Origin of the sequence: Pseudomonas sp. SL4(2022) (assembly GCF_026625725.1) — a bacterium.
Taxonomy (GTDB): Bacteria; Pseudomonadota; Gammaproteobacteria; order Pseudomonadales; family Pseudomonadaceae; genus Aquipseudomonas.
This window is the reverse complement of the sequence record NZ_CP113060.1, coordinates 3,171,431-3,228,221: the sequence shown is the minus strand read 5'-3', so window position 1 is coordinate 3,228,221 and position 56,791 is coordinate 3,171,431. Positions and strand designations below refer to the sequence as shown.

55 protein-coding genes and 1 pseudogene (1 of these 56 only partly in view) are annotated in these 56,791 nt (G+C 59.8%); 20 read left to right on the top strand and 36 right to left on the bottom strand.

The features are described from left to right. The 5 genes from fliG to putP all read right to left on the bottom strand — a co-directional run. Nucleotides 1-847 carry the 5' portion of a flagellar motor switch protein FliG gene (fliG, locus tag OU997_RS15235; protein WP_108490475.1) on the bottom strand. Its footprint begins 170 nt before the window's first position, so 847 of the gene's 1,017 nt are visible here — the first part of the coding sequence; its start codon is at nucleotides 845-847; its stop codon lies off the left edge, out of view. Then, nucleotides 840-2,627, bottom strand: a complete 1,788-nt coding sequence (fliF, locus tag OU997_RS15230; RefSeq protein ID WP_108490474.1) for a flagellar basal-body MS-ring/collar protein FliF — start codon at nucleotides 2,625-2,627, stop codon at nucleotides 840-842. Before fliF ends, fliG begins: the two co-directional genes overlap by 8 nt. Nucleotides 2,628-2,642: 15 nt before the next feature. Next, a complete protein-coding gene (fliE, locus tag OU997_RS15225) occupies nucleotides 2,643-2,972 on the bottom strand; it encodes a flagellar hook-basal body complex protein FliE (RefSeq protein WP_108490473.1) in 330 nt (109 codons plus the stop codon). Nucleotides 2,973-3,065: 93 nt separating this feature from the next. After that, on the bottom strand, nucleotides 3,066-3,287 hold the full coding sequence (locus OU997_RS15220; RefSeq protein ID WP_108490472.1) for a VF530 family DNA-binding protein: 222 nt from the start codon (nucleotides 3,285-3,287) through the stop codon (nucleotides 3,066-3,068). Nucleotides 3,288-3,583: 296 nt separating this feature from the next. Further along, nucleotides 3,584-5,071 (bottom strand): sodium/proline symporter PutP, encoded by a 1,488-nt coding sequence (gene putP / locus OU997_RS15215; RefSeq protein ID WP_108490471.1) that lies wholly within the window; start codon nucleotides 5,069-5,071, stop codon nucleotides 3,584-3,586. A gap of 605 nt (nucleotides 5,072-5,676) precedes the next feature. On the opposite strand from putP, the gene OU997_RS15210 reads away from it, so the two are divergent. After that, a complete protein-coding gene (locus OU997_RS15210; protein ID WP_108538085.1) occupies nucleotides 5,677-6,534 on the top strand; it encodes an HDOD domain-containing protein in 858 nt (285 codons plus the stop codon). 4 nt (nucleotides 6,535-6,538) lie between these two features. Here OU997_RS15210 and OU997_RS15205 read toward each other — a convergent pair whose 3' ends face one another. The 3 genes and pseudogenes from OU997_RS15205 to OU997_RS15195 all read right to left on the bottom strand — a co-directional run bounded on the left by OU997_RS15205 (nucleotide 6,539) and on the right by OU997_RS15195 (nucleotide 8,330). Further along, complete coding sequence (locus OU997_RS15205; RefSeq protein WP_267807348.1) at nucleotides 6,539-6,958, bottom strand: group I truncated hemoglobin; 420 nt, start codon at nucleotides 6,956-6,958, stop codon at nucleotides 6,539-6,541. Nucleotides 6,959-6,960: 2 nt separating this feature from the next. Beyond that, nucleotides 6,961-7,440 (bottom strand): annotated as a pseudogene (locus tag OU997_RS15200) (DUF3034 family protein); the annotation flags it as partial. A gap of 137 nt (nucleotides 7,441-7,577) precedes the next feature. After that, nucleotides 7,578-8,330 (bottom strand): helix-turn-helix transcriptional regulator, encoded by a 753-nt coding sequence (locus OU997_RS15195; RefSeq protein WP_108489221.1) that lies wholly within the window; start codon nucleotides 8,328-8,330, stop codon nucleotides 7,578-7,580. 173 nt (nucleotides 8,331-8,503) lie between these two features. Between OU997_RS15195 and OU997_RS15190 the strand changes: the two genes are divergently transcribed. The 4 genes from OU997_RS15190 to cmoB all read left to right on the top strand — a co-directional run bounded on the left by OU997_RS15190 (nucleotide 8,504) and on the right by cmoB (nucleotide 11,613). Then, nucleotides 8,504-8,899, top strand: coding sequence for a protease inhibitor I42 family protein (locus OU997_RS15190; RefSeq protein WP_108489222.1), 396 nt, complete (start codon nucleotides 8,504-8,506; stop codon nucleotides 8,897-8,899). A gap of 267 nt (nucleotides 8,900-9,166) precedes the next feature. Beyond that, a complete protein-coding gene (locus OU997_RS15185; protein ID WP_267807346.1) occupies nucleotides 9,167-9,802 on the top strand; it encodes a lysoplasmalogenase in 636 nt (211 codons plus the stop codon). A 69-nt stretch (nucleotides 9,803-9,871) separates the two neighbouring features. Then, a complete protein-coding gene (cmoA, locus tag OU997_RS15180; protein WP_267809917.1) occupies nucleotides 9,872-10,648 on the top strand; it encodes a carboxy-S-adenosyl-L-methionine synthase CmoA in 777 nt (258 codons plus the stop codon). Next, complete coding sequence (cmoB, locus tag OU997_RS15175; protein ID WP_108489224.1) at nucleotides 10,645-11,613, top strand: tRNA 5-methoxyuridine(34)/uridine 5-oxyacetic acid(34) synthase CmoB; 969 nt, start codon at nucleotides 10,645-10,647, stop codon at nucleotides 11,611-11,613. Before cmoA ends, cmoB begins: the two co-directional genes overlap by 4 nt. Before the next feature lie 90 nt (nucleotides 11,614-11,703). Here cmoB and pdxJ read toward each other — a convergent pair whose 3' ends face one another. The 12 genes from pdxJ to rpoE form a co-directional block, all read right to left on the bottom strand. Beyond that, nucleotides 11,704-12,450 carry a pyridoxine 5'-phosphate synthase gene (gene pdxJ, locus OU997_RS15170; RefSeq protein WP_090252031.1) on the bottom strand — a complete coding sequence of 249 codons (747 nt, stop codon included), beginning with the start codon at nucleotides 12,448-12,450 and terminating at the stop codon, nucleotides 11,704-11,706. After that, nucleotides 12,443-13,141, bottom strand: coding sequence for a DNA repair protein RecO (recO, locus tag OU997_RS15165; protein WP_267807344.1), 699 nt, complete (start codon nucleotides 13,139-13,141; stop codon nucleotides 12,443-12,445). The genes pdxJ and recO overlap by 8 nt, the downstream gene beginning before the upstream one ends. 46 nt (nucleotides 13,142-13,187) lie before the next feature. Beyond that, nucleotides 13,188-14,090: a GTPase Era gene (era, locus tag OU997_RS15160; RefSeq protein WP_108489227.1), complete on the bottom strand. Its 903-nt coding sequence runs from the start codon at nucleotides 14,088-14,090 to the stop codon at nucleotides 13,188-13,190. Next, nucleotides 14,083-14,772 carry a ribonuclease III gene (rnc, locus tag OU997_RS15155; RefSeq protein WP_108489228.1) on the bottom strand — a complete coding sequence of 230 codons (690 nt, stop codon included), beginning with the start codon at nucleotides 14,770-14,772 and terminating at the stop codon, nucleotides 14,083-14,085. The genes era and rnc overlap by 8 nt, the downstream gene beginning before the upstream one ends. Then, nucleotides 14,769-15,146, bottom strand: coding sequence for a DUF4845 domain-containing protein (locus OU997_RS15150; protein ID WP_267807341.1), 378 nt, complete (start codon nucleotides 15,144-15,146; stop codon nucleotides 14,769-14,771). Before OU997_RS15150 ends, rnc begins: the two co-directional genes overlap by 4 nt. A gap of 104 nt (nucleotides 15,147-15,250) precedes the next feature. Further along, nucleotides 15,251-16,105, bottom strand: a complete 855-nt coding sequence (gene lepB, locus OU997_RS15145) for a signal peptidase I (RefSeq protein WP_108489230.1) — start codon at nucleotides 16,103-16,105, stop codon at nucleotides 15,251-15,253. 5 nt (nucleotides 16,106-16,110) lie between these two features. Further along, nucleotides 16,111-17,910 (bottom strand): translation elongation factor 4, encoded by a 1,800-nt coding sequence (gene lepA, locus OU997_RS15140; protein WP_108489231.1) that lies wholly within the window; start codon nucleotides 17,908-17,910, stop codon nucleotides 16,111-16,113. 147 nt (nucleotides 17,911-18,057) lie between these two features. Beyond that, nucleotides 18,058-19,440 (bottom strand): DegQ family serine endoprotease, encoded by a 1,383-nt coding sequence (locus OU997_RS15135; protein WP_371920677.1) that lies wholly within the window; start codon nucleotides 19,438-19,440, stop codon nucleotides 18,058-18,060. Nucleotides 19,441-19,522: 82 nt separating this feature from the next. Next, nucleotides 19,523-19,978 carry a SoxR reducing system RseC family protein gene (locus tag OU997_RS15130; protein WP_108489233.1) on the bottom strand — a complete coding sequence of 152 codons (456 nt, stop codon included), beginning with the start codon at nucleotides 19,976-19,978 and terminating at the stop codon, nucleotides 19,523-19,525. Further along, nucleotides 19,975-20,922, bottom strand: coding sequence for a MucB/RseB C-terminal domain-containing protein (locus tag OU997_RS15125; protein WP_108489234.1), 948 nt, complete (start codon nucleotides 20,920-20,922; stop codon nucleotides 19,975-19,977). Before OU997_RS15125 ends, OU997_RS15130 begins: the two co-directional genes overlap by 4 nt. Before the next feature lie 23 nt (nucleotides 20,923-20,945). Next, on the bottom strand, nucleotides 20,946-21,539 hold the full coding sequence (locus OU997_RS15120; protein ID WP_267807337.1) for a sigma-E factor negative regulatory protein: 594 nt from the start codon (nucleotides 21,537-21,539) through the stop codon (nucleotides 20,946-20,948). Nucleotides 21,540-21,576: 37 nt separating this feature from the next. Further along, entirely contained in the window at nucleotides 21,577-22,152 is a 576-nt protein-coding gene (rpoE, locus tag OU997_RS15115) for an RNA polymerase sigma factor RpoE (protein WP_108489236.1), read from the bottom strand. Between the two features lie 365 nt (nucleotides 22,153-22,517). On the opposite strand from rpoE, the gene nadB reads away from it, so the two are divergent. Beyond that, nucleotides 22,518-24,134 (top strand): L-aspartate oxidase, encoded by a 1,617-nt coding sequence (gene nadB / locus OU997_RS15110; protein ID WP_108489237.1) that lies wholly within the window; start codon nucleotides 22,518-22,520, stop codon nucleotides 24,132-24,134. On the opposite strand, the gene OU997_RS15105 is transcribed toward nadB, so the two are convergent. Continuing rightward, nucleotides 24,103-24,555, bottom strand: coding sequence for a protein YgfX (locus tag OU997_RS15105; protein ID WP_108489238.1), 453 nt, complete (start codon nucleotides 24,553-24,555; stop codon nucleotides 24,103-24,105). The two genes, nadB and OU997_RS15105, sit on opposite strands and share 32 nt — an antisense overlap. Next, nucleotides 24,539-24,793, bottom strand: a complete 255-nt coding sequence (locus OU997_RS15100; protein ID WP_108489239.1) for a succinate dehydrogenase assembly factor 2 — start codon at nucleotides 24,791-24,793, stop codon at nucleotides 24,539-24,541. Before OU997_RS15100 ends, OU997_RS15105 begins: the two co-directional genes overlap by 17 nt. A 249-nt stretch (nucleotides 24,794-25,042) precedes the next feature. Between OU997_RS15100 and OU997_RS15095 the strand changes: the two genes are divergently transcribed. The 3 genes from OU997_RS15095 to OU997_RS15085 all read left to right on the top strand — a co-directional run bounded on the left by OU997_RS15095 (nucleotide 25,043) and on the right by OU997_RS15085 (nucleotide 27,706). After that, on the top strand, nucleotides 25,043-25,984 hold the full coding sequence (locus OU997_RS15095; protein ID WP_267807334.1) for a YgfZ/GcvT domain-containing protein: 942 nt from the start codon (nucleotides 25,043-25,045) through the stop codon (nucleotides 25,982-25,984). Between the two features lie 55 nt (nucleotides 25,985-26,039). Then, complete coding sequence (locus tag OU997_RS15090; protein WP_108489241.1) at nucleotides 26,040-26,876, top strand: HDOD domain-containing protein; 837 nt, start codon at nucleotides 26,040-26,042, stop codon at nucleotides 26,874-26,876. Nucleotides 26,877-26,944: 68 nt separating this feature from the next. Then, the gene (locus tag OU997_RS15085) at nucleotides 26,945-27,706 is read left to right on the top strand and encodes a substrate-binding periplasmic protein (protein ID WP_108489242.1); all 762 of its coding nucleotides are present in this window, start codon (nucleotides 26,945-26,947) and stop codon (nucleotides 27,704-27,706) included. A 1-nt stretch (nucleotide 27,707) separates the two neighbouring features. Here OU997_RS15085 and OU997_RS15080 read toward each other — a convergent pair whose 3' ends face one another. Beyond that, entirely contained in the window at nucleotides 27,708-29,123 is a 1,416-nt protein-coding gene (locus tag OU997_RS15080; protein ID WP_108489243.1) for a sensor histidine kinase, read from the bottom strand. Next, nucleotides 29,116-29,787, bottom strand: a complete 672-nt coding sequence (locus tag OU997_RS15075) for a response regulator (RefSeq protein ID WP_108489244.1) — start codon at nucleotides 29,785-29,787, stop codon at nucleotides 29,116-29,118. The genes OU997_RS15080 and OU997_RS15075 overlap by 8 nt, the downstream gene beginning before the upstream one ends. A gap of 206 nt (nucleotides 29,788-29,993) precedes the next feature. Between OU997_RS15075 and OU997_RS15070 the strand changes: the two genes are divergently transcribed. The 6 genes from OU997_RS15070 (at nucleotide 29,994) to OU997_RS15045 (ending at nucleotide 36,435) form a co-directional block, all read left to right on the top strand. Beyond that, entirely contained in the window at nucleotides 29,994-31,265 is a 1,272-nt protein-coding gene (locus OU997_RS15070; protein ID WP_267807332.1) for an OprD family porin, read from the top strand. 29 nt (nucleotides 31,266-31,294) lie between these two features. Further along, nucleotides 31,295-32,272 carry a Bug family tripartite tricarboxylate transporter substrate binding protein gene (locus tag OU997_RS15065; protein WP_267807331.1) on the top strand — a complete coding sequence of 326 codons (978 nt, stop codon included), beginning with the start codon at nucleotides 31,295-31,297 and terminating at the stop codon, nucleotides 32,270-32,272. Nucleotides 32,273-32,438: 166 nt separating this feature from the next. Further along, on the top strand, nucleotides 32,439-32,885 hold the full coding sequence (locus tag OU997_RS15060) for a tripartite tricarboxylate transporter TctB family protein (RefSeq protein ID WP_267807329.1): 447 nt from the start codon (nucleotides 32,439-32,441) through the stop codon (nucleotides 32,883-32,885). Nucleotide 32,886: 1 nt separating this feature from the next. Next, the gene (locus OU997_RS15055) at nucleotides 32,887-34,395 is read left to right on the top strand and encodes a tripartite tricarboxylate transporter permease (protein WP_108487834.1); all 1,509 of its coding nucleotides are present in this window, start codon (nucleotides 32,887-32,889) and stop codon (nucleotides 34,393-34,395) included. Next, nucleotides 34,388-35,419 (top strand): AbrB family transcriptional regulator, encoded by a 1,032-nt coding sequence (locus OU997_RS15050; RefSeq protein WP_267807328.1) that lies wholly within the window; start codon nucleotides 34,388-34,390, stop codon nucleotides 35,417-35,419. The genes OU997_RS15055 and OU997_RS15050 overlap by 8 nt, the downstream gene beginning before the upstream one ends. Nucleotides 35,420-35,565: 146 nt before the next feature. Further along, nucleotides 35,566-36,435 (top strand): DUF6279 family lipoprotein, encoded by an 870-nt coding sequence (locus tag OU997_RS15045; protein WP_267807327.1) that lies wholly within the window; start codon nucleotides 35,566-35,568, stop codon nucleotides 36,433-36,435. A gap of 7 nt (nucleotides 36,436-36,442) precedes the next feature. Here OU997_RS15045 and ung read toward each other — a convergent pair whose 3' ends face one another. Continuing rightward, nucleotides 36,443-37,135: a uracil-DNA glycosylase gene (ung, locus tag OU997_RS15040; RefSeq protein WP_267807326.1), complete on the bottom strand. Its 693-nt coding sequence runs from the start codon at nucleotides 37,133-37,135 to the stop codon at nucleotides 36,443-36,445. A gap of 751 nt (nucleotides 37,136-37,886) precedes the next feature. Here ung and OU997_RS15035 point away from each other — a divergent pair. Further along, the gene (locus tag OU997_RS15035; RefSeq protein ID WP_267807324.1) at nucleotides 37,887-38,324 is read left to right on the top strand and encodes an acetyltransferase; all 438 of its coding nucleotides are present in this window, start codon (nucleotides 37,887-37,889) and stop codon (nucleotides 38,322-38,324) included. Nucleotides 38,325-38,731: 407 nt separating this feature from the next. On the opposite strand, the gene OU997_RS15030 is transcribed toward OU997_RS15035, so the two are convergent. The 10 genes from OU997_RS15030 to OU997_RS14985 are packed head-to-tail and all read right to left on the bottom strand — an operon-like array spanning nucleotide 38,732 to nucleotide 50,019. Then, nucleotides 38,732-39,856 carry an ABC transporter permease gene (locus tag OU997_RS15030; RefSeq protein WP_267807323.1) on the bottom strand — a complete coding sequence of 375 codons (1,125 nt, stop codon included), beginning with the start codon at nucleotides 39,854-39,856 and terminating at the stop codon, nucleotides 38,732-38,734. 1 nt (nucleotide 39,857) lies between these two features. After that, a complete protein-coding gene (gene rbbA / locus OU997_RS15025) occupies nucleotides 39,858-42,587 on the bottom strand; it encodes a ribosome-associated ATPase/putative transporter RbbA (RefSeq protein WP_267807322.1) in 2,730 nt (909 codons plus the stop codon). Beyond that, entirely contained in the window at nucleotides 42,584-43,654 is a 1,071-nt protein-coding gene (locus OU997_RS15020) for an HlyD family secretion protein (RefSeq protein ID WP_267807321.1), read from the bottom strand. Before OU997_RS15020 ends, rbbA begins: the two co-directional genes overlap by 4 nt. A 51-nt stretch (nucleotides 43,655-43,705) precedes the next feature. Continuing rightward, nucleotides 43,706-44,008, bottom strand: coding sequence for a chaperone modulator CbpM (locus OU997_RS15015; protein WP_420713200.1), 303 nt, complete (start codon nucleotides 44,006-44,008; stop codon nucleotides 43,706-43,708). Continuing rightward, on the bottom strand, nucleotides 44,008-44,955 hold the full coding sequence (locus OU997_RS15010; protein WP_267807318.1) for a DnaJ C-terminal domain-containing protein: 948 nt from the start codon (nucleotides 44,953-44,955) through the stop codon (nucleotides 44,008-44,010). Before OU997_RS15010 ends, OU997_RS15015 begins: the two co-directional genes overlap by 1 nt. Before the next feature lie 52 nt (nucleotides 44,956-45,007). Further along, nucleotides 45,008-45,985: a carbamate kinase gene (gene arcC / locus OU997_RS15005; protein ID WP_267807317.1), complete on the bottom strand. Its 978-nt coding sequence runs from the start codon at nucleotides 45,983-45,985 to the stop codon at nucleotides 45,008-45,010. 19 nt (nucleotides 45,986-46,004) lie between these two features. Further along, the gene (argF, locus tag OU997_RS15000) at nucleotides 46,005-47,003 is read right to left on the bottom strand and encodes an ornithine carbamoyltransferase (protein WP_267807316.1); all 999 of its coding nucleotides are present in this window, start codon (nucleotides 47,001-47,003) and stop codon (nucleotides 46,005-46,007) included. Between the two features lie 25 nt (nucleotides 47,004-47,028). After that, on the bottom strand, nucleotides 47,029-48,249 hold the full coding sequence (locus OU997_RS14995) for an arginine deiminase (protein WP_267807315.1): 1,221 nt from the start codon (nucleotides 48,247-48,249) through the stop codon (nucleotides 47,029-47,031). Between the two features lie 46 nt (nucleotides 48,250-48,295). Next, a complete protein-coding gene (gene arcD, locus OU997_RS14990; RefSeq protein WP_267807314.1) occupies nucleotides 48,296-49,765 on the bottom strand; it encodes an arginine-ornithine antiporter in 1,470 nt (489 codons plus the stop codon). After that, entirely contained in the window at nucleotides 49,762-50,019 is a 258-nt protein-coding gene (locus OU997_RS14985) for a hypothetical protein (RefSeq protein WP_267807313.1), read from the bottom strand. The genes arcD and OU997_RS14985 overlap by 4 nt, the downstream gene beginning before the upstream one ends. Before the next feature lie 405 nt (nucleotides 50,020-50,424). On the opposite strand from OU997_RS14985, the gene OU997_RS14980 reads away from it, so the two are divergent. After that, on the top strand, nucleotides 50,425-51,855 hold the full coding sequence (locus OU997_RS14980; protein ID WP_267807159.1) for an IS1182 family transposase: 1,431 nt from the start codon (nucleotides 50,425-50,427) through the stop codon (nucleotides 51,853-51,855). Between the two features lie 173 nt (nucleotides 51,856-52,028). On the opposite strand, the gene OU997_RS14975 is transcribed toward OU997_RS14980, so the two are convergent. Next, complete coding sequence (locus OU997_RS14975; RefSeq protein WP_108487828.1) at nucleotides 52,029-52,910, bottom strand: AraC family transcriptional regulator; 882 nt, start codon at nucleotides 52,908-52,910, stop codon at nucleotides 52,029-52,031. A 121-nt stretch (nucleotides 52,911-53,031) separates the two neighbouring features. Here OU997_RS14975 and OU997_RS14970 point away from each other — a divergent pair, with 121 nt between their 5' ends. From OU997_RS14970 to OU997_RS14960, 3 genes are all read left to right on the top strand, one after another. Beyond that, complete coding sequence (locus tag OU997_RS14970) at nucleotides 53,032-54,528, top strand: CoA-acylating methylmalonate-semialdehyde dehydrogenase (protein WP_108487827.1); 1,497 nt, start codon at nucleotides 53,032-53,034, stop codon at nucleotides 54,526-54,528. 73 nt (nucleotides 54,529-54,601) lie between these two features. After that, complete coding sequence (locus tag OU997_RS14965) at nucleotides 54,602-55,768, top strand: isobutyryl-CoA dehydrogenase (RefSeq protein WP_108487826.1); 1,167 nt, start codon at nucleotides 54,602-54,604, stop codon at nucleotides 55,766-55,768. Nucleotides 55,769-55,876: 108 nt separating this feature from the next. Continuing rightward, nucleotides 55,877-56,695: an enoyl-CoA hydratase gene (locus OU997_RS14960; RefSeq protein ID WP_108488469.1), complete on the top strand. Its 819-nt coding sequence runs from the start codon at nucleotides 55,877-55,879 to the stop codon at nucleotides 56,693-56,695. Nucleotides 56,696-56,791: the final 96 nt, after the last annotated feature.

Here is a 56,791-nt window from a genome sequence, read left to right as displayed (position 1 = left end):
TTTTGAAGACTTTCTCTTTGATCGCCTCGTCAGCCCCTTTGAGCGCCAGCACCAACACATCGGACGACACTTCACGCATAAGCGCCTGAATACCCCGATCGTCGACATCGGCCAAGTTGTCGAAGACAAACATCAGGTCCTCGATCTGGCTGGACAGGTCTTCATCAACTTCACGAATCGAATCCATCAGCTGGCCTTCAACCGAGCTGTCGAGGAAGTTCATGATGTCCGCCGCGCGCTTCACGCCCCCCAACGCGGCACGAGTTGCACTGGCACTGCCAGAAAACTGCCGTTCAAGAATGTCGTTGAGTTCTTTCAGTGCCGCAGGCTGCACGGTTTCCAATGAGGACACGCGCAGAACGATATCCAAGCGCACCTTGTGATCGAAATGCCCGAGCACTTCACCCGCCTGATCGGGATCCAGATAGGCCACAACAATGGCCTGTATCTGCGGGTGTTCGTAGCGGATCACATCCGCCACTGCGCGCGGTTCCATCCATTTCAAACTATCCAGACCGCTGGTACTGCCTCCGAGCAGGATTCGGTCGATCAGGTTGCCGGCTTTGTCTTCTCCCAGCGCTTGCGTGAGCATCTTACGAATATAGCCATCAGCCCCCACACCGAGGCTGGTCTGGTCGCCGACAATATCGACAAACTCGCCCATCACCTGCTCGACCTGCTCGCGCTGAATATTACGCATACCGGCCATGGCCACGCCCACGCGCTGCACTTCCTTTGGGCCCAGATGACGCAACACCTGCGCAGCATCGGTCTCACCCAGCGACAACAGCAGAATGGCGGCCTTATCGACCTTGCTCAGTTTGCCTGGGGTTCGATTGTCACTCATCGGCGTTAATCCACTCTTTCACAACCTGGGCAACGCGGCCCGGGTCTTCGGCAACCAGGCTCTTGATGGCGTTCAGTTGTGCATCATACCCCTCACTCGGACTTGGCAGGAGGATGCTTTGTGGGCCGCCGAGGCTGACCCGATCTTCGGACAACTCACCGCCCAGCGCGCCCATCTCACCCAGCTCGACGTCGCCGTCACGACCTTCGCCATGAGCCTTGCCCGCATTGGTGATGTTGTTGAGTACCGGGCGCAGTACGCCGAACACCAAAATCAGGATGAACAGTACGCCCAGCACCTGCTTGATGATGTCCCAGAACCAGGGCTGGGTGTAGAACGGAATATCGATCAGCTCTTCGCCCTGGGCATCACTGAACGGCGTGTTGATCACACTGACGCTATCACCCCGGCTGGCATCGAAGCCTACCGAGTCCTGCACCAAACGCGTAAACCTTGCCAGATCGTCGCTGCTCCATGGCACCTGAGTGGTTTCCCCGGTAGCGGCATCGACCTTGACCTGATCGTCCACCACAACCGCCACCGACAAACGACGCAGGCGTCCTTGCTGCTGCTTGGTGTAGCTGATTGAACGGTCCAGTTCGAAATTACGGGTGGATTGCTCGCGCTTGTCAGCTGGATAGGGCGCCAGCATCGGCAGACCGGTGGCGGGATCGATAATCTGCTCACCGTTGGCATCGAGCAGCGGTTGTCCGGCGGCAATCGGGCCGGGTACTGCAGCTGCGGCGGCTCCCGCCTGCTGGGGGGCAGCACCGGCGGCCGGCGGCTGATTACTCAGGGCGCCCGGCACACCTTGAGGCGGCTGGCCACTGGAGCGTTGCTCGTTGACCGACTGCTCGCTGCGCAGCGCCGGCTGATCGGGGTTGAACATTTCCGAAGTGGATTCCACAGCGCTGAAGTCCACATCCGCAGACACTTCGGCCTTGTAGCGGCCTGACCCCAGCACCGGCTGCAGGATATTGTGCACGCGCTGGGTAAACAGGCTTTCCATACGGCGGCTGTAATCGAACTGCTTGCCGGCCATGGTCAGTTCGGACATTTCTTGAATATCCGAAAGCAAATTACCTTTCTGATCGACTACGGTGACTTGTGCCTTGTCCATCTCCGGCACGCTGCTGGCGACCAGGTTGACGATGGCCATCACCTGACTGGGCTCCAGACCACGACCGGAATACAACTCGACCAACACGGAAGCACTGGGCTTGCGTTCATCGCGTACAAATACCGAACTCTTCGGAATGGCCAAGTGAACACGAGCGGCTTTGACGTTGTTCAAGCTTGAGATGGTACGCGCCAACTCACCTTCCAGCCCCCTGCGGTATCGGGTGGCTTCCATAAACTGGCTGGTGCCCAGCCCCTGCTCTTGGTCAAGAATTTCAAAGCCAACGCTGTTGTCCTTGGGTGCAACGCCAGCCGCGGCAAGGCGCATGCGGGCACGGGCCAAGTCGCCAGACTTGACCAGCAATGCACCGGAATTAGGCTCAACGGTGTATTTGATATCAGCCGCGGACAACGCCTCCATCACTTGAGAAGCGTCCATACCATCAAGACTGCCATACAGCGGCTGGTAGTCCGGTTGCTGCGACCACAGCACAACCGCAAACCCGATGGCCACACTGGCCGCCAGGCCAACCATCAAACCGATCTGCCGCAACATCGACATATCGGCGAGGTTTTCCAGAAAGGCCAGGCCGAACAGCGGTTTCTTCGGCTCATCACCACCCGTGGTGGCAGGTACGTTTGCAGCGACGGCTTCAGCCATGAGTCAGCCCTACCCTTAAACCGGCATCTGCATAATGTCTTGATACGCCTGAACCAGCTTGTTGCGCACCTGGGTCATAGCCTGAAAGGAAACGCTGGCCTTCTGCGAGGCGATCATCACGTCCGTCAAATCCACGCCGCTGGTGCCCATTTCAAAGGCGGTTGCCAGCTTGTTGGAGGCCTGCTGGGTTTCGTTGACCTTGCCCACCGCCTGACCGAGCATCTCGGAAAAGCTTGGCGCACCGGGTTCTGGCGTGCTGGCGACAGGCTTCTGACGCGCCATGGCGTCGGCCTGCAGGGAGCGCATCTCCAGCATCAAGCGATTGAATTCAACACCCTGGCTCATCTCGACCTCCACTGGCCGCGGTTTTTTGACGCTTCGCGGCGTTTGCAGAGGCATTGCAACAAGGGTGCCAAATTTCGAACTGGGGCTTAGCGTCTATTTACGTGTTTGCGAACGGACATACAGCGCCTCGACCTTCTCCCGCGCCCACGGCGTCTTGCGTAAAAAAGTCAGGCTGGACTTGATGCTGGGGTCACTCTTGAAACAACGGATATCAATCCGTTCAGCCAGACCATCCCAGCCATACTGAGCCACTAATGCGGTGAGGATGGCTTCAAGGGTGACGCCGTGTAGCGGATTTTTAGGTGATTGAGTCATGCAGAACCTGTACGTACAGCTCGATTAAGACAAACCCTGCCACCATAGCCAAGCTGGTGAACAACCGAAAGCCTCCAGCGTGATTGGGCATCAGCATAAAAATTACCTGGAGGCCGCTATGCCCCTGCGCCGTAACGTCAGCCAGGCAGGCAGAGCCTCAGGATAAGTCGCCATAAAAAAGCCGGCCCACACCAAAGGCGTGGGCCGGCGAAGCACTATCGGGTCACACGCACACAACCGCGGAAAGCTCCGCGCGGCAACTGAGCGACCAGTCAATTGCCGTTTATCAGTGGCACTCAGGCCGACTGGTATTCCTTCTCGGCTTCGTCAAACCGCTTGATCATGCTGGCGGACGGACCGTTGCCGACCTTGCTGAACACCAGAATGGCCACAGTGGCAAAGATAAAGCCTGGGATGATTTCGTACAGGCCCAGATGGCCGAGGAAGTTTTTCCACAAAATCACCGTCAGGGCACCGACCAGCATGCCGGCCAGCGCGCCGTTGCGCGTCATCTGTTTCCAAACCAGGGACAGGATCACCACCGGACCGAAGGCAGCGCCAAAGCCAGCCCAGGCGTAGGACACCAGGCCCAGTACGCGGTTTTCCGGATTGGCGGCCAGCATGATGGCGATAACCGCGATCAGCAGCACCATGGCGCGGCCGACCCAGACCAGTTCGGTCTGCGAAGCATCTTTACGCAGGAAGGCCTTGTAGAAGTCTTCTGTCAGGGCGCTGGAGCAGACCAGCAACTGGCAACTCAGGGTGCTCATCACGGCAGCCAGAATGGCAGACAGCAGGATGCCGGCAATCCACGGGTTGAACAGCAGTTTGGCCAGCTCGATAAATACGCGCTCCGGGTTCTCGGTTACCGGGCCAGCGAGGTCCGGGTTGGCGGAGAAGTACGCGATACCAAAGAAACCCACGGCCACTGCACCGCCCAGGCACAGGATCATCCAGGTCATGGAGATGCGACGGGCTGCTGGGATCGATTTCACCGAATCGGCCGCCATGAAGCGCGCCAGGATGTGCGGCTGACCGAAGTAGCCGAGGCCCCAGGCCAGCAGCGAGATCACGCCAACAAAGGTTGCACCTTTGAGCATGTCGAAGTTGGTGGCATCGTTCAGCTCGATCGCGGCGAAGGTTGGATCGACACCGCCAGTGGCAATCATCACAACAACCGGGGTGAGGATCAGGGCGAAGATCATCAGCGTGGCCTGCACGGTGTCAGTCCAGCTCACTGCCAGGAAGCCACCAATGAAGGTGTAGGCGATGGTCGCTGCAGCACCGGCCCACAGCGCCGTCTCGTAGGACATGCCGAAGGTGCTTTCAAACAGACGGGCACCGGCCACAACGCCCGAGGCGCAGTAGATGGTGAAGAACACCAAAATCACCAGGGCGGAGAAGATGCGCAGCACGCGGCTGCTGTCTTCGAAGCGGTGGGTGAAGTAATCCGGCAGGGTCAGGGCATTGCCGTTGTGCTCGGTCTGCACACGCAGACGGCCAGCCACGAACAACCAGTTCAGGTAAGCACCGACAATCAGGCCGATGGCGATCCAGCCTTCGGATAGACCGGACAGGTATACCGCGCCCGGTAAGCCCATCAGCAACCAGCCGCTCATGTCCGATGCACCCGCCGACAGGGCGGTGACGAAACTGCCCAGGCTGCGACCGCCCAGGATGTAATCGGAAAGGTTCTTGGTGCGCATGTACGCGAACAGGCCAATCAGCACCATGAGTGCGATGTACACCACAAAGGTGACGAGCATCGGAGTATTTGCAGTCATTGGGGAGCTCCCCTCTTGATTGTTGTTATTTCGGCAACAGGTTAGTCCCGTTGCCCACGTGGCAATCCACACCCGCACTAACGGGTATCTGTAGTGACAAACCGCTGCATTAACGGGTAACAGGCAGCTGCAAATCCCATGCAGTGCTCACCGCAGTGCAACTATCTGCCTCTGTCGAGGCCACTAAAGCCCCAATACAACAACGGGCGCATGCCATATGACAGTCGCCCGTAAAATCCTTTTCAGCACTGATCAGGCAGCTGTTTAAAACAGACGCAGCCGGACCACTTACAGACACGCCCACAGGGCTGATACACGCAGGCTTACACGCAACAGGGGCAGATCTAGCCCAATCGCACCAGTGCGCTGAAACGGCCCGCTGGCAGAATCCTGCACAACAGTTGTGTCGTGCAGGGAATTTAGTGGCAGAGGCATGACAGCTTCTTACAAAAAACTCTGGAGTTTTTGCACAATCCTCCAGCCAAGGGAACTTCCCCTGAACGCCTCTTTCATCCTCACGGCCAGATAATGCGCCTTCCATCATTCGGCATGACGGTCGCAACAGGCCGCCCTAGACTATGTGCATGCCAGCCTGGAGGTGTGTTTTGCTGAGCGATGCATCTGATTATTCAATCTATCGACGTGCCGTTTCACAGTTGATGCTGGGTGAAGAGCAATTACCCAGCCTGCCAACTATTACCCTGGATATCCGCCGTGCCCTGAGCAACCCCAAACTTACAATCAACCAACTGGCTGCCCTGATCGGCCGCGATCCGGCACTCAGCGCGCTGCTGATGAAGCACGCCAGCAGCGCGCTATTCCGACAGGCCATCGCGCCCAAAAACCTGCGTGACGTGATCACCTTGCTCGGCTTGGCAGAAGTGGACCGGATCACCATGGTGCACAGCATTAAGAGCCTGTTTACTCTGCACAGCGCCGCACATAAACGGCTGTTCGTTGAAACCTGGGAGCGCCTGGTGAGCAAAGCCAGCATTTGCGCCATGCTCGCCCGCCTGCTTGGCCACGTCACGGCTGAACATGCATTACTGGCCAGCCTGCTCAGTGAAGTGGGCAATCTGCTCATTCTGTCAGCCTTCAAGAACAACCAGCAGGTTCCTTCCAGCCAGCTGTACGACAAGCTATGCCGCGAATACGGCACATCGCTTGGGGTGATCGTGCTGAAAAAATGGTCAGTGGATGAGCACTATATTGAAGTGATTCGCCATGCCGGAGACTGGCAACACAGCTCAGGAAAAAGTTTGCAGTTGCTGGATCTGGTTAACCTGGCGCGGTATCACGCGACCAAGCAACACAACCCCAGCGCAGAACTGCCGCCGCTGACGCAACTGGCGGCCTATCAAAAGTTACTGCCGCCCCAGGACCATATTGGCGAAAACGGCGAGCTGAGCCTGGTAATCACGCACCAAGACGAAATCCTGGCGATTGCCCAGACCCTGCGCTAGCCCCCTAACGATCAATCACCTGCGCCCGCATGGGCGCAAGCCTGGCCAGTAAGCGGTTCTGCGCAGGCATGGGCACGTCCTGGGCGCTCATTGCATCCTGCAGGTTTTCCACCAGGGCGTTGAAGTCGCTGGGGGTGAGGTTCTGGCCCTTGTGGCTTTCTTCCATGCTGTCGCCGGTGTAGGTGCACGGGCCGCCGGCTTCGACGCAGATCTGATCCACCAGCTTGTCGCGCAGGCGCACGATGTCGATATTCTCGAAATGCCGGACGATGCGCGGGTCAGCGGCAATATTCAGCAGCATGCCTTCGACGATACGGGTAATTCCGGCCTGCTCACCCAGGTCACGGTACAGGCTGTCGTCTTTAGGCGCCTGCTGGGCACAGGCCGCCAGGTTCAGAACAACAACCAGCAGCAGACTGCGCATGCTTAGAAACTCCCCTGAACGGATAGATAAACCCCGTCCTGATTATCCAGCGTGGCGATCTCCCCCAGGCGCGCATAGGCCAGCACCACGGCCAGGCTCTTGTTGGGGAAGTAACCGATAAACAGATCAGCCCAGTCACTTTCGCCGGCAAAGCTTAAGTTGTCTGGCTTCTCGCGGTACTCCACACCCAGCACCCAGCGCGGGTTGAGCAGTACGGCGACAGCGCCTTCCTTGAGTACCGAGTGACGATCACGGCGATCACCACCAAAACCCAGCAGCAGGTTGTAGCCAAAAGCGCCGCCAAGGATCAGCCGGCTGGCAGTGAGATACCCTTCGGTATCCTCGCTATGTTGCGCACCTACCAAACCGGGAATCAGAAAATCCTTCTGCCGTTTGTGCTGAATGCCCCATGAAACCTGTGGCAGCCGGTCATAGATCAGGTCGCCAAACAGACGCACCTTGAGGCCGAACTCATCCGGACTACTCGCACACAACGACAGGAGAAAATGAAACGACACCCTGACCCGCGCACAGTTCTTTCAGTGTGCCAACTAGCGTAGCCGCCAGCAGCGAGGCGAGCACGGCCGAAAGCCGGCAAAGGCGGCCGCCCAGGACAGGCTCAGTCAGCGCCGCGCAGACGTTTGGGCGTCAAGCCAAGGTAGCGCCGCATTGCCGTAGTCAACGCGCTCTGGCTGGAAAAACCACATTCTTCGGCAATCCGGATCAGCGGCAAACCACTCTCACGCAGCAGGCGAGCCGCACGATCAAGTCGGGTTTTCAGCAGATATTGGTGAGGCGTCAGACCGACGCTGTCTTTGAATTGCGCATGGAAGTGGCTGGGGCTCAGGCAGGCAACCTGGGCCAATTCGGCAACACTGATACGCCGCGCCAGATTATCGACAATGTAATTGTCGAGCCGCTCCAGATTGAGCGCCCCCAACGCACGTGAATGAGGCTCGCCAAACAATCGCAGATGCAAGGCACGCAACAGCACGCCACCGAGTGCCCGCGCCAACAGCGGGTCTGAGCCGTAGCGCTCAAGTTCGGCGCCGGCATAGCTCAACAGGTTCTGAAAATCAGCATCCAACTGCGGATAACGCGGTGTCTCGAACAGGCCATTCAACAGCTGCAAGTCTTCGCTGGACGTACCCTGCTCATCCAGATCGATGATCAACATCCGGTTATCACCGATCCCGGCAAACTGATGGTCGGCGTCGCCCGGCACCAGGCAGGCGCGCATGCGACAAACTTCACCACCGCGCCCGTTCACTTCGAATTCAGCACGCCCAGCCAGTGACAGCACCAACTGATGATGATCGTGGGTATGTTCATGGGCTTGATCATCGAGGCGCATCAAGCGCGCGTTGAGCATTGGAAGTGCAACCTTTATGTACAGAGGTGCAACTTTACTCTTTTGATAAGTAAAACTGCATCCTGAACGACAAATGGAACAAGGTGAAACCTCGCACCACCCTGCACCAAATTTACTCATCACGGGCGGAACCGCTATGCTGGCGATCCACCAATCTGCTTCAGGAGTTCGCCATGCCTGTCATCCGCACGGCACTGCTACTCAGCCTTGCATTGCTCGCTGCCTGTGCACAAACGCCCAGTAGCGTCACCTTGGAGCAGAAGCAGCAAAGTAAATGCCCACTGTCGTTGCATGTCGGCCAGCAATTTAACTTGCGCCTGCCGAGCAACCCCACCACCGGTTTCCGCTGGCTGCTGCGCGACTCCGCGCCACAGGTGTTGAAAAGCCTCGGCCCTGAGGTCTACAGCAATCCGGAAGATGCCGGCCTGGTCGGCAGCGCCGGTATTTCCACCTGGCGCTTCGAGGTCGCGCAGGCTGGCGAAGGCCAATTGGTCCTGACCTACGAGCGCCCCTGGGAAGTCGGCGTTGTGCCCGCACAGCGCTTCAACTGCACGATCAAGGCGCGCTAGCAGGCCGTTGAAACCTAGGCGAGGCCGCCTGCGCAAGGCGAAACAGGCGGAAAATAGATTGCGCTCGCACGCGAATTTACGAGCTGTAAATGAGCATTTTGATCGAACTCACGCGCGAGTCTGTTTTCAACACGGTAATGGCAACGTAGGTGGTTTTTCACCAGCCTGCCGCTGGCGCGAAATGCTGCTCTAACTGGCACCCACGGCGTGGTCAGTTTATTGGCAACACGCCATAGTGCTGACCTTACGAACCTCCAGGAAAAGCTCATGCGTTATCTGCTGCCGGGTTTGCTGGGCGCTGCCGTGTTTCTCTATGCACGGTTCGACGGCCTGAGTGAGCTGGGCCTGCTCAGCAAGGGCATCCCGGTCATCGCCCTGCTGCTCTGGCTGAGAACGGCACCGAGCAGCCTGTATCGACGCTGGATCAGCCTCGGCCTGCTCGCCTCACTGGCAGGCGACATACTGCTCGACTGGCCGGTGGATCTGTTCGTCTTCGGCCTAGGCGCCTTCCTGCTGGCGCACCTGGCCTACCTACGCGCCTACCTGAGCGACTGCACGCAACCGGCCTGGTTGGCCCTGCTGCTGGCCCTGAGCACGGGCGGGACGATGTTTGCCATCCTCGCCAGTGCCAACCTGGGCCCGCTGCTGATCCCCGTAGCCTGTTACGCCCTGGCCATCAGTGCCATGCTCTGGCGCGCCCTCGCCCGCCTTGGTCAGCCCGGCCTGAACACAGACTCCACGCGTCTGGCCGCCGCCGGTGCCGCACTGTTCGTGCTGTCCGACAGCCTGATCGGCATCAACCGCTTTGTCGCCCCCTTCGAGGCTGCGCCACTGGCGATCATGCTCAGCTACTGGCTGGGGCAATGGGCTATCGCGGCGTCAGCCTTCAAACAGGCCCGCTGAGCCTTCGCCACACAGATTTGCGACCAATAACGGCAATCAAGGTTTGGCTATGCCGCACACTTGGCTAAAATGCCCGGCTTTATTGACCAGTGCGCAGCCATCGTGAGCAAACAGCCCGACCGTCTTTTCGCCCAACCCCTGGCCCAGGTGCCGGACTTCGTGTTCAACGAGGATGTGGTGCGGGTCTTCCCCGACATGATCAAACGCTCGGTGCCGGGTTACCCGACCATTGTCGAGAATATCGGCGTGCTCGCTGGCCAGTTCGCCCAGCCGCACAGCGTGCTGTATGACCTCGGCAGCTCGCTGGGCGCGGTGACACAGGCGCTGCGCCGACATGTGCAAATTGCCGATTGCCGGGTGATCGCCGTGGACAACTCCAGCGCCATGGTCGAGCGCTGCCGCGAATACCTGCACGCCCAGGACTCGATGTTTCAGGAGCTGCTGCCCGTCGAGGTGATTGAGGCCGACATTCTCAGCCTCAACTTTCAGCCCACTTCGCTGGTGGCACTGAACTTCACCCTGCAATTTATCCAGCCTGAGCAACGCCTCGAATTGCTCACGCGGATTCGCCAGGCCCTGCTGCCGGACGGCGCCCTGATCCTCTCGGAAAAACTGCAATTCGAAGATGCCGAGCAGCACGCGCTGCTGGGCGATCTGCATATCGCCTTCAAGCGGGCCAACGGCTACAGCGAGCTGGAAATCGCTCAAAAACGCAGCGCCATCGAGAAAGTCATGCTCCCCGACAGCCTGGAACAGCACCGCGAACGCTTGCTCGCCGCCGGTTTTAGCCAGGTGGTGCCGTGGTTCCAGTGCCTTAATTTCGCCTCGATGATTGCCCTGCCATGATCAGCCGTCTCGACCTCGACGCCCTGCAAGCCACCCTTGCCGGCACCCCACTGCAAGACTGGTCAGCCGACCTACCCGGACAGATCGACGCCAAACTGGCCGTCGGCCATGGCGACCTGCCGCGCTGGTACGGCGCGGTGCAGAGCTTGCCGGCTCTGAATGTCGAACAACTGGAACTGCTAAACAGCTTCCGTTTCAACGGAACCTGTGACGACGCTACACGCGCAGCATTAACCACGGCTCTTCAGGGCCTGATCCCCTGGCGCAAAGGGCCGTTTCACCTGTTTGGTGTGCATGTCGACACCGAATGGCGCTCCGACTGGAAATGGCAACGGGTCGCGCCCTACCTCGACCTCAAGGGCAAGCGCGTACTGGATGTCGGCTGCGGCAACGGCTACTACATGTGGCGCATGCTCGGCGCGGGCGCGGAGAGCGTGATTGGCATCGACCCCAACTGGCTGTTCCTCTGCCAATTCCTGGCAATGAAGAACTACCTGCCCGACCTGCCCGCCTGGCACCTGCCGCTGGCGTTCGAGGAACTACCGAGCAAACTACAAGGCTTCGACACGGTGTTTTCCATGGGTGTGCTGTACCACCGCCGCTCACCCATCGATCACTTGATCGACCTCAAGGACTGCCTGGTTAAAGACGGCGAACTGGTGCTGGAAACCCTGGTGGTAGAAGGCGATGCGCAGCAAGTGCTGGTGCCCGAGGACCGCTACGCGCAGATGCGCAATGTCTGGTTCCTGCCTTCGGTGCCCGCCTTGGAGCTGTGGCTGCGCCGCGCCGGCTTCGTCGATGTGCGCTGCGTAGATGTCAGCACCACCAGCGTGGAAGAGCAGCGCTCGACCGAGTGGATGCGCTTCCAGTCGCTGCCGGAATTTCTCGACCCGGCCGACCATAGCCGCACCGTCGAAGGGCTGCCGGCGCCGAGCCGCGCGGTACTGATCGCACGCAAACCATAACCCGGACTGATCAACGCTCACGCAGGGTCGACAGACGCCAGCTTGTCCAGCGCAGATGGCGGACAAGCCTGCGGCATGTCCACCCTATCCTCAACCGCGATTAGCCGCCGCGACGATCAACTGTTTCATCTCCACTACCGCCTGCTTAAAGCCAACAAACAGCGCGTGGGCCACCAGGGCGTGACCGATGTTCAGCTCGTTGATCCCAGCAATGGCCGCCACCGGTTCAACGTTGTGATAGTGCAGGCCGTGGCCAGCATTAACGATTAGGCCGTACTGCAGGCCACAGGCTACACCGTCACGAATCCGCGCCAGTTCGCGTGCGGCTTCTTCCGGGGTATGCGCATCAGCATAGCGACCTGTGTGCAGTTCAATCGCCGGGGCGCCGACGCGCTTGGATGCCTCGATCTGCAGCGGGTCCGGATCAATAAACAGCGAGACTTCACAGCCAATCTTGCTCAGGCGTTCAACTGCCGCACGAATGCGGGCCTCCTGCCCGGCCACATCCAGACCGCCTTCGGTGGTCAGTTCCTGACGGGTTTCCGGCACCAGGCAGACATGCTCCGGGCGAATGCTTTCGGCAAAAGCGAGCATCTCCTCGGTCACACCCATCTCGAAATTCATACGCGTCTGCATGACCTCTTTCAGCAAACGCACATCACGCTCCTGAATGTGTCGACGGTCTTCACGCAGGTGCACGGTAATGCCATCGGCACCGGCCTCTTCTGCATCCAGCGCGGCTTTTACCGGGTCCGGGTAACGCGTGCCACGGGCCTGGCGCAGGGTGGCAACATGGTCGATGTTCACACCCAGCAGAATACGATTGGCATCAGTCACGGCTTGGCTCCTTGAGCGTCATAAACAGTTCGCGGCTGACCAGCGGTCGGCCGCCTAGATGAGGTGCCAAGGCCTGACGCATCAGACGCTTGGCGGCAGCCAGGGCGCCCGGCGCGGTCCAGTCGGCCTCGGCCATGGCGAGTAATTCCGCGCCCTGAAACACGCCGGGCTGCACGTGCCCGACCGGCACCAAACCGGTCTCGGTATGCAAACGATACAGGCCGGTCGCAGCGATGGGCTGATCTTCGCTGTCCAGGTCCAAGGCGAAACCATAGCCCAGCTCGTCCAGCAGACGCCATTCAAATGAGCGCAGCAAGGGTTCCAGCGCGCGCCCTTCGGCTAGCGCCAGGACGGTCATGGCGTAGTGCTGAAAAATCGCTGGATGAGGATCTTCGGCAGGAAGCAGGCGAATCAACAACTCGTTGAGGTACAAACCGCTGAACAGCGCCTCACCCATCAACAAATTGGGAATGCCGGCCGGCTCAAGGCGGCTGACATTTTTCAACTCGCCACGCCCACGAAACTCGCCTTCCAATGGAATAAACGGCCGCGACAGACTACCCGCTTTACCCCGCGCGCCACGCAATACCGCACGCAGCCGGCCTTGAGGCGTGAGAAAGTCCACCAACGCGCTGCTTTCACGGTAGGCACGGCTGTGCAGAACATACGCGGGCTGGCTGAGGGCAAGCATGAAGGCTTACTCGAAATGGCGGGCGCAAGGCGCGCCCGCAGACGGATCAGATATCGTCGTAGCCCAATGAACGCAGGGCGCGCTCATCATCGGACCAGCCACCTTTGACCTTGACCCAGAGGTTGAGCATGACCTTGGAGTCGAACATCACCTCCATGTCCTTGCGTGCTTCCTGGCCGATACGTTTGATCCGTTCGCCCTTGTCGCCAATGATGATCTTCTTCTGCCCGTCACGCTCGACCAGAATCAACGCGTGGATATGCAGGATACGCCCGTCGCGCTTGAACTCTTCGATTTCCACAGTGATCTGGTACGGCAACTCGGCACCGAGCTGACGCATGATCTTCTCGCGCACCAGTTCAGCGGCGAAGAAACGGCTCGAGCGGTCGGTGACCTGATCTTCCGGAAAGAAGTGCACACCTTCAGGCAAGCGTTCGCCTACCAGCTTTTCAAGGGTATCGAGGTTATGCCCCTGCTGGGCGGAAACTGGCACGATCTCGGCCTTCGGCAGTTGCTGGGCCAGCCACTCCAGATGCGGCATCAGCTCGGCCTTGTCCTCCAGACGATCCGTCTTGTTAATCGCCAGAATCACCGGGCCTTCAACATATTGAATGCGCTCAAGCACCATCTGGTCTTCATCAGTCCAGCGGGTGCGATCGACCACGAAGATCACCACGTCGACATCTTTCAGCGCCGACGAGGCGTTCTTGTTCATGTAGCGGTTGAGTGCTTTCTCGTTGTTCTTGTGCAGACCGGGGGTGTCAACATAGATCGCCTGCACCTCACCTTCGGTTTTGATGCCAAGCATATTGTGTCGCGTGGTTTGCGGCTTACGCGAAGTAATCGCCAGCTTCTGGCCGAGAATGTGGTTAAGCAGCGTTGACTTGCCCACGTTAGGCCGGCCAACGATGGCGACATAGCCACAGCGTGTAACAGGTGAATCAGTCATTGCCATTCTCCACACCCAGGGCGATCAGCGCAGCCGCCGCGGCGACCTGCTCGGCAATACGCCGGCTGGCACCTTGGCCCAAGGTTTTTTCATTCAGTAAGGTGACGTGGCACTCCACCACAAAGGTGCGGCAGTGCGGCTCACCCTGGATATCCACCACTTCATAACGTGGCAGTTCGCAGCCACGCGATTGCAGAAACTCCTGCAGGCGGGTTTTCGGGTCTTTATTGGTGTCGACCAAGGTCAGGCTGTCCAGCTCGGTGGTCAACCAGGCCAACACGCGTTCACGGGCAGCCTCCATACCTGCATCGAGATAGATCGCGCCAATCAGCGCTTCCAGCGCATCGGCCAGGATCGACTCACGGCGGAAACCGCCGCTTTTCAGCTCACCCGAACCCAGGCGTAAGTACTCGCCCAGGTCAAAGCCACGGGCCAGCACGGCCAGGGTTTCCCCTTTTACCAGACGTGCACGCAAACGTGACAACTGACCTTCACGTGCTTGGGGGAAGCGCTCGAACAGCGCTTCGCCGGCGACGAAGTTGAGGATGGCATCACCGAGAAACTCCAGACGCTCATTGTTGCGTCCGGCAAAGCTACGATGCGTCAGCGCCAGGATCATCAGCTCCTGATCCTTGAAGGTATAACCGAGCTGACGCTCAAGACGGGCTAACGAGGCGCTCACGGCATGCGCACACGAAATTCTTTGTCGAAGCGTACGACAAGATCAATATTTTCAATCAGCGGCTCGCGCTTTTCATATTTCAGATGAGCGCGAAACTCATTGTTTTCCAGCTTCACTTTCAATGCCTCTTGAAGGTTCAGGTCACGAATATTGTTGACCTGCATACCCTTGCCCACATGGCTATAGAATTCATTGATGCCGCGGATATTGGCGGCTTTGTCGGTTTCAACGGAAGTGATGAGTTTCTCCAGTGACATATAGTCAAAGTAATGCGGCAATACCTTAAATGCCGCACTGGCAAAAAAAGTAATCAGCGCCAGCACCATCAACCAACTTAAAATCGACATCCCTTTTTGCGAATGCACAGATTTCATATTTGTCCCCAAATTTGAGTTATCAAGAAGCCATTGAGGCAGAAGGCAAGACTATATATAGCCTGCGACGCTGTATTGAACAGCGTCGCACATTCGTCAGCAGGTCAGTGAATCAGACCCACGCGGGAGAAGTTTGGCAGGTTGCGTGATTTGGGATCCGGCCAGCTCATCCAGATGGCGAATGCCTTACCGACAATGTTCTGGTCTGGAACCATGCCCAGCAATGGCTTGGGAATCGAAGGATCATTCCAGTAACGGCTGTCGTTGGAGTTATCGCGATTGTCGCCCATCATGAAGTAGTAACCTTGCGGCACCACCCACTCACGCCCCGGTTCAACCCGGTAACGCTGCATTTCTTTACGGATCTGGTGCTCGGTTTCGCCAAGCTTCTCGTGGTACAGCACTGCACTGCCCAAGCTGCCGGGCTCATCGCCAATCAGTTGCTGGGCCACAAGCTCACCGTTGATGGTCAGTCTTTTGTCACTGCTGTAGGCAATCCGGTCACCCGCCAAGCCAACCACACGTTTGATGTAGTTGATGTTTGGGTCGCTGGGGTAGCGAAACACCATCACATCGCCACGCTGCGGATCACCCACTTCAATCACCTTGGTGTCCAGCACCGGCAGGCGAATGCCATAGGCAAACTTGTTGACCAGAATGAAATCACCCACTTCCAGGGTCGGTTTCATTGACCCCGATGGAATCTGAAACGGCTCAACCAGAAACGAACGCAGCACCAACACGATGGCCAACACGGGGAAGAATGACTTGCCGTATTCCACCAGCAAGGGTTCTTTATTCAGCTGTTCGAGCACTTTTTCATCAGGCTCATCCACCTGTTCGTGATAGGTGGCAACAGCTGCCCGCCGGCGCGGTGCCAGGAAGATCAGGTCAAATAAAGCCAGCACACCACATACGGCGACGGCGATAACCAGCAACAGCGGGAAATTGATCGACATAAGCCTTAGCTATCCAGCCTCAGTACAGCAAGGAAGGCTTCCTGTGGAATTTCCACGTTACCCACCTGCTTCATCCGTTTTTTACCGGCCTTCTGCTTTTCCAACAGTTTGCGTTTACGGCTGACGTCACCGCCGTAGCACTTGGCCAATACGTTTTTACGCAGCGCTTTGACAGTCGTACGCGCCACAATTTGCCCACCGATAGCGGCCTGAATGGCCACATCGAACATCTGCCGGGGGATCAGTTCTTTCATCTTCTCGGTCAACTGACGCCCTTTGTAATGGGCGTTGTCCTTGTGCACGATCAACGCCAAGGCATCGACCTTGTCACCGTTGATCAACACATCCAGCTTGACCAGATTGGCCGACTGGTAGCGATCAAAATGGTAATCCAGCGAGGCATAGCCACGGCTGGTGGACTTCAGGCGGTCGAAGAAGTCGAGCACCACTTCGTTCATCGGCAGGTCGTAACGAACCTGAACCTGGGAGCCGAGGAACTGCATATCGCGCTGTACACCACGCTTCTCGATACACAGGGTAATCACGTTACCCAGGTGTTCCTGCGGCACTAGGATGGTGGCCTGGACGATCGGCTCGCGGAAATCCTCGACGGACGAAACATCCGGAAGTTTGGACGGGTTATCGACGTAGATTGTCTCGCCGTTTTTCAGTGCAACTTCGAAGATAACGCTTGGCGCCGTGGTGATCAGATCCAGGTTGTATTCGCGCTCCAGACGCTCCTGGATGATTTCCATGTGCAACATGCCCAGGAAGCCGCAGCGGAAGCCGAAACCGAGCGCATCCGAGCTTTCTGGTGAATATTGCAGCGATGAATCGTTTAGCGTGAGCTTTTGCAACGCATCACGAAAATCCTCGAAATCATCTGAGCTGACCGGGAACAGGCCGGCGTACACCTGAGGCTGGATGCGTTTGAAACCCGGCAGCACTTCCACATCTGGGGTGGCTGCCAGGGTCAGGGTGTCGCCCACAGGCGCACCGTGAATATCCTTGATGCTGGCAATGATAAAACCTACTTCGCCGGCTTTCAGATCAGCAGTGGCGGTGTGTTTGGGATTGAAAACCCCTACGCTGTCCACCAGATGCGTCTTGCCGGTGGATTTCACCAGCACCTTGTCGCCTTTCTTGATACGACCTTGACGCACACGCACAAGCGACACGACGCCCAAATAGTTATCGAACCAGGAATCAATAATCAGCGCTTGCAACGGCGCTTCGATCTCACCAGTCGGCGCAGGAATGGTCTTTACCAGCCGCTCAAGCACCTCGTCGACTCCCAGCCCCGTCTTGGCGCTGCACGTCACCGCATCCGTGGCATCGATACCGATGATTTTTTCGATCTCTTCCTTGACGCGATCAGGCTCTGCCTGGGGCAGATCGATCTTGTTCAACACCGGCATCACTTCGAGGCCTTGCTCAATGGCGGTGTAGCAGTTGGCAACAGACTGCGCTTCCACGCCCTGCCCCGCATCGACCACCAGCAACGCACCTTCACAGGCCGCCAGCGAACGGCTGACCTCATAAGTGAAGTCAACGTGACCTGGGGTATCGATGAAATTCAGCTGGTAAGTAATACCATCACGGGCTTTGTAATACAGAGTAACGCTATGCGCCTTGATGGTGATTCCGCGTTCGCGCTCCAGATCCATGGAGTCCAGCACCTGGGCCTCCATTTCACGGTCGGCCAAGCCGCCACACATTTGAATAAACCGGTCGGCCAAGGTCGACTTGCCATGGTCAATGTGGGCGATGATGGAGAAATTGCGGATATGACTCAAATCACTCACGGATCAACACTCAAAAAGGGCGCAGGCGATTGCCCGCCGAAAATAGCCGCGAAGTGTACCCGAAAGCCAACGGACACGTCACCCAGAGCACGGCCAGGCACCATGTAAAAGGGCGACCGAAGTCGCCCTTATTTGTCACTGTTCGCGTCATTCAGCCAGTTTGAAGGTGATAAAACTGGCTCGACCCTGACGCAATACCCGCATCGACACCGAGCGATTCTTCGGCAGCGCCTGCGCCACCTCAGTAAAGGTCTTGGCCGAATTGATCGCCTGATTGTTCAAATGAGTGATCACATCACCGGGACGCAGGCCCATCAAAGCCGCAGGCCCTTCCTGCACCTCGGAAATCGCCACACCACCTTTCAGGTCCAGCGCTTTCTTCTGCTCAGCGGTCAACTCAACCACCTTGACCCCCAGACGATTGCTACTGCGTTCAACTCCAGAGCTTGCAGCGCCTGCCAATGCATCACCTTCTTCCGGCAGTGCACCAATACTCAATTTCAGTTTCTTGCGTGAACCATCACGTACCACGTCCATCTCAGCGGTAGCACCCGGCTTGAGCGCACCAACCAAATGCGGCAGGTCAGCAGACATGATGATCGGCTTGCCATCCAGACTGAGGATGACGTCACCCACCTGCAGACCACCCTTAGCGGCGGGCCCACCGTCCAGTACCTGCGCAACCAGCGCACCGGCTGGCTTGTCCAGCCCGAACGACTCAGCCAGGTCCTTGTTAACTTCCTGAATCACCACACCCAGCCAGCCACGGCTGACCTTACCCTCAGCCTTGAGCTGATCGGCCACATCCATAGCCACGCTCATGGGAATGGCAAAAGACAGCCCCATGAAACCGCCAGAACGGGTGAAAATCTGCGAATTGATACCAACCACTTCACCCGCCAGGTTGAAGAGTGGACCGCCGGAGTTACCCGGATTGATCGCCACGTCCGTCTGGATAAACGGCACGTAACTCTCGTTCGGCAAACTGCGGCCCTTGGCACTGACAATACCGGCGGTCACCGAATGATCGAAGCCAAACGGCGAACCGATGGCCAATACCCATTCACCCACCTTGAGGCTTTCCGACTTACCCAGCTTAACGGTTGGCAAGCCCTGCCCTTCAACCTTAAGCAACGCCACATCACTGCGCGGATCAGTGCCCACCAGCGTGGCCTCCAGCTCACTGCGATCTGACAGACGCACGATGATTTCATCAGCATCAGCGATCACATGATTATTGGTCAGCACATAGCCATCAGCAGAAATGATAAAGCCGGAGCCTAGCGACTGAGCTTCACGCTGACGATTACCACCTGGCTCGCGCGGCATTTGCGGAATATTGCGCTCGAAGAACTCACGAAACATCGGCGGCAGACCTTCCAGGTCGGGCCCATTGAGCTGACCACTGCCAGCCACTGCACGATCAGGCATTTTCTGCCGGGTACTGATATTGACGACCGCAGGCGACGCCTGCTCAACCAGCTCAGTAAAATCCGGCAGGCTCGCCTCAGCCAACAGTGACTGCACCATCAGCAGCACAGCAAATAACGCGGTAAATGAAGATTTCAGACCAAGCTTCGACATACATCTCCCCATCAGACCAGCAAAAGTCTCAAAACGCTGCCGCTGCACCGCCAAGCAATGCACGCAACACCACCGGTTGCAACGCCGGGTCACCGGCCGTGAAACGACTGCGCCAGCGCACAGCACAGCAGGCAAACAAAAAGCCAGATAAAGCACTGAGTACGACCCAGGGCTCACTCAAACCAACCCGTTCAGCCAGAACAGCCGCAGCAAACAAGCCCAATAACGGCAGCAGATATACAAGAAAAGAACCGCGCACCAACAGATCTTCGCGCACGCCGATAATCACCGCATCACCAATATTCAACTGCAGATCTGACAGTGCACGAACATAACCACGGCGACTGCTCGCCCCCAGCTGATCAAGCAAACCCTGGCCGCAACCGGCCTTGACGGAGCAACTGGAGCAAGTGCTCTTACGCAGGGTCTCGACCCAAACGGCACCCGATTCAACGGCCACAACCCGGCCCTGCTCCTCGATCACTGGGCCACCTCGGTAGCCGAACGCATGGACAGCGCGATCCGCTCAGCAGTTCCCATAGGAATTTCACCGACTACGGTGACCATGACGTCGCCGTCATCGGTTTTCAATCGGCGCGAGACCGCTACAGTAGGCCCCAACTGGGTACGGACATCCTCCACGGCGGCTCCGCGTAAAGGCTCCATGAATACGGAAAATCGCGCCAAACCATCACCATACACCTGACAAGCAACCGGCTCATCCGAAGCAGGACTAAGGCGCTGCACCACCGAACTCAGACTGAAGCCAGGCGGCAACCAGTCAGAACGCCAGACACTGGCCACCGCCGCCTGAACAGGCAATACGCGCACCGGCCGGCACCCGCTGCCTGGCTGTAAGTCCTGATCCGTGGGCGACGCTGTTTGCAGGTGGGTGAACTGAAAGCGCTCCAGCAACTGCCCCTTGTCATTGACCAGCAGAGACTTGAGCGACAGACCGGTTTGCTCATCAAGGTGCAGCTCAATGCCATACCGATGCTGGTCACGAGGCAACAAAGCCAGCACGCGGGCAGTACGACCTGCTACGCGCGAATTGCCCAAAACACGTAATTCGTAATACTTGCTCAGCTGGAGCGCATCCAGCTCACGCGTGGGCCACAACTGACTGTCAATCATCTGGTCAGCCAGCGCCCCACTGGCACACTGCACGCGACCGTCGATGCGCACCACTTCCTGAGCTGAACCATCCAACTGCAATAAACGTTCACGCAGGTCACCATCAGCACCCGCCTGGTGCCAGATGCTGTGCGTCGAAAAACTGCCGTTACGCTCATAAACGAACGTGCCGCTGAAGCTTTGCATGCGCTCAGCATCCACCAGACGCCGCAGCAAAGCGGCACCATCATCAGCAAATGCTGGCAACATCAGACAGCTGCCGAACAGCAAAACGCTTAAAGGAATAAAGCGCATGCGACTCCCTAAGCCATAAGCAGTTAACGATTTTCTAGGCTAGCCGCACGTGCGTAAGGCAGCGCACCTTCGTTAGCGCCCATTGCCGCCTGCTGCGCATGCTGACGCAGGTAGGCTGGCAGACGCTCCTGATGCCAGCCTGGCTGACCTTCGCCAACTGCACGGTCAGCCGGGACAGCCGACTCTTCAGATGTATTGAACCCTGCCAGCATGGCCGGGCCATTCACTTGTGGAATACTCAGCACTGGCTGAGCAGCTTGCTGAGCCAATTGCGCGCCACCGAGTTCATCCTGATTGTACAAACGCACACCGGCCAGCACGGCAACAGTCACCGACGCCGCGACCGCCAAACGCCCGACAGCACGCCAGGTGCCTCGCTGCGGCTGGCTTGCAGCAGGTAACGGCTCGTCAGCCAGAGCAGCCGAGACAGCAGCAGCAATATCCAGACGCGGTTCAAGCAATTCTTTGTGCATCACGGCACGTGCAAGCTGGTAACGCGACCAGGTGGCACGCAACTCAGGGTCATCACTGGCCGCCAGCACTCGCCTTAACTCCAGTTCATCCGCTTGGTTATCCATTACCGCGGACAGCGATTCCTGCAGGGTTTCACGACTCATGGCGGTTCCTCTCTTGGCTGACGCCGCTGTCTTCAGGCTACTGCAACAAGGGTTGCAGGGATTTATCAATGGCCTCACGCGCCCGGAAAATCCGCGAACGCACGGTACCAACCGGACACTGCATAACGCTGGCAATGTCTTCGTAACTCAGACCATCAAATTCACGCAAGGTTAGGGCTGTGCGTAAATCTTCCGGCAACTGCTCGATGCTGCGGTGCACGGTGGCCTCGATCTCATCGCGCAACAACGCTCGCTCCGGTGACTCGAGATCCTTGAGGGCATGATCACCATCATAGAACTCGGCATCCTCAGCACTTACATCACTGTCTGGCGGGCGCCGACCACGCGATACCAGGTGATTCTTCGCCGTGTTGATGGCGATCCGGTACAACCAGGTATAGAACGCACTGTCGCCACGAAAATTACCCAAGGCTCGATACGCCTTGACGAAGGCTTCCTGCGCCACATCCTGCGCCTCATGGGTGTCATGCACAAAACGCACGATCAACCCGAGAATCTTGTGCTGGTACTTCAGCACCAACAGATCGAACGCCCGCTTGTCGCCACGCTGCACGCGCTCGACCAGCTGCTGATCTTCTTCCTGGGTTAGCATGAAAACTCCTCAATAGGTTCGAAGGAGCGCAACGCCGACCCCTGAATCGGTCTGCCAAAGTAGACTTGGGCATTGCGCAAAAGTTCTCTCCCTCAAACAAGCTTCCTGCAGAACACGCTCAGTCCCGCACGGAACAGCACAGCAAAGGCGCGCCCTTACTGCGTTGATAGTCTGAATGACCCGCCTTCAGGTAACAAAACCGCAGGCCTACGTGAAAAACACTTAACCGGCAAATTCCGTCAAAACAACCGCCTATGGAACCCGGAATGCTAAAAAAGTTCCCGAGCAACCTACTTGGTCATAAGCCGGCTATTGTGCCGCCCCCCCCTCTATATACTAGCGGCCGCTTTTCGCGGAATTCGGACATGAGCCAACATTACCAACACGACGTTCTGGTTATCGGTAGCGGCGCTGCAGGCCTGACACTGGCACTCACACTGCCAGGACATTTGCGCATCGCCGTATTGAGCAAAGGCAACCTGTCCAATGGCTCGACCTACTGGGCGCAAGGCGGCGTGGCGGCCGTGCTTGACGATACCGACACCGTCGAGTCACATGTAGCCGACACGCTCAATGCTGGTGGCGGCCTGTGCCGTGAAGACGCCGTACGCTTTACCGTGGAGCACAGCCGCGAAGCCATCCAGTGGCTGATCGATCAGGGCGTGCCCTTTACCCGCGACAATGAACACGCCCGCGAAGACGGCGGCTTCGAATTCCACTTGACCCGCGAAGGTGGCCATAGTCACCGGCGCATCATCCATGCCGCCGACGCAACGGGCGCAGCGATATTCAACACCCTGCTGGAACAGACCAAGCAACGCAGCAATATTGAGTTGCTGGAGCAACGCGTCGCCGTTGATCTGATCACCGAACGCAAGCTCGGACTGGACGGCCAGCGCTGCCTAGGCGCTTACGTGCTCAACCGCGCCAGCGGCGAAGTCGACACCTATAGTGCGCGTTTCGTGATTCTTGCTACCGGTGGCGCCGCCAAGGTTTATCTCTACACCAGCAATCCCGATGGTGCCTGCGGTGACGGTATCGCCATGGCCTGGCGCGCCGGCTGCCGGGTCGGCAACCTGGAGTTCAACCAGTTCCACCCCACGTGCCTGTACCATCCACAAGCGAAAAGCTTTCTGATCACCGAGGCGCTGCGCGGTGAAGGCGCACTGCTCAAGCTGCCCAATGGCGAACGCTTTATGCCGCGCTTCGACGAACGGGCCGAACTGGCCCCACGCGATATTGTTGCTCGCGCCATCGACCATGAGATGAAACGCCTGGGGATCGACTGCGTATTTCTGGATATCAGCCACAAACCGGCTGACTTTGTGAAGTCGCACTTCCCAACCGTGTACGAGCGCTGCCTCGACTTCGGCATCGACATCACCCAAGAGCCGATCCCGGTGGTGCCTGCTGCGCATTACACCTGCGGTGGCGTGCTGGTCGGCCAGAACGGCCAGACTGATGTGCCAGGCCTGTATGCCATCGGCGAAACCAGTTTCACAGGTCTGCATGGCGCCAACCGCATGGCCAGCAACTCGCTGCTCGAATGCTTCGTCTATGCCCGCTCGGCAGCCTCCGACATCGTCGCCCAACTCGAGCAGGTGAAAGCCCCGGCGCCACTTCCCGACTGGGACGCCAGTCAGGTGACCGATTCGGACGAGGATGTGATCATTGCGCACAACTGGGATGAGCTGCGGCGTTTTATGTGGGACTACGTCGGCATCGTGCGTACCAACAAACGCCTGCAACGGGCGGAGCACCGCGTACGCCTGCTGCTCGATGAAATCGACGAGTTTTACAGCAACTACAAGGTCAGCCGTGACCTGATCGAGCTGCGCAACCTGGCTCAGGTCGCCGAATTGATGATTCGCTCAGCCATGCAACGCCACGAAAGTCGCGGCCTGCACTACACCCTGGACTATCCACAGCAACTGGCCGAAGCCCAAGACACTATCCTGCTGCCGCCCACCTATGGCGACTGAATTTCAGACGCACCCGCAGACGCCGGTGCTGATCGCGGCTCAGACTGTCACGAGCGATACACACTGAACGCACGCGGCGCTGCCCGACCAGGCGAAAGCGCAGCAGCACCACCAACGGCAAAGCCAAACTATCAGGGTGCAGCTCGATAGCCTGCCAGCCCTGCGCCGCGCTGTGCACCTGCCAACCATCGGCCGTGCAACGCATTGCCCGGTAAGCCTGCGGCGCACTGAGCAGCAAATGTCGTGGCAGCACCCAAGCAGCATGGGCGAGACAGAAGCCCATTCCGAGGAGCCGCGCCCAAATGGACATATCCACCAACCCCAGACTGAGCAGCGCTAACCCCTGGATCAGGGCATACGCGACCAGCAACCAGCGCGACGGCTGCCACTGACAGTCGAATGCCTCACTTGGGCTGGACACGATCCAGAATCATCCGAACCATGCGTTTGAGGTCGGCATCGTCTGGCTCATCGCGCTGCATAAACCAGCCAAACATGTCCTGATCCTCACATTCGAGCAGTTTGCGATAGCGCTCGCGATCCGCCTCATCGAGGTGCGGATAGACCTCACGGACAAAGGGCACCAGCAGCACATCAAGCTCCAGCATGCCACGACGGCTGTGCCAGAAAAGACGATTGAGTTCTACTTCATCAACCACGGATCAGCTCCTTGAAAAATGGCATAACGCCATTTTTTAACGTCGCGCAGCGGCGGCCAGAGGGATGGCCGCGCTGGATGACAGGCCATAAGTAAGGCGCGCAGTATACGAGGAAAAGCCCAACTGTTGACCGCACTCGTCAACCATGGGGTTATTCACCTGCAACGAGTCAAGCGCAGGCGCTGACAAGGTGCGAGGCGCACTCTATGATGAGCCCCCTAACTTTTATCCAGCGATACCCAATCCACCATGGCCGATACCGCGTTCTATTGCACCCTCAGCCACGAAGGCATCCTCGCCGTACGCGGCCCAGATGCCAACAAGTTCCTGCAGGGTCAAGTCACCTGCAACCTCAACTATCTCAGCGACAGCCACTCTAGCCTGGGCGCACGCTGCACACCCAAGGGGCGCATGCAGTCGAGCTTTCGCATGGTCAGTATTGCAGACGGTTATTTGTTGGCCATGGCCAGCGAACTCCTGGAAGCACAACTGGCTGACCTGAAAAAATACGCCGTGTTCAGCAAATCCAAGCTCACCGACGAAAGTCAGGATTGGCTGAGAATCGGCCTGAGCGGTGGCGATGACGCGTTGCGTAACCTCGGCCTGGTGCTCGCAGAGACCGCCGACAGTGTCGCACGCGAGGATGAACTATTGGCTCTGCGCCTGAACGATGACCGTGCCGAACTCTGGATCCCCAGCCATCAGGCCAGTAGCGTAAAAGCTCAACTGGCCGCGCAGCTGCGTGAAGCACCACTCAATGACTGGTTGCTGGCGCAAGTGCGAGCTGGCGTTGGCCAGGTCATGGGCAGCACCCGCGAGCTGTTTATTCCACAGATGATCAACCTGCAGGCCCTGGGCGGCGTCAGCTTCAAGAAAGGCTGCTACACCGGCCAGGAAATCGTTGCGCGCATGCAGTACCTGGGCAAGCTCAAACGCCGCCTCTACCGACTGACGCTCTCAGGCACGCAGATCCCCGAACCGGCCACACCACTGTTTTCTCCGGTACACAACTCCAGCGTCGGCGAAGTCGTGCTGGCGGCACGTAGCGCAGATGCGCTAGAGCTGCTTGCAGTATTGCAGGACGATGCCGCACAGGATGGCCGCCTCCACTTGGGTTCTGCCGATGGCAGCACACTCAACGTGCTCGACTTGCCGTATACACTGGACTCCAACCGCGAAATACAGCGCTGATGAGCGCGCACCACTGACTACACTCATTAAGCCGAACGTCCACAGAGAATTGCCCATGAGTAAGCTTGCCGAAAAAGTGCAAAAGGAACTGATCCAGGCCATCGACAACGATGAACTGGTATTGCCGACTCTCCCGGAAGTCGCCTTGAAAGTCCGCGAAGCGGCAGAAGATCCAGACATCGGCATCCCCCAACTGAGCAAGGTAATTGGCAACGACGCCGCTCTCACCGCACGCATCATCAAAGTGGTGAACAGCCCCCTGTTGCGCACCAACAAGGAAATCACCGACCTGCAAATGGCCGTCGGTCGCCTCGGCATCAATTACACCTGCAACCTGGCTACAGGCTTGGCGATGGAGCAGATGTTCCAGGCCACCAGCGATGTGGTTGACCGCAAAATGCGCGAAGTGTGGAACAAAAGCACCGAAATTGCCGGTATCTGCCACGTGCTGTGCAAACACTACACGCGCCTGCTACCGGACCAGGCAACCCTGGCCGGCCTGGTGCACCAGATTGGTGTGCTACCAATCCTCACTTACGCCGAAGATCACAGTGAACTACTGGCTGACTCGATCAGCCTCAACCACGTGATTGAGCAAATCCATCCGATTATCGGTGACAAAATCCTGCGCACCTGGGAGTTCCCGGAGCTGATTGCCATGGTGCCTAACCAATACCTGGATTTCACCCGCGACAGCGCCAAGGTTGATTACGTTGACATCGTTCAGGTTGCCACCCTGCAAAGCTATCTAGGCAGTGAACACCCCTACACACAACTGGACTGGAGCCAGATACCAGCCTTCCGCAAACTAGGCCTGGACCCTAATCAGAACCTCAACGATGACGAAGACCTTTCCGTCGCCATGGAAGCTGCAATGAGCATGCTCCAGTAAAGCCCCTCACGCGCATGCAGCCGAATGTAACTATACTGAATGCTGTTCCCGCAATCGGCATACGGTTCATGCGCGTTCTGCTGTTATCTGCCCTGTTCAGCCTGTTTTGCACCAGTTTGGCGGCTGCGCCAGAAGTACGGCTGACCAACGGTGAATGGCCGCCTTATCTGGGTGAACAACTGCCGCACAAAGGCGTCGCCTCGCGCATCGTCGCCGAGTCCTTTGCCCTGCAGGGGATTGAAGTGGTGTGGGAGTTCCACCCTTGGGCACGCTCACTGCAACTGGCCGAGCGCGGCAAACGCGACGGCAGCGCAGTATGGCTGCACAGCAACGAGCGTGAGGAAAAGTTCTTTATCAGCGACCCGGTAGTAGAAAGCGGTTACTACCTCTTCCACCGCAAGAGCTACAGCTTTGACTGGGAGCAGGTGAGCGACCTGCAAGGCCGGCGCCTGATCGGCACCCGCGGCTACGACTACGGTGAAGCCTTTCAGCAGGCTGAAGCCAGCGGGCAACTGCGGCTAAACCGGGTCACCAGTGATGAAACCGCGTTTCGCCAGTTGATCGCCGGACGTGTCGACCTATTCCCGATGGACAAGGTGGTCGGCTTCGATATGCTGCATCAGCACTTCAGCGCCGCCGAGCGCGCGCAACTGAGTTTTCACCCCAAGCCATTGCGCAGCGACAGCCTGCACCTGCTGCTCTCACGGCAAGTGCCTGGCAATGCTGAGCTAATCACCCGCTTCAACAAGGGCCTGGCGCAACTGCGCGAAAGCGGCAAGATCACCCAGTACCTTATGGAGATCCAGCAGCCACTGAGCCTAGCCCCCTGACTCAGACTTCTGCACTGGCAAACTCAACGCGAACCAACAAGCCGTGCGGCTGGGCCTGATGCAGGCTGATCTCGGCCTGATGCGCCCGGCAGATCTCACCGACAATCGCCAAACCCAAGCCCGCCCCAGAGCCCTTGTTGTTGCGCCGATAGAAACGCGCAAACACCCGTTCATGCTCTTCTGGCGGAATCCCCGGGCCGTCGTCTTCAACCTCCAGCACCCCAGCCGGCAATACCCGCAGGATCACATTGCCGCCGGCAGCGGTGTGCGCCAAGGCGTTATCCAGCAGGTTGCATAGCAGCTCGTTGAGCAGCATCGGTTCACCACTGACCCACACCGCCTGCTCAGCCTCCAATGCCAGCGCAATACCCCGCGCATGGGCCAATGGCGCCAGCGCCATGCCCAGTTCACGCGCCAGCTGGCTGAGATCCAGACGCTGCGCGCCGCCTTCGGCAATCGCCCGAGCACCACTTTCGATACGCGCCAGCGAAAGCAGCTGGTTGGCCAGATGGGTCAGTTTGTCGGTGTTCAGCGCGGCCTCTTCCAGCGTGCTGCGCCAGATCGACGGCTCCTGCACACGCAAACCCAACTCGACCCGCGCCTTGAGCGCTGCCAAGGGCGTGCGCAGTTCGTGGGAGGCATCGGCGATAAATTGCGACTGGCGCTCGAACAGGCTGCGCAGCCGGTCATTGAACTGATTCAGCGCATCAATCAGTGGGCGCAGTTCGCGTGGCATGCCAAGATCCGACAGCGGCTGCAAGTCCTCACTGGTACGTGCCGCCACGCTGCGGCGCAAGGCCTCCAGTGGACGCAGCGCAGCGCTCACCGCCAGCCACACCAACAGCAATGCACTCAGCGACAACACGCCCATGCGCAGCAAGGTGCCGAGCAACAGCTCGCGAGCCATGCGCTCACGCGCGCCCTGGGTTTCCGCCACGCGGATTTCCGCCACACCGTTAAGGCCCGGCTCACTGACCGGTTGTAGCAGGCTGACCACCCGCACGCCCTGCTCACGAAACTCGGCATCGTAGAAACGCGCCAACGCCGGATAATCCTCAGTGCGCTTGATATGGGCCGGCGGCGCAGGCAAGTCTTCATAGCCCGACACCAGAGTGCCCTGCACATCCAGCACCTGGTAGTAGATGCGCCCGGCACTGTCATAGGCAAAGGTATCCAGCGCGACATACGGCACGTTGGCATTCAGACGCTCGGCGCTGGTGTACAGACCGTCGGCAATTGCCCGCGCCGAGGCCAGCAAGGTTCGGTCATAGGCAGTATCAGCGGCGTGGCGCGCGCTCCAATAAGCACTCAAGCCGCTGACCAACAGAATCAGCGTCAACAGCAACGCCAAGCGGCGGATCAGCCGACCGCGCAAGCTGCCTGGATCGACCTGCGCAAGCTTGCTGCGCTCAGTCACCTACTGCCTCCAACAAATAGCCCAGGCCACGGAAGGTGACGATGCGCACCCCACCGCCTTCAAGCTTCTTGCGCAGGCGATGCACATAGATTTCGATGGCGTCGCTGCTGGCTTCCTCATCCAGACCAAACACCAGGGCAGCCAACTGTTCCTTGCTCATTACCCGCCCGGGCCGGGCGATCATCGCTTCCAGCACGGCCTGTTCGCGGGAGGTCAAAGTCAGCAGGCTATCAGCGAGGGTGAAGCGCCGGGTATCCAGGTCATACAGCAGATTGCCGCAGCGCTGCTGACGTTCACCACCGAGCACGGTGCGGCGTAGCAGCGCCTTGACCCGTGCTTCCAGCTCACTCACTTCAAAGGGTTTGGCCAGGTAATCATCGGCACCGAGGTTGAGACCATGCACGCGATCCTTCACCTCACCACGGGCAGTGAGCATCAGTACCGGCAGGGTATTGCCGCGCTCGCGCAAACGCGCCAGCACTTGAAACCCGTCCAGGCGCGGCAGGCCGATATCGAGAATCGCCAAGGCGTAATCCTCGCTACCAAGGGCCAGATCGGCCGCCACGCCGTCATGCAGCATGTCCACATTAAGCCCGATGCCACGCAGGGCTTGGGCCACGCTTTCAGCCAGGGGCAGATGGTCCTCGACCAGTAGGACTCGCACGGTAATGGCACTCCACGAACTTGTTGTTATGTGCCCAGTGTAACGGGGCCAAGGCCGCAACGAACGTCCCGGCGACTTTCTTTCAAGTTGAAAGCCTGGTGAAAGCTTGCCGCCCTAGCATCGGGCGAAGGTGGCTCGATCCACCGACCAAAACGACTGACGCAGTGGTGCCCAGCCGTAACAAAAATAACAATGGAGACCACAAGATGCCGACTGCATCTCATCGGGTGCTCGCGCCTGCTCACCTGCTTAGCCTGGCCATCGCCGCCGCGCTGTTTGCCTCCGCTGCCCACGCCGAGTTTGTGGCAGACAGCAAAGCCAGCCTGACCGCCACCAATATCTACCTCAACCGTGATTTCCGCGAAGGCACCAGCAGCCAGCAGAACACGCGTGAAGAGTGGGGCCAAGGTTTCTGGCTCGACGTCCAGTCCGGCTACACCGAAGGCACGGTGGGCTTTGGCCTTGATGCCCTGGGTCTGGTTGGGGTCAAACTGGATTCCGGCGGCGGCCGCACCGGCACTGACCTGCTCCCGGTACAAGACGATGGCGGCACTCCGGACCAGTTCGGTCGTATCGGGCTGACGGCCAAAACCAAGATTTCTAATACCGAACTGCGCTATGGCTCGCACGTGCCAGAGCTGCCCGTGGTCAAGGCCAGCGACAGCCGCCTGCTGCCGCAGGTGTTCGAAGGCGGCCTGCTGACTTCCAGCGAACTCGACGGTCTGACCTTTACCGGCGGGCGCCTGGACAAAGTCATCGACCGCGCCTCGAGCAACTCCGAGGAGCTGATCCTCAATAGCAAGAACCGCCGTTTTGCTGCCGGTATCACGGCGGATCATCTGGACCTGATGGGCTTCGATTATGAGTTCGCCAAGGGCCTGAGCGGGCGCTATTACTTCGCTGACCTCGATGATATCTACCGCCAGCACTTCTTCGGCCTGCTCGCCAGCCAACCGCTGGGCAGCGGCACCCTCAGCGCCGATGTACGGATGATGCTGAGCAAGGACAGCGGCGCATCCAATGCCGGCAAGATCGACAACCGCGCCTTCAACGCCATGCTCACCTACGCCATCAACGGCCACAAACTCGGCCTGGGCTTTCAGGACATGAGCGGCGACACCGGTTACGCCTACATCGATGGCAGCGACCCGTTCCTGGTCAACTTCGTGCAGATCAACGACTTCGCCAACGCCGACGAGCGCTCCTGGCAGGCTCGTTACGACTACGACTTCGGCAAGCTCGGCGTCCCCGGCCTGAGTTTTATGACTCGTTACATCAAAGGCAGCGACGCGCACATCGCTGGCACTGATGACACCGGCGGCGAGTGGGAGCGCGACATCGAGGTCAAGTACGTGGTGCAGAGCGGGCCGCTGAAAGATGTCTACGTACGCCTGCGTAATGCCAGCTTCAAATCCGACTTCGCCCGTGATGCGGACGAAAACCGCGTCATCGTCGGCTACACGCTGCCGATCTGGTAATCCACAATAAGAGTTCAGAGGAATACCCCATGAAAACTGCCTTTACCCGCATCGCCCTGGCCACCGCCTGTATGGCCTTTGCCGGCCAGTTGCTGGCCACCGAACCCAAGCGCCCGGAATGCATCGCCCCGGCCAAGCCTGGCGGTGGCTTCGACCTGACGTGCAAACTGGCGCAGAGCGGCCTGAAAGACGCCGGTCTGCTGAAAGCGCCGATGCGCGTCACCTACATGCCCGGTGGTGTCGGCGCGGTGGCTTACAACGCCGTGATCGCCCAGCGTGCTGATGACGCGGGTACCATCACCGCGTTCTCCAGCGGGTCCTTGCTCAACCTGGCGCAAGGCAAGTTCGGCCGCTATGACGAAACCGGCGTGCGCTGGCTGGCTGCGGTAGGCACCGACTACGGCGCCATCACCGTACGTGCCGACTCGCCGTACCAGAGCCTGGATGATCTGGTCCAAGCCTTGAAGAAAGACCCGACCAGCATCGTCTTCGGCGCCGGCGCCACCATCGGCGGCCAGGACTGGATGCAAACCGCGCTGATTGCCCGCCTGGCCGGGATTGACCCGAAAAACCTGCGTTACGTGGCCTTCGAAGGCGGCGGCGAAACCCTTACCGCGATGCTCGGCGGCCATGTCCAGGTGACCAGCAGCGGCCTGGGCGAAGTCACCCCGCAACTGGCGGCAAAGAAAGTACGCATCCTCGCCGTGCTGTCCGATGAACGTCTGCCGGGCAAACTGGCCGATATCCCCACCGCCAAGGAACAGGGCTACGACATCGTCTGGCCAGTGATCCGTGGTTTCTACATGGGCCCGGAAGTCAGCGACGAGCAGTTCAACTGGTGGAAGCAGCAGTTCGACACCCTGCTCGCCAGCGAGGACTTCGCCACCCTGCGTGAACAGCGCGACCTGCTGCCGTTGTCAGTGACTGGCGACGCGCTGCAAGCCTTGGTCTTCAAGCAAGTTGAAGAATACAAGGCATTGGCTGGCGAGTTTGGCCTCATCCAATAAACAGGCCGAGCGCAATTCGTAGAATGGGTTAGCCGCGCACCGGCGTAACCCATGCGGTGACGGCCAAGCCCCCATGCTCACGCAGCCTGGGTATCGCTGCACGTCACCCATCCTACGGCCGCGTAACGCTTCCGCCCCTTGAGTTTTCAAGACTAGGTAATCCGCCATGTACGTTCGCCTTTTTGCCGCGATCTGGCTGCTCGTCTGCGCCTTTCTCGCCTCGGTGGCCTGGGGTTTTCAGGCCCCCTTCAGCTATGACCCGGTCGGCCCGCGCGCTTATCCACTGTTACTGCTGGTGTTGATGGCCCTGGCCGCTTTATGGCTGGTGGGCAAACCCAGCAAGCAAGCCGACACACCCATCTCCTGGGTACTGGCACGCAAGGTCGCGCTGTGTGTTGCCGCGCTGCTGGCCTATGCCCTGCTGTTCGAGCCGCTGGGCTTCATCCTCAGCACCGCCCTGGCCGGCTTCACCCTGGGCCTGTTGTTCACCGGCAAGCCGCTGCCTTCGGCCATCAGCGGTGTGCTGATGGGCTTACTGCTGCACGGCCTGTTCGATTTCCTGCTGGACGTACCGCTGCCCCTCGGCGTGCTCGCAGTCTTTGTGGAGAACTGAAATGGAAACGCTGAATTTCTTGATGCAGGGCTTTGATGTCGCCACCCGCCCGATCAACCTGCTGGTGGCACTGTTCGGCGCCTTTGTCGGCACCATCGTCGGCCTGCTGCCGGGGCTGGGCCCGATCAATGGCGTGGCGATCCTGCTGCCGCTGGCCTTCGCCCTCGGCCTGCCGCCGGAAACCGCATTGATTCTGCTGGCCGCCGTGTACCTGGGCTGCGAATACGGTGGGCGCATTTCGGCGATCCTGCTCAACGTACCGGGCGACGCCGCCGCGATCATGACCACCCTCGACGGCTACCCGCTGGCGCGTCAGGGCAAGGCCGGTATCGCCCTGTCGTTGTCGGCGATGAGTTCGTTTATCGGCAGCACCATCGCCACCATCGGCGTGGTGCTGTTTGCACCGATCCTGGCCAACTGGGCAATCGCTTTCGGCCCCGCCGAATACTTCGTGCTGATGGTGTTTGCCATCGCCTGTCTGGGCGGCATGGTTGGTGACAAACCGGTGAAAACCCTGCTCGCCGCGCTGATCGGCCTGGCCCTGGCCACGGTCGGGGTAGACGCCACCACCGGCGTGTACCGCTTCACCTTCGACAGCGTCGGCCTGTCCGATGGCATCCAGTTCGTCATCGTGGTCATCGGCCTGTTCAGCGTCAGCGAAGTGCTGCTGATGCTCGAACACACCACCAGCGGCCAGCAGGCAGTCAAGGCCAGCGGACGCATGCTGTTCAACTTCAAGGAGTTCAGTTTTACCTGGTGGAGCAGCATCCGCAGCTCCCTGGCCGGATTTGTCATCGGCGTGCTGCCGGGCGCCGGGGCGACCATCGCCAGCGCCATCACCTATATGAGCGAAAAGCGCATCGCCGGAAGCGGAGGGCGTTTCGGCGAAGGTGACCTGCGTGGCGTGGCGGCTCCGGAAGCAGCCAACAACGCCTCGGCCTGCGGCTCGCTGATTCCCATGCTGACCCTCGGCGTACCGGGTTCTGGCACCACCGCGGTGATGATCGGCGCGCTGACGCTGTACAACATCACCCCCGGCCCGCTGCTGTTCGAACAGCAACCGGACGTGGTCTGGGGGCTGATCGCCTCGCTGTTTATCGGCAACGTCATTCTGCTGGTGATGAACATCCCGTTGGTTGGCCTGTTCGCCCGCATGCTCAGCGTACCGACCTGGATCCTGGTACCGGCGATCACCGTGGTCAGCATGGTCGGCGTGTATGCGGTGCACAGCACCACCTTCGACCTGGTGCTGATGATCGGCCTCGGCGTGTTCGGCTACCTGCTGCGCAAGATGGACTTCCCGCTGTCGGCACTGATCCTCGGCTTCGTCCTCGGTGAGATGATGGAAAGCAACCTGCGCCGTGCCCTGTCGATCTCCGCCGGCGAGCTGAGCATCCTCTGGAACAGCCCGATCAGCCTGGGCCTGTGGGCACTCACCGCGCTGATGCTGGCACTGCCAGGTATCCGCTGGTGGCGTGCACGCCGTTCAGCGCAGCTGGCCAATGCCTAAGCGCCATGCGCTCACCGGCTGGCAAAGCGGGTGGGCCACCCCGCTGGTCGGGCTGTTAGGTGGCTATCTGGCCAGCCTGATCGGCTGGCCCTTGCCGTGGATCATCGGCTCGCTGCTGGCAGTGATCGCCGCCCGCTGCAGCGGCTGGCTGATCACCGAGCTGCCGGGCGGACGCAAGACTGGCCAGTGGCTGGTGTCCAGCGCCATCGGCCTGCACTTCACCCATGAAGTATTCGGCCAACTGCTCAGCCACTTCGGCGTGATTCTGCTCGGCGCCCTGCTGACTCTGCTGCTCAGTCTGATCGGCATGGTTCTGCTGCGCCGCGCCGGCCTGGATCGCGCCACCGCGTTCTTCGCCAGCATGCCGGGCGGCGCCAGCGAGATGGTCAACCTGGCGCAACGGCACCACGCCGAAACCGCCAAGGTCGCGGCTGCCCATAGCCTGCGCCTGCTGCTGGTGGTGCTACTGATTCCGGCGATCTTTACCTGGAGCCTGCCGCCGATAGCGCCGCCTGTACCGGCGCCGGTGGATTGGTTCTGGCTGGCCGTGCTGTTACCCGGCGGCGCCCTGTTGGCCTGGTTATGGGGACGTTTGGGCCAGCCCAACCCCTGGATGCTCGGCCCGCTGACCGTCTGCGCCGTAGCCAGCGTCAGCTTCGACCTGCACCTGGGTTTGCCTGAAGGGTTGGGCCAAGCCGGCCAATGGCTGATCGGCTGCGCCCTGGGTTGTCACTTCGACCGACACTTCTTTCGCAGTGCGCCAGGCTTTCTCGCACGCATCTTGCTGTTCTGCCTGCTCGCCATGCTCGCCGCCGCTGCTCTGGGCCTAGGCCTGGGCTGGCTGACCGGGGAAAACCAGAATGCGCTGATGCTCGGCATGATGCCCGGCGGCATTACCGAACTGTGCCTGACGGCCGAAGCCCTGCACCTCTCGGTGGCGCTGGTCACGGCCTTGCAGGTGCTGCGCCTGTTTCTGGTGATGTTTCTCGCCGAGCCGTTGTTCAGGCTCTGGCAACGCTACTGAAATCACGTTGACGACCACGTTTAGCCCGCCTTGTGCGGGCTCTTTTTTGCCTGCAAAGCGGCAGTTTTGTTAAACCGATATGTCTACGGCCACGCACAGGCGTGCGTCTGGCGTACCCTCAGGCCTTCACCATCGAGGCATCCTCCATGTGCGTACTGCGTTGGCCCGCCGTGAAAGCCCTGCTGCTAATGCTCTGCCTGAGCCTGCTGATCAGCGCCTGCAGCCGTGCCGGCCTGGCCTATCGCAACCTGGACTGGCTGGTGCCCTGGCGACTGAATGATTACCTGAACCTCGACAGCCAGCAGCAGGCCTGGCTCAAACCCCGCTTGCAGACGCACCTGCAATGGCATTGCAGCGCCGAGTTGCCGCGCTTTATCGAGTGGCTAAAAACCACCGAAAGCATCCTCGCCCAGCCGCAGCCGGACAGCGCCCAGCTGCTGGAACAGTTCGCCCAGTTCGATGCCGCGCTCAAACACATCAGCATCGAGATCACCCCCACCGCCATCGAGCTGCTGCAGGGTCTGAGTGAGCAGCAGGTCAGTGAGCTCTACAGCGCGATGGATGAAGACAATCTGGAAGATCGCCAGGACTTTCTCGACCCGCCCCTGGCCACCCAGATCAGCGAACGCCAGACGCGCATGCAGGAACGCCTGCGACCCTGGCTCGGCCGCCTGAACAACACACAAACTGAGCATATCGCCACCTGGGCCAACAGCCTCGGCGAGCAGAACCGCCTGTGGCTGGAGAATCGACAACGGTGGCAGGCCGAACTGCGCAAGGTAGTCGCCGAACGCGATAGAGCCGACTTTGCCGAGCGCCTGACCCGCCTGCTGCAACAGCGCGAGAGCGTCTACAGCGACGAGTACCGCGCCAACTATGGCCGTTCACGCCAGGCGCTGGCCACGCTGTTCAGCCAACTGTTGAGCAGCAGTGATGAGGCGCAGCGCGAGCGCCTGAGTCACCGCTTGCGCGACCTGCGCAGAGACCTTGCCGAGCAGCAGTGCGGAGCTGCTTAACAGACTGTTAAACAGCAGGTAAGCGCCAGTCGATCGGGCTCAATTCATGCTGCTGGAGGAACTTGTTGGTGCGGCTGAAATGGCCGTTGCCGATAAAGCCACGGTGCGCTGACAGCGGCGAAGGGTGCACGGATTTCAGCACCAGGTGCTTGCTGACATCGATCAGCTTTTCCTTGCTCTGCGCATGGGCGCCCCAGAGCAGAAACACCAGGCGTTCCTGCTGCTGGCTGACCACCTCGATCACCTTGTCGGTAAAGGTCTGCCAGCCGATCTTGGCGTGGGAGCCGGCAATGCCATGCTCCACCGTCAATGAGGTGTTGAGCAGCAGCACACCCTGCTCCGCCCAATGCTGCAGGTTGCCGTGGTCGGGAATGTCGATATTCAGGTCGCGCTTAAGCTCTTTATAGATATTCACCAGCGATGGCGGCGTCTTCACCCCAGGCTGCACCGAGAAGCACAGACCATGGGCCTGGCCTGGCCCGTGATACGGGTCCTGGCCGATGATCACCACTTTGCTCTGCGCCAACGGGGTGGAATTGAGTGCATTGAAAATCAGCGAGCCAGGCGGATAAATCTGCTTGCCGGCAGCTTTCTCGCTGCGCAGGAAATCCCCCAGCTCACGCATATAGGGCTTCTCGAACTCTGCATGCAGCGCGGCCTTCCAGCCGGCTTCGAGTTTGACGTTATCGGCGGCGCTCATGCCTGATTCCTGCTTAATTCAACGAAGACGGCACGCTAAGGAAGGCACCGGGGCAAGTCAAGACGCGCGCATGGCACAAGCCCCCAAACAGACCGCACTCGTTCTGTTGCTAAAGAGCGAACGGCTCAATTTAGAGTCCAGCCTGCATCGACGTCACCAACCACCTCGTTCGATAGCCGCATCACGCTAACTATACGGCCAGGTGCTCGGGTTAATGGATGCGAGCAGGAGGTCAGACGACGATAAGCGGAAATAGTCCTGCGTATTAGCGGCATAGAGCATGAGTGCTGGCGATCGGCTAACGGCCGATTCTGTTGAAAAAGTCCAGTCGCGGTTTTTGACCATGAAAGAGCGTCACCAACGTTGAAACCTGGTTCGTTCAGAAGACTGAGCTGTCTTGGTTTTCACGTAGCAATGCCGAAATCGAGCGATTTTCGAGCTGTCGAAAAGAATCTCTCAGAAACCGATTTTTCAACACAATCGCCCTAAAGCAGTCGATCAATCACACATCGGTATCCAGACCTGCGAGAACGGACAGGTCAGTTCAACCTATGGGTAGCACTCCATCCGTATGTTTTATTGACATCCCAAGAACCTCTCAGTAGTGTCCGCCCTCCCTCCTTTCCGGCTACCTCTGCCGTGAACCGCCCAGGCGTTAACTCGCGAAGCGGTCATACAAGTGGCCGACGCTTATACGGTCGCTATCTACCAGCGCGCCTCATTTCCGATAACACATGTAAGGGATGATTCTATGATCATTCGTCAGGCTACTAACGCCGACCATCCGCGGCTGCTCAACATTTGGCTGCGCTCTGTTCGCGCCACTCATCACTTCCTGCAAGAGTCCGATATCGAGGCATTGCTTCCTCAGCTCCGCGATGTCTACTTGCCCGCTGTTGAATTATGGGTTGTGGTAGATACCGAGGACTCGCCGCTAGGCTTTATTGGGCTCAATGAACACCACGTAGAGATGCTCTTCATCGAGCCCGATTTGCGGGGGAAAGGTATTGGCCGCACGCTGCTGGATCATGCCCGCAGTTCGCGTAATCAGATGAGTGTTGACGTGAATGAGCAGAACCCCGAAGCGGTAGGGTTCTATCTACATTACGGTTTTTTTCAAACAGGTCGTTCTCCGCTTGATGGCGAGGGCCGCCCCTTCCCCTTGCTACACCTGAGCCTGCCCAGTTAGGGCAGTAATCGTGAGTCGCCCCTAAGCGCTGCTTCGGGGCGATTCCAAACCCCAGCTCAGGCAGCGATCTTTGGTTGGCCATCCAGATGGGCTTGCGTATAAGACCGATATCCATTGATGCGGTAGCAATTACCTCATCTCACTTGCTCGCAGTGTCGACAGCCGACTCGTAATGGATAGTTACTATTGGCTCAAATTTACGTTGGCGAGCATTCGCTAGCGAATGTTCCTGAGTGACAGCTCCTGGCCGATTCTGTTGCAAAAATCCGCTCTTGATTCTGGCGCCGGAAAGTACGTTGCTGAGATTAGAATCTGAGTTTCCGCCGCTGTTGAATTGCTCTGAATTTCGCATAGCAACGCAACATTAAGCTGCGCGAGGGCCTCATGCGCGCTGGCGCAGATAACCTTCAGGACATCTGCGCCAGCGTCTTGCGAAAGCGCAGCAACGCGCCGGTAAAAAACAGCGCGCCGATGCCAATGATCGCCAGCAACTGCGGCCAGACGGTCGTGAGCCCGGCGCCGCGATAGAGAATCGCCTGAGCCAGATCGACGAAGTGGGTGGTGGGTGCCACCAGCATGAGCTGCTGCACCAGCTCGGGCATGCTCTCGCGCGGTGTGGTGCCGCCGGAAAGGATCTGCAGCGGGATCAGCACCAGAATGATCAACAGGCCCAATTGCGGCATCGAGCGCGCGAGGGTGCCGAAGAAAATGCCCATTGAGGTGGTCGCAAACAGGTGCAACAGCGCACTGCACAAGAACAGCGGCAGCGAACCGGCAATCGGCACGTGCAGCCAGCCTTGTACCACCAGCAGCAGCGACAGCGCAGTGGCCAGCAACACCACCAGGCCCATCGACCAGACCTTGGCCAGCATGATTTCGGGTGGCGTCACCGGCATCACCAGCAGGTGTTCGATGGTGCCGTGTTCGCGTTCGCGAATCAGTGCCGCGCCCGTGAGGATGATCGACAGCATGGTGATCTGGTTGATCACTTCCATCACCGAGCCGAACCAACTGCGCGTCAGGTTTGGATTAAACGCGACACGCACGACCAACTCGGCTTGCTGCGGCAGGTCGGCACGGTAGTGGCGCAAGAACGCGCTGACTTCCTCGGCACCGATCATTTGGATATAGCCCGCCCCCGTGAACGCCATGCTTACCTGTGTGGCATCGACATTGAGCTGAATCGCCGGGCTATGCCCGGCAAGTACGTCGCGCTGGAAATCCGGAGGGATATTCAGCGTGAAGGTGTATTGCCCGGAGTCCATGCCGTGATCCATTTCGCTCAGTTCGATACGTTGCGGCGTACGAAAAAACGGCGGCTGGAAAGCATCAATCAAACGGGCCGAGAGCGGTGAGCGGTCTTCGTCGACCACTGCAATCGAGGCGTTGTGCAGGCTCTCCGGCATGCTCGTAGCGGCGGTAATGATGCCCAGGGTAAAGGCCCAGATAATCAGCAACAGCAGCGCAGGGTCACGTTGCAGGCTGCGCAGTTCCTTGAGCCCCAGGTGGAAGATATTCGCCAGCTGTTCCATCTCAGGCCTCCTGCTTTTTCAGTAGGCTGGTGCACAGTGCCAGCAGCACGGGGATGGTCATCAGCAATGCAATGAAATAGCTGTACAGCTCAGTGAAGCCCAGCGCTTTGGAGAACACCCCACGGCTGATGATAAGAAAGTGCGAGGTGGGGTAAATCTGGCCAACCCCCGCGCCAAAGCCTTCGAGTGATGCCACCGGGTAGATCAGCCCAGAGAACTGGATGGCCGGAATCAGGGTGACGATGGCCGTGCCGAATACCGCAGCAATCTGGCTGCGAGTAAAGGTCGACATCAGCAACCCCATGGCCGTGGCGCAGCTGATGTACAGCAGGCCACCGGTCAGCAAAGCCAGCAGACTGCCCTTGAGCGGCACCTCGAACACCCACACCGCCGCGATTACCAGCAGCACGAAATTGAGCATGCCCAGGGCGATATAAGGCAGTTGCTTACCGAGTAGAAACTCCAGGCGGGTAACCGGCGTGACATACAGGTTGATGATCGAACCCAGCTCCTTTTCGCGCACCACGCCAAGGGCGGTAAGCATGGCCGGAATCAGCATCAGCAGCAGCGGAATCACGGCCGGCACCATGGCATTCAGGCTTTCCACATCCGGGTTGTAGCGGTAGCGCACTTCCAGGGTCGGCAGGCTACTGCGCGTCGACGCACTGTCCTGGCGAGCCAGCTCCTGCAAGTAGCCGGCATGCAGCCCCATCACATAGCCTTTGATGGTTTCGGCGCGCATCGGCATGGCGCCGTCGAGCCACATGCCGATTTGCGGTACGCCACCGCGCTTGAGGTCACGGCCGAAGTTGGGCGGGATTTCCACCGCCAGGCTGATCTCACCGCTGCGCATGCGCCGGTCCAGCTCGTCGTAATCGCGCAGCGGCGCTTGCTCGATGAAATACCGCGAACCGGCCAGGTTGAGGGCGTACGCCTGACTGGTGGTGGTCTGGTCGCGGTCGAGCACCGCGTAGGTGAGGTTCTCGACATCAAGACTAATGCCGTAGCCGATGATAAACAGCAGCAATAGGCTGCCGAGCAACGCCATGCTGCCGCGAATCGGGTCGCGGCGCAGTTCCAGGGCTTCCCGGCGGGTATAACTGAACAGACGCAGCAGGCTGAAGCGCTTGCGTTTCAGCGGATTGGTCTGCGCCGCTGGAGCCGCCGCTTCTGGTGCGGGCGGTTGTGCTTTTTCGCCGACGGCATCCTGCAGGTAAGCGATAAAGGTCGCCTCCAGGGTTGGCAGGCCACGCTTGGCCATCAGGGCTTTGGGCGTGTCGCTGCCGAGCACCTTGCCGGCGTGCATCAAGGAGATGCGGTCGCAACGCAGGGCTTCGTTCATAAAGTGGGTGGAGATAAAGATCGTCACCCCGTCATTGCGCGACAGGTCGAGCATCAGCTGCCAGAACACATCACGGGCAATCGGGTCGACGCCTGACGTCGGCTCATCGAGGATCAGAATTTCTGGCTTATGGATAACCGCTACAGCCAGTGAAAGACGCTGACGAATACCCAGCGGCAGGCGCTCGGGCAGCTGTTCCATAACGCTGCCCAGGCTGAAACGCTCAGCCATGGCCGTCACCCGCGCCGCAATCTCCGTGGTCGGTACGTGAAAGAGCTGGGCGTGCAGCACCAGGTTCTGCCGCACGCTCAGCTCGGCATACAGCGAGAATGACTGCGACATATAGCCGACCCGCTTACGCGTGGCCATGTCTCGGGCATTGACCACCTGACCGAACAGCAGGGCTTGCCCTTCGCTGGCAGGCAACAAGCCGGTGAGCATCTTCATGGTGGTGGTTTTGCCGCAACCATTGGAGCCGAGAAAGCCGAAGATTTCCCCGCGCTCGATGCGAAAGTCGACGTGGTCGACCGCAACAAAATCGCCGAAACGCATGCTCAGGTCGCGCGCTTCAATGGCGATTTCCTGTTCGCCAGCCGCGCGTTTCGGGATCACCAGTTGCTTATGGCCCTGGCGTTTGGCTGCCGGCATCAGGGCGATAAACGCCTCTTCCAGGCTTGTGCATTGAGTGCGTTGCAGCAGCTCGGCCGGGCTACCCGTGGCCAATACGGCACCGTCATCGATGGCCAACAAATGGTCGAAGCGCTCGGCCTCCTCCATGTACGCAGTGGCCACCAGCACACTCATTTGCGGGCGCTGGCGGCGAATACGCTCGATCAATTCCCAGAACTGATTGCGCGACAGCGGATCAACGCCGGTGGTGGGCTCGTCGAGGATAAGCAGGTCAGGGTCGTGGATCAGCGCGCAACACAGCCCGAGTTTTTGCTTCATGCCGCCGGACAGCTTGCCCGCCGGCCGCTCACCAAACTCGCTGAGGCCCGTACTGCGCAGCAGTTCGGCAATACGGGTGTTACGCTCGGCCTCGGCCTGGCCAAACAGGCGGGCAAAGAAGTCCAGGTTCTCGATCACCGAGAGCGTCGGATAGAGATTCTTACCCAGCCCCTGGGGCATATAGGCGATGTGTGGGCACACCTGCCGGCGGTGAGCGCGGCTGGCCATGTCGCCGCCGAGCACCTCAATCTGCCCGCTCTGGATTTTGCGTGCGCCGGCAATCAGTGCCAGCAGGCTGGACTTGCCCACACCGTCCGGGCCGATCAGGCCAACCATGCACTGTGCGGGAATTTCCAGACTGACGGCCTTGAGGGCGCAGGTTTTACCGTACTGCAGGCTGACCTCCTGCAGCCGCGCGACTGGCGCTGCGGACGCGCTCACTGCGGAACCTTGATCGCCAGTTCGGCAGGCCACTCGGCCTGTGGGTCAAGCCGTAGGTACGCGACGCCGGGAACACCGGTTTTCACTTGGTTGAAGTGGCGCTGCAAGAGTTCTGGATCGAGCCGTGCTTTAACCCGGAACATCAGCTTTTCGCGCTCGCTGGCGGTTTCCACCGTTTTCGGGGTGAACTGGGCGACGCTGGCCACATAGCTGACCTCGGCCGGAATCACATACTGCGATACGGCATCGATCACCAGGCGCACTTCAGCCCCCAGCGCCACCCGGCCGGCCTGCTGCTCAGGCAGGAAAAAGGTCATGTAGACATCGCTCAGGTCGACCAGGTTAAGCACCTTGCCGCCCGCGCCGATCACCTCACCCGGCTCGGCGATGCGGTACTGCACACGCCCTGCACGCGGGGCCTTGAGCTGACTGTCCTCGATATCGATCTGTAAGCGCTCGACGCTGGCTTGGGTGGCCTCCACAGCCGACTGCGCCTCAATCACCTGGGACTGTGCGGCGGCAATGCCCGCCTCAGCCGAAATAACCTGAGACTCTGCGGCCGCCAGAGCGGCCTGGGTGCTTTGCAGGCGGGCAAGGTCGTCATCCAGTTGCTGCTGCGCCATGGCATTGCGTTTGACCAGGATCGCACTGCGGGCGTGGCGCTTTTGTGCGGCAGACACTTCTGCCAGGCGCTGGCGCACGATGGCCTGGGCAGTGACTTTCTCACTTTCGCGCAGGCGCACCTGGGCACTGGCCGTCAGCTGGCTGTTCTGCGCCTGGCGCATTTGCGCCTGGGCCTGCAGCACTTGCGCCTGGAGCACCTGGGTGTCCATGCGCGCAATCACCTGCCCGGCCTCGACGAACTCGCCCTCCTCAACCTCAATGCTGGCAATGCGCCCCGGCAGCTTGCTGGCCGCGTCAACGTCGGTGGCTTCAATCCGTCCGTTACCGCTGGCGAAGCCATCCCCCAGGCCCTCGGGGCGCAGGGTGTACCAGAGCAGGCCGGCGATAATCGCCACGACGGCAACACTGGCGGCAGGAAAGATCCATTTTCGGCTGACTGACATAATGACCTTGAGTCTCTAAACAAAGGAATTGGCTACATCACACCGTGCGAGCTAGGGCTGCTCGAAGCGGCTCAAGCGGCGCCGCAGGTGGCTGTTTTCGGCGCGCAGGTGCTCCAGCTCATCAAGCAACTGCAACGCCAGGGCCACACCTGCCCACTCAAGTTGCAGTTCAACCTGTAAGCGCAACGCCCGCTTGGCGACGGACAGTGCATGGCTACTAAACCGCCATTGCTCCGGTGTAGCACCACAGGGTTCGACGATGCCGTGCTCGACAATCTCCAGCAGCACCGCCTGCGGCAGCTCAGCGCACAGGCAGAACTCGTGCATGTCTAATTGCAGGATCTGGCTACTCATCACTGGCTCCACTGCGCGCGCGGATTGAAGGCGGCTTGCTCGGCCAGCTGCGCCCATAGCGCACGCACAGGCTCGTCGGTTTTAGCCGGGATGACGATCTTGAACAATGCATACAGGTCACCCGGCTCGCCGGCTTTGTTGCGCAGCCCCTTGCCTTTGATCCGCAGCCGTTGCCCTGCTTGGGTATTGGCGGGTATGCGCAGGTTGATTTTGCCGCTCAGCGTCGGCAGCGTAACGTGACTGCCCAGCACGGCCTCCCAAGGCGCCAATGGCACGGTGAGGACCAGGTTGTGCCCCTCTACGTCGAACAGAGGGTGGGGCACAAAGTGAATGAGCAAATACAAATCGCCATGGGCGCCGCCACCTCCCACCGGCGCGCCCTGCCCTTTCAGGCGAATGCGTTCGCCATTGCCGACCCCGGGCGGGATTCTCACATTCAAGGTCTTGCTGATCGCCGGCAGAGGCTGGCCGTCAGCGCTGTATTGCGGAAGTTGAAAGACAATGGTCTTGGTGTCGTCGACCAGGGTTTCCTCCAGCAACAGCGGCAACGCCATCTCAACGTCCTGGCCTCTGCGCGCGCGATTGCGGCCGGCGTCCTGAAAACGCCCAGCGCCACCAAACAGCGACTCGAAAAAATCGGAATACTCACTGCCCGCGCGGCTGCCCTCGGAAAAATCCGTATGGCCTTGCGGTTGCCAGCCCGGCGGCGGCTCGAAGGGGCGGCCTTGCTCGGCGTATTTGCGCAGTTCATCGTACTCGGCGCGCTTTTCCGCGCTTTTCAACACCTCATAGGCTTCGGCGACATCCTTGAATTTATTTTCCGCATCCGCTTCCTTGCTGACATCCGGGTGGTATTTGCGCGCCAGTTTGCGGTAAGCCGTTTTCACGGCTTTGTCGTCTGCTCCCGGCTCAAGCCCGAGCACCTTGTAGTAGTCCTTGAAGTCCATCGAGCCACCTTGGGTCGTCTACCGACACGTTGCTTGCAGCAGTAAACGCTGCTCAGGTGCGAGAGGTTTTGTCAGAGATCAAGAGAGTTGGCATTGCCGGCTCTGGGGCCGTGTCCGCTAGCGCCGGACAGACCTGAGTGCCGGCGGTGCCGGCAAGCATCTCTTCGATCTGCTCCAGCGAACCGATTACTGCACGCTGACCGGTAGCCTGGACGAAGGCCTGCGCGGCGGCGACCTTGGGGCCCATGGAGCCTGCAGCGAACGCGTGCTCACTCAGTTCTTGTGGCGTGACCTGGCCGAGGGCGTGTTGCGTGGGTTTGCCCCAGTCGAGGTAGATCGCCGCCACATCGGTGGCAATCACCAGCACATCGGCATGTAGCTCACGCGCCAGCAGGCTGCTGCACAGGTCTTTATCGATCACTGCTTCTACGCCATGCAGATCGTTTCCATCGCCGTTGCGCGCCACCGGGATACCCCCGCCGCCGGCCGCAATCACCAGCGCGCCGTGCCCCAGCAACCAGCTGATGGCTCGCAGGCTGAGCACCCGCAGCGGCTGAGGCGAGGCCACCACACGGCGGAACACAGCACCGTCCGCCGCCATGCTCCAGCCCCTGGCAGCGGCCACGTGCACGGATTCGGCCTGGGTGTAGATCGGCCCGATGGGTTTGCTGGGGTGGCCAAAGGCCGGGTCCTGCAGGTCAACTTCCACCCGAGTGATCAGCGTGGTGATCGCCCGCGTTGCGGGCAACAAGTTGGCCAGTTCCTGCTCAAGCAGGTAGCCGATCATGCCGTCGGTCTGCGCGCCGAGTACGTCCAGTGGGTAGGCGTCCACGTCAATGTACGCCGCCGCTTGCAGGGCCAGTAGCCCCACCTGCGGGCCGTTACCATGGGTCAGCACCAGGTCGTGGTTGGCGGCCACGCGCGCCAGTTGCGCAGCGGCGCTACGAATGTTGGCTAACTGGTTTTCCGCTGTGGGCGGCTGGTCACGTCGCAGCAAGGCATTGCCGCCTAGGGCGACGACGACTTTCATGAGTTTGCTCCTGGCGGCGTCATCCGAGGGTCGCAACCAGCACGGCCTTGATGGTGTGCATACGGTTCTCGGCCTGGGTGAAGACGATGGAGGCGTCGGACTCGAACACTTCGTCGGTGACTTCAATCTCGCTGAGGCCATATTTTCCGTGCACCTCGCGGCCCACCTCGGTTTCCAGATTGTGGAAGGCGGGCAGGCAGTGCATGAACTTGCAGCGTGGCTTGCCAGTGGCCTGCATCAGCGCAGTGGTCACCTGATAAGGCAACAGTTTGTCGATGCGCTGCTGCCACACCGCAGCGTCCTGGCCCATCGAGACCCACACGTCGGTGTAGAGAAAATCTGCGCCCGCCACGGCCTTCAGCGGGTCGCTTTCCAGGGTGATGCGCGCGCCGGTCTTGAGCGCCAGCTCGCGCATCTGCGCCACCAGTTCGGCAGGTGGCTGCAGATCGGTTGGCGAGCAGATGCGCACATCCATACCCATTTGCGTGCCGCCTACCAACAGCGAACTGCCCATGTTGAAACTGGCGTCGCCCAGGTAGCAGAAGCTCAATTCGTGCGGTGGCTTCTCGCCAAACTCCTGCATGGTCAGCAAGTCGGCGAGGATCTGTGTGGGGTGCATCTCATCAGTCAGGCCGTTCCACACCGGCACCTTGGCGTAAAGCGCCAGCTCCTCGACCACGCGCTGGTGAAAGCCGCGGTACTCGATGCCGTCGTAGTAGCGCCCCAAAACGCGGGCGGTGTCCTTCAGCGATTCCTTGTGGCCCAGCTGCGAGCTGCCGGCATCCAGATAGGTCACGTGCCCGCCCTGGTCGTGCACCGCCACCTCGAAGGCGCAGCGGGTGCGCGTCGAAGGTTTCTCGAAAATCAGCACAATGTTCTTACCCGTAAGGCGCGGCTGCTCGTTGCCCACCGCTTTCGAGCGTTTGAGTTCGGCAGCCAGGTCGAGCAGGTAGCGGATCTCATGAGGGGTGAAATCCTTTAACGCCAGCAGGCTACGGTTGTGCAGGTTAAAGCTCATGGGCTGCTCTCATCGGGAATAGAGGTCAAAGCGCGTCACGCTCAATCGGACAACTCATGCAATGGCTACCGCCACGACCGCGCCCTAACTCAGCACCGGGAATGCTGATCACCTCAACACCAGCTTTGCGCAACAGCGTGTTGGTGTGGGTATTGCGGGCGTAGCCCATGACCACGCCTGGGGCCAGCGCCAGCAGGTTGTTGCCGTCGTCCCATTGCTCGCGCTCGGACTGCCAGGCGTCGCCGCCGGTGGCCACCGAACGCAGCTTGGCCAGGCCCAACGCTGCAGCTACGACGTCAAAGAAAGGTTTGCTTTCGCTGCGCACATCCAGGCTGCCTGCGCACTCGCCGGGCCGCAGGCTGTGTACGCGGATCGCATCGACCATTTCGGGGAAGCAGGTCACCAGGTCCACGTCGCAGAAGGTAAATACGGTGTCCAGGTGCATCGCACCGCGCGACTTGGGAATCTGCGCAGCCAACACGTGGGTAGCGCCGCCGTGGGCAAACAAGGCTCGGGCCAGTTGGCTGACGGCTTGCGGTGAGGTGCGCTCGCCCATGCCGATCAATACCACGCCATTGCCCAGCGGCATCAGATCGCCACCTTCCAGAGTCGCACCGCCATGGTCGACATCAGGATCCCCCCACCAGGTTTTCACCTTGCCGGCGAACACCGGATGGAAACGATAGACCGCTGCGGTCAACAGGGTTTCCTGACGCCGGGCAGGCCAGTACATGGGGCACAGTACGACGCCATCGCCGACCCAGCAGCTGCTGTCGCGGCTGAACAGCGTGTTGGGCAGAGGTGGCAGCAAGAAATCATGTGCAGCGGTACAACGGGCCAACAAGCCCTCTGGTTCGAACGGCAACTCGGCACGCGCCAGCCCGCCGATCAGGTGTTCAGCCAGGCGCATGGGCGGCAGTGCTTCTAGCCAGGGCCTTAGTTGCTGGGCCAGCTCACCATCGACAGTGCCCTGGGCGAGCTTGCGGTCCAACAGCCAAGTGCGGGCCTCCGGGTTGGCCATGCAGGTAGCCAGCAGCTCATGCAGCTCCAGCACCTCAACATCGCGGCTGAGCATGGCATTGGTGAAGGCATCGTGATCATTGCGCGCCTGCTCAACCCAGAGCACGTCGTCGAACAATAAATCGCGGCAATTGGCCGGCGTCAGACGCTGTTGCGCCAGCCCAGGGCGACACACCAGGACACGGCGCAAGCAGCCAATTTCAGAGTGCAAACCTTGGGTCGTCATGACATGGATATCCTGTTCACAGGTACGTGAATGAAAGAGAGAGGGCTTACAGCCCGAGTCGGCCCATGATCAGCAGCGTCGCCGCGACGCCGGCCAGCACCACCAGAGCGGCCAGAATCGCCCACTCCCAAGGGGTAAACATGCGCTCCTGACGCTGACGCTTGGCCCAGGCATAGAGCACCACGCCCGGTACATAAAGCAGGGCGCTCAGCAGCAGATACTTGAAGCCGGCGGCGTACAGCAGCCATACGCAGTAGGCCGTGGCCAACGCAGCGATGGGCACATCAGCACGCTGGATGGCCGCTTTGACGCCCTCACCGCGCCAGGCCAGCAACAGGCCGTAGGCCGCGCTGAACAGGTAAGGCAGCAGAATCATCGCCGTGGACAGCGAGATCAGCGCCAGATAAGACGCCTTGGAGAACAGCGTCAGAATCAGAAACAGCTGCACCATGCCGTTGGTGAGCCACAGGGCGTTGGCCGGCACGTGCTTGTCGTTGGTCCGCCCCAGCCACTTCGGCATCACGCCGCCACCTGCCGGGCTGAACAGGGATTCCGCCGCCAATAGCATCCAGGCCAGGAAGCCGCCACCCACCGAGACAATCAGGCCGACGTAGATCAGTACCGCGCCCCAAGTACCCACAGCGTTTTCCAAGACGCCTGCCATCGACGGGGTTTTCAGGCCGGCCAGGGTCGGCTGACTGAATACCCCAAGCGACAGCAACGACACCGACATCAAGAGCAATAGGCAGATCAGAAAGCCGATGACCGTGGCGCGGCCCACGTCTTCACGCTTGCGCGCCCGTGCCGAATACACACTGGCGCCCTCAATGCCGATGAATACCCAGACCGTCACCAGCATGGTGCTCTTGACCTGATCAAGCACCGAGCCGAGGCTGGCATCGCCCCAGAAATTCAGGCTGAAGGTTTCCACCTTGAAGGCCATGGCCACCAGCGCGATAAACAGCAGCAGCGGCACGATCTTGGCCAGCGTGACCACCGCATTCAGTACCGCAGCGCCTTGAATACCGCGCAGCACCAGCAAGTGGATGACCCATAGCACGATTGAAGCGCCCGCAATGGCGGCCGGCGAGTTGCCGCTGCCGAACACCGGAAAGAAGAAGCCCAACGCACCGAACGCTGCCACCAGATAACCGACATTGCCGATCCAGGCGCTGACCCAGTAACCCCAGGCGGAGTTGAAGCCGACGTACTCACCCGACAACGCGCGGGCATAGGCGTAGACACCGTTGTCGAGTTCAGGTTTGCGCAGCGAGAGCATCTGGTAGACCCGCACCAACAGCAACATGCCGATACCGGTGATGGTCCAGCCAATCAAAATGGCACCAGCACCCGCGCCGGCGGCCATGTTTTGCGGCAGGCCGAAGATACCGCTGCCGATAATCGAGCCGACCACCAGCGCCACCAGCAGGATCAGGCCCAGCTTGGGTGCAGCTTGCGTGGCACGATTATCCGTATCCGCTAATGCGGTCAGAGGCGGTATATCAGTGCCGTTCATACCGCCGTGCTCTCATCAGACTGCACATGGCACAAGGCTTTGACCTTGGCCTGCAGGGTGCTGGCCATGGCCTGCGCCTCCTCCGGAGTGGTGCCATCATGTAAATGCAGGGTGATGGTGCCGCCGGCGCTCGGTTCGCCCGGCACGTTAATGAGCTCGCAAACGATGCTCAGCGCCGCTACGTCGGGCTTATGCACACTGGGGGCGAGTTCCCTGACGATGTAGCGGTAAACGTCGGAGACAGACTGGGTCATAGCAATTACCTTTGCAGAGGTTGACCAGTCACGGCATGCAGACTTGGACTGGCCTTAACAGCCTCAGTCTGTGCCCCACTCCCTGCGCCGTCTGTTCGACAGCGCACGCAGTAATGTCGGTTGCTGGGTTGAAGTGCTCCTCGTTGGGCGGGCTAGCAGCAGTTCAGCGATGTTGCTGGCGGCGCACGGCATGGTGCGAGATGGCAAGTGCGTTCACCGGCCAAGAACTCGGTACTGGCACCAATAAAACAGACTGAATAAGACCTGCTTCACCATAGAGTCCAAAGCCTCATCATGAGGCCTGCACAAACTGAGCAAGCTCATCCGCTTTCGGTCCAGAGTGTGTAAAAACGCACCGGTAAACTCTTGCTATGATTTCCGAGAATCTCAGCGCAAGGGACGCCCATGAAACGGTTTATCCAGGGTGAACACCGAGGTCAAAGCACCTTACTTCCCGAAAGCCTCGACGATTACGTCAGCGATACCAATCCGGTGCGCGTGGTCGATGTCTTCGTCGACGAGCTTGACTTAGCCACGCTGGGTTTTGATGGCGTCATTCCAGCCGAAACCGGCAGACCTGCTTACCATCCCGCTGTCCTGCTAAAGATCTATATCTACGGTTACCTGAACCGCATCCAATCGAGTCGCCGTCTTGAGCGAGAAGCTCAGCGCAACGTTGAACTGATGTGGCTGACCGGGCGCTTGATGCCCGATTTCAAGACCATCGCCAACTTTCGGAAAGACAACAGCAAAGCCATTCGCGGCGTTTGCCGCCAGTTCGTTTTGCTATGCCAGCAGTTGGGGTTGTTCGGTGAAAGCCTGGTCGCCATCGACGGCAGCAAATTCAAGGCGGTGAACAACCGCGACCGTAATTTTACTAGCGCCAAACTGAAGCGGCGCATGGAAGAAATTGAGTCGAGCATCAATCGTTATTTGGCCACTTTAGATGCTGCTGATCGGCAAGTTCCTAGCGCTTCTGAGTCAGACGCTGCGAGCCTGGAAGAGAAAATAGCCAAGCTCAAAGCGCAGATGAAAGAGCTTCAGGGGATCGAATCTCAGCTCAACAAATCGTCAGACAAACAGGTTTCACTGACCGACCCGGATGCCCGCTCTATGATGACGCGCGGTAACGGCATCGTCGGCTACAACGTACAGACGGCAGTCGACACGCAGCACCATTTGATCATTGCTCACGAGGTTACCAACAGCGGTTCCGACCGTGACCAGCTCAGCTCGATGGCGAAGCAAGCTCGGGAAGCTATGGCCTCAGAAACGCTGTCTGTGGTGGCTGATCGAGGCTATTTCAAAAGCGAAGAAATCTTGGCCTGTCACGACGCCAGCATCACCACCTATGTACCCAAGCCGATGACCTCAGGTGCTAAGGCTGATGGGCGTTTCAATAAGGACGCCTTCATTTATGACGCCGTTAAAAACGAATACACCTGCCCGGCTGGCGAGGCGCTTATTTGGCGGTTTTCCAGCGTAGAGAAAGGCCTAAACATGCACTGCTACTGGAGTTCGAATTGCCAGAGCTGCGCGCTGAAAACGCAGTGCACGCCGAGTAAGCAACGGCGAGTGCGACGCTGGGAGCATGAGGCGGTACTGGACGAAATGCAGCGCCGGTTGAACCAAGCACCAGAGATGATGAAAGTTCGAAAACGGACTGTTGAGCATCCCTTCGGGACGCTCAAACAATGGATGGGCTCGACGCATTTTCTGACTCGCAAGCTGGTTGGAGTGAGCGCGGAGATGAGCCTGAATGTGCTCGCCTACAACTTGAAGCGGGTGATGAAAATCATCGGCATCGCAGGCTTATTGGAGGCAATGGCGGCGTAAAAACCCCGGCTTTCGTTGCGCTAGGAGGCGCTAACGCGCTTTATAAACGCTCTGGAACGTTACCGGTGGTGATCGTGGCAAATACTTGGGCAATCGCCTGTCCAGGAGCGCTGGGCTGCGGCACCCAAGCTACGAAAGTGTTTTTACACACTCTGGGTCGGAAGCTGCCATCTTTAGCCCTGATGCAGCGCCCGGTAATGACTGGGCGCCATGCCCACCACTTTGCGGAACAGCCGCGAGAAGTAATACACATCGTCATAGCCCAGCTGCTCGGCCACCTGGCGGATGCCCTGCTCGCCTTCGTCGAGCAGGCGGCAGGCATGGGCCATTTTCAGTTGGATAAAGTCCTGGATCGGTGCATGACCGGTCAGGGCGCGGTAGGTCTTGGCGAAGTGAAAGCGCGACAGTTTGAACTGCGCAGCCAACTCATCGAGGTTCAGCGCGTCATGCAGATGGGCACGCATCACCGCCTGCACCGCGTCCACATCCAGCACTCGCCCGGATTTCAGGGTGGTGCGCGCCGGCAGCACGGCCAGGGAGGTCAGCAGCACCTGCAACTGGTGTGCGGCGTGTATGAAATGCGCCAGGTTCAAACCCTGCTTGCGCAGGTTAAGCAACGCATCGAACTCGGCCAACAAACGCGGCTGCACGCCGATACGCCACAGCGGTCCCTTGCCCAAGGGCTTGAGAAACTCCGCTACCAGCTCGCCGTCGAAGTGCACCCAGTACAGCGTCCAGGGCTTGTCCACGTCTGCGCCATAGGCATGCATCACGCCTTTCGGCAACAGCAGCAAATCGCCACCACTGACAGCTAATCGTCCATCCGCTGTCTCCAACCAGCCCTGCCCGGCACGGCAGTAGATCAACAGATGATCCTCCGGCTGCGGACGGTGCATGCGGTGCCCCTGCGCCTGCGGGTAGAAACCCAGAGCCAGCGGATAGCAGCCCTGCGCAAGCGGACTGCGGGCGAGCAGGCGGCGCAGCCGAGGCGGCGTGATAAAGCGTACACCGTTGGCCGGCAGTGGCCAGTTGGAGGTATCGACCTGCGCGCTCATAGGCATCCGGGCTACTGATTCAATCCCAAGATAGTCCATCCGCAGACCAAGATCGTCAATCCACAAAGCCGAGTAAGGCGGCTATAACAGGGACACAACAACAATCGTGCCGGAGACAAGCATGGCCAAGGCAATCCCACAGTTGATCGACGGTGAATGGCGCGAAAGCCGCGCACGTGAATTTATCGAAGTCACCGACCCGGCGACCCAGGAAGTACTGGCGCTGGCCCCCAAGGCCACCGCCGAGGAAATCGAAGCCGCGATTGCCAGCGCCAAAACCGCGTTCATCACCTGGCGTGAAGTGCCCGTCTCCGACCGCGCACGGGTGATGCTGCGCTATCAGCACCTGCTCAAAGAACATCACGATGAGCTGGCGGAAATCCTCGCCGGGGAAACCGGCAAAACCCTGGCCGATGCCAAGGGCGATGTCTGGCGCGGTATCGAGGTGGTGGAACAGGCCTGCAACATCGCCAGCCTGACCATGGGCGAAACCATGGAGAACGTCGCCCGCGACATCGACACCGCCAGTTGGATTCAACCGCTGGGTGTGTGCGTGGGCATCACCCCGTTCAACTTCCCGGCGATGATTCCGCTGTGGATGTTTCCCCTGGCCATCGCCGCCGGCAACACCTTTATTCTCAAGCCGTCCGAACAAGACCCACTGACGCCCAATCGCCTGGCCGAGCTGTTTATCGAAGCCGGCGCGCCCAAGGGCGTGTTGCAGGTGCTACACGGGGCGCGCGAAGTGGTCGACAGCCTGCTGACTCACCCGGATATCCGTGCCATTTCCTTCGTCGGTTCGGTGCCAGTCGGCCAGCACATCTACCGCACCGGCACCGCGCATTTGAAGCGCGTGCAGGCGTTTGCCGGGGCGAAGAACCATATGGTGATCATGCCCGACGCGCACAAGGGCCAGGTGCTCAGCAACCTGGTCGGCGCCAGCTGCGGTGCCGCCGGGCAGCGCTGCATGGCGATCAGCGTGGCGGTGTTTGTCGGTGAATCGAAGCACTGGATCGACGAGCTGCAGGCGCAGATGGCCGACCTGCAACCCGGCTACTGGACCGATGGCCACGCCGCCTTTGGCCCGCTGATCAGCCAGCAGGCGAAACAGCGTGTGCTGCGCCTGATCGCCGAAGGTAAAGCGGAAGGGGCCGAATGCCTGCTGGACGGCTCGCACTGCGCAATCGAGGGTTACCCCAACGGCAACTGGGTCGGCCCTACCCTGTTTCGCGGCGTGACCCCCAAGATGAGCCTGTACCGCGAGGAAATCTTCGGCCCGGTGCTGGTGTGCATGGAGGTCGACACCCTGGACGAGGCGATTGAACTGGTCAACGCCAGCCCCTACGGCAACGGCACTTCGATCTTCACCCGCTCCGGTGGCGCGGCGCGGCATTATCAGCATGCAGTGGAAGTGGGCCAGGTCGGCATCAACGTACCGGTGCCGGTGCCACTGCCGTTTTTCTCCTTTACCGGTTGGAAGGGTTCGTTCTACGGTGACCTGCACGCCTACGGCAAACAGGGTGTGCGCTTCTTCACCGAAACCAAAACGGTGACCAGCCGCTGGTTTGATGAAGATGCTGTCAGCGCGTCCGCCAACATGACCATCCAGCTTAAATAATGACTTGCCGGACTGATCACGAGTTGGCCCGGCCTTAACTGCCGGGGTTTACCTGCCCCGCTAAGGATCACTGATGGATTTCGAACTGACTGAAGAACAACGCCTGCTGGTCGACAGCGCCCGCGCCTTTGCCGCCAAAGAGCTGGCCCCGCATGCCGCCGACTGGGACCGCGACCACCACTTCCCGGTGGAAGTGATCAAGCGTGCTGCCGAGCAGGGTTACCTGGCGTTGTATATCAAGGAGGACGATGGCGGCCTGGGCCTGTCGCGCCTGACCAGCTCGCTGATCTTCGAGCAGCTGTCGGCCGGCTGCATCGCCACCACGGCGTTTCTGACCATCCACAACATGGCCTCGTGGATGCTCGCCTCCTTCGCCGACCAGGCGCTGAAAGATGCCTGGCTGCCGCGCCTGGTCAGCGGTGAACTGCTGGCCTCTTACTGCCTCACCGAGCCGGACGCCGGCTCCGACGCCGCCCACCTGCGTACGCGCGCCAAGCGTGACGGAGACGACTATGTGCTGGATGGCAGCAAGTGCTTTATCTCCGGCGCGGGCAGCACCGATGTACTGATCGTGATGGCGCGCACCGGCGAGGACAGCGGCGCCAAGGGCGTGTCCTGCTTCCTGGTGCCAGCCGACGCACCCGGCGTTAAGTACGGGCGCAATGAATTGAAGATGGGCTGGCGCGCCCAGCCTACTCGCACGATCACCTTCGAAGGCGTGCGCATTCCCGCGGGTAATCGCATCGGCCCAGAAGGCCAGGGTTTTGTCTACGCGATGAAGGGTCTGGATGGCGGGCGCATCAATATCGCCAGCTGCTCGCTGGGCGCGGCACAAGCGGCGCTGGAGCAATCGCTGCGTTATGTGGAAGAACGCAAACAGTTCGGCAAGCCGCTGAGCGACTTCCAAGCCCTGCAATTCAAACTCGCCGATATGCTTACGGACCTGACTGCCAGCCGGCAGATGGTGCGCCTGGCCGCACACAAGCTGGACCACGGCCACAGTGAAGCCAGCCTGTATTGCGCCATGGCCAAGCGCTTTGCCACCGACCACTGTTTCACGCTGTGCAACGAAGCCCTGCAACTGCATGGCGGCTACGGTTACCTCAACGACTACCCGCTGGAGCGCTGGGTGCGCGACAGCCGCGTGCACCAGATACTCGAAGGCACCAACGAAATCATGCGGGTAATCATCGCCCGCCGCCTGCTCGATCAAGGCGGCATGCTTGATCGCTTGCTGTAAACCTTTGCGTAGGGCGGGTGTAACCCGCCATTGGCCTGGCGGGTTACACCCGCCCTACATGACTAAATCCTAAACAGGTCCTAAGTCATTGCAGAAGCGAGGAACCCTATGAGCAACGCCATCGAAGCCTACAACCCCGGCGTGTTTGACCTGACCCACAAGCTCACCGTGGAAAAGCACGGCCATACCGCGCTGATCACCATCAACCAGCCACCGGCCAATACCTGGGACCGCGACTCGCTGATTGGCCTCAAGCTGCTGGTTGAACACCTCAACCGCGACGATGACATCTACGCCCTGGTGATTACCGGCCAGGGTGGCAAGTTCTTCAGCGCCGGCGCCGACCTCAAGCTGTTCGCCGACGGCGACAAGGCCCGCGCTCGCGAAATGGCCCGGCGCTTCGGCGAGGCCTTCGAGGCGCTGCGCGATTTCCGCGGCGTATCGATTGCCGCGATCAACGGCTACGCCATGGGCGGCGGCCTGGAGTGCGCCCTGGCCTGCGACATCCGTATCGCCGAGCGCCAGGCGCAACTGGCCCTGCCAGAAGCCACGGTCGGTCTGCTGCCCTGCGCCGGCGGCACCCAGCATTTGAGCTGGCTGGTCGGCGAAGGCTGGGCCAAGCGCATGATTCTCTGCGGCGAGCGGGTGGATGCAGAAACCGCGCAGCGCATCGGCCTGGTCGAACAAGTGGTCGATACCGGAGAAGCCCGTGGCCATGCCCTGCTGCTGGCGGCCAAGGTCGCGCGGCAAAGCCCAGTGGCGGTGCGCACCATCAAACCGCTGATCCAGGGCGCCCGCGAACGCAACCCGAATACCTGGCTGAGTGAAGAGCGCGAGCGCTTTGTCGACCTGTTCGATGCCGACGACACCCGCGAAGGGGTCAACGCCTTCTTGGAAAAGCGCGACCCACAGTGGCGTAACAAGTAACTCGCAGGATGGACGCCGAATGGCGTTTTCCACCACAGCATCGATCGGTGGATGGGTGAAGCGTCATCCACCAGAACCGCATGCGGTGGATGGATA

Excerpts from the sequence above, each read along its gene's own strand:
- OU997_RS15090 (WP_108489241.1), top strand. The coding sequence starts at position 26,040 with ATGAGTAAGCTTGCCGAAAAAGTGCAAAAGGAACTGATCCAGGCCATC.
- OU997_RS15150 (WP_267807341.1), bottom strand. The coding sequence starts at position 15,146 with ATGAAATCTGTGCATTCGCAAAAAGGGATGTCGATTTTAAGTTGGTTG.
- era (WP_108489227.1), bottom strand. The coding sequence starts at position 14,090 with ATGACTGATTCACCTGTTACACGCTGTGGCTATGTCGCCATCGTTGGC.
- OU997_RS15045 (WP_267807327.1), top strand. The coding sequence starts at position 35,566 with ATGTGCGTACTGCGTTGGCCCGCCGTGAAAGCCCTGCTGCTAATGCTC.
- OU997_RS14985 (WP_267807313.1), bottom strand. The coding sequence starts at position 50,019 with ATGACCCAGTCTGTCTCCGACGTTTACCGCTACATCGTCAGGGAACTC.
- OU997_RS14965 (WP_108487826.1), top strand. The coding sequence starts at position 54,602 with ATGGATTTCGAACTGACTGAAGAACAACGCCTGCTGGTCGACAGCGCC.
- OU997_RS15060 (WP_267807329.1), top strand. The coding sequence starts at position 32,439 with ATGTACGTTCGCCTTTTTGCCGCGATCTGGCTGCTCGTCTGCGCCTTT.
- lepB (WP_108489230.1), bottom strand. The coding sequence starts at position 16,105 with ATGTCGATCAATTTCCCGCTGTTGCTGGTTATCGCCGTCGCCGTATGT.
- OU997_RS15065 (WP_267807331.1), top strand. The coding sequence starts at position 31,295 with ATGAAAACTGCCTTTACCCGCATCGCCCTGGCCACCGCCTGTATGGCC.
- OU997_RS15055 (WP_108487834.1), top strand. The coding sequence starts at position 32,887 with ATGGAAACGCTGAATTTCTTGATGCAGGGCTTTGATGTCGCCACCCGC.
- OU997_RS15205 (WP_267807348.1), bottom strand. The coding sequence starts at position 6,958 with ATGCGCAGTCTGCTGCTGGTTGTTGTTCTGAACCTGGCGGCCTGTGCC.
- OU997_RS14975 (WP_108487828.1), bottom strand. The coding sequence starts at position 52,910 with ATGAGCGCGCAGGTCGATACCTCCAACTGGCCACTGCCGGCCAACGGT.
- OU997_RS15190 (WP_108489222.1), top strand. The coding sequence starts at position 8,504 with ATGCCTGTCATCCGCACGGCACTGCTACTCAGCCTTGCATTGCTCGCT.
- rpoE (WP_108489236.1), bottom strand. The coding sequence starts at position 22,152 with ATGCTAACCCAGGAAGAAGATCAGCAGCTGGTCGAGCGCGTGCAGCGT.
- putP (WP_108490471.1), bottom strand. The coding sequence starts at position 5,071 with ATGACTGCAAATACTCCGATGCTCGTCACCTTTGTGGTGTACATCGCA.
- arcC (WP_267807317.1), bottom strand. The coding sequence starts at position 45,985 with ATGAAAGTCGTCGTCGCCCTAGGCGGCAATGCCTTGCTGCGACGTGAC.
- OU997_RS15070 (WP_267807332.1), top strand. The coding sequence starts at position 29,994 with ATGCCGACTGCATCTCATCGGGTGCTCGCGCCTGCTCACCTGCTTAGC.
- OU997_RS15035 (WP_267807324.1), top strand. The coding sequence starts at position 37,887 with ATGATCATTCGTCAGGCTACTAACGCCGACCATCCGCGGCTGCTCAAC.
- OU997_RS15020 (WP_267807321.1), bottom strand. The coding sequence starts at position 43,654 with ATGTCAGTCAGCCGAAAATGGATCTTTCCTGCCGCCAGTGTTGCCGTC.
- arcD (WP_267807314.1), bottom strand. The coding sequence starts at position 49,765 with ATGAACGGCACTGATATACCGCCTCTGACCGCATTAGCGGATACGGAT.
- argF (WP_267807316.1), bottom strand. The coding sequence starts at position 47,003 with ATGAGCTTTAACCTGCACAACCGTAGCCTGCTGGCGTTAAAGGATTTC.
- OU997_RS15030 (WP_267807323.1), bottom strand. The coding sequence starts at position 39,856 with ATGGAACAGCTGGCGAATATCTTCCACCTGGGGCTCAAGGAACTGCGC.
- OU997_RS15010 (WP_267807318.1), bottom strand. The coding sequence starts at position 44,955 with ATGGACTTCAAGGACTACTACAAGGTGCTCGGGCTTGAGCCGGGAGCA.
- OU997_RS14970 (WP_108487827.1), top strand. The coding sequence starts at position 53,032 with ATGGCCAAGGCAATCCCACAGTTGATCGACGGTGAATGGCGCGAAAGC.
- ung (WP_267807326.1), bottom strand. The coding sequence starts at position 37,135 with ATGAGCGCCGCCGATAACGTCAAACTCGAAGCCGGCTGGAAGGCCGCG.
- nadB (WP_108489237.1), top strand. The coding sequence starts at position 22,518 with ATGAGCCAACATTACCAACACGACGTTCTGGTTATCGGTAGCGGCGCT.
- OU997_RS14995 (WP_267807315.1), bottom strand. The coding sequence starts at position 48,249 with ATGACGACCCAAGGTTTGCACTCTGAAATTGGCTGCTTGCGCCGTGTC.
- OU997_RS15125 (WP_108489234.1), bottom strand. The coding sequence starts at position 20,922 with ATGCGCTTTATTCCTTTAAGCGTTTTGCTGTTCGGCAGCTGTCTGATG.
- cmoA (WP_267809917.1), top strand. The coding sequence starts at position 9,872 with ATGCCCGGCTTTATTGACCAGTGCGCAGCCATCGTGAGCAAACAGCCC.
- OU997_RS15220 (WP_108490472.1), bottom strand. The coding sequence starts at position 3,287 with ATGACTCAATCACCTAAAAATCCGCTACACGGCGTCACCCTTGAAGCC.
- OU997_RS15185 (WP_267807346.1), top strand. The coding sequence starts at position 9,167 with ATGCGTTATCTGCTGCCGGGTTTGCTGGGCGCTGCCGTGTTTCTCTAT.
- OU997_RS14980 (WP_267807159.1), top strand. The coding sequence starts at position 50,425 with ATGAAACGGTTTATCCAGGGTGAACACCGAGGTCAAAGCACCTTACTT.
- OU997_RS15015 (WP_420713200.1), bottom strand. The coding sequence starts at position 44,008 with ATGAGTAGCCAGATCCTGCAATTAGACATGCACGAGTTCTGCCTGTGC.
- OU997_RS15195 (WP_108489221.1), bottom strand. The coding sequence starts at position 8,330 with ATGCTCAACGCGCGCTTGATGCGCCTCGATGATCAAGCCCATGAACAT.
- fliF (WP_108490474.1), bottom strand. The coding sequence starts at position 2,627 with ATGGCTGAAGCCGTCGCTGCAAACGTACCTGCCACCACGGGTGGTGAT.
- OU997_RS15120 (WP_267807337.1), bottom strand. The coding sequence starts at position 21,539 with ATGAGTCGTGAAACCCTGCAGGAATCGCTGTCCGCGGTAATGGATAAC.
- OU997_RS15085 (WP_108489242.1), top strand. The coding sequence starts at position 26,945 with ATGCGCGTTCTGCTGTTATCTGCCCTGTTCAGCCTGTTTTGCACCAGT.
- OU997_RS15095 (WP_267807334.1), top strand. The coding sequence starts at position 25,043 with ATGGCCGATACCGCGTTCTATTGCACCCTCAGCCACGAAGGCATCCTC.
- OU997_RS15135 (WP_371920677.1), bottom strand. The coding sequence starts at position 19,440 with ATGGTGCAGTCACTGTTGGCTGAGGCGAGCCTGCCGGATTTTACTGAG.
- OU997_RS14960 (WP_108488469.1), top strand. The coding sequence starts at position 55,877 with ATGAGCAACGCCATCGAAGCCTACAACCCCGGCGTGTTTGACCTGACC.
- OU997_RS15050 (WP_267807328.1), top strand. The coding sequence starts at position 34,388 with ATGCCTAAGCGCCATGCGCTCACCGGCTGGCAAAGCGGGTGGGCCACC.
- recO (WP_267807344.1), bottom strand. The coding sequence starts at position 13,141 with ATGCTTGCCCTCAGCCAGCCCGCGTATGTTCTGCACAGCCGTGCCTAC.
- fliE (WP_108490473.1), bottom strand. The coding sequence starts at position 2,972 with ATGAGCCAGGGTGTTGAATTCAATCGCTTGATGCTGGAGATGCGCTCC.
- cmoB (WP_108489224.1), top strand. The coding sequence starts at position 10,645 with ATGATCAGCCGTCTCGACCTCGACGCCCTGCAAGCCACCCTTGCCGGC.